56 protein-coding genes and 2 pseudogenes are annotated in these 55,953 nt (G+C 62.7%); 35 read left to right on the top strand and 23 right to left on the bottom strand.

The window, feature by feature from the left end:
- The first annotated feature begins 51 nt into the window (after positions 1-51).
- Both FJ938_RS06365 and FJ938_RS06360 read left to right on the top strand, forming a co-directional pair.
- Entirely contained in the window at positions 52-1,293 is a 1,242-nt protein-coding gene (locus FJ938_RS06365) for an MFS transporter (protein ID WP_181169018.1), read from the top strand.
- Between the two features lie 327 nt (positions 1,294-1,620).
- Positions 1,621-2,442: pseudogene (locus tag FJ938_RS06360) on the top strand (IS5 family transposase).
- Positions 2,443-2,603: 161 nt separating this feature from the next.
- Here the strand turns inward: FJ938_RS06360 and FJ938_RS06355 are convergent.
- Positions 2,604-3,461 carry an alpha/beta hydrolase gene (locus FJ938_RS06355; RefSeq protein ID WP_140692175.1) on the bottom strand — a complete coding sequence of 286 codons (858 nt, stop codon included), beginning with the start codon at positions 3,459-3,461 and terminating at the stop codon, positions 2,604-2,606.
- A gap of 146 nt (positions 3,462-3,607) precedes the next feature.
- Here FJ938_RS06355 and FJ938_RS06350 point away from each other — a divergent pair, with 146 nt between their 5' ends.
- The 5 genes from FJ938_RS06350 (at position 3,608) to FJ938_RS06330 (ending at position 7,749) form a co-directional block, all read left to right on the top strand.
- Positions 3,608-4,036, top strand: a complete 429-nt coding sequence (locus tag FJ938_RS06350; RefSeq protein ID WP_140692173.1) for a MarR family transcriptional regulator — start codon at positions 3,608-3,610, stop codon at positions 4,034-4,036.
- A 236-nt stretch (positions 4,037-4,272) separates the two neighbouring features.
- Positions 4,273-4,914, top strand: a complete 642-nt coding sequence (locus FJ938_RS06345; RefSeq protein WP_140692170.1) for a 50S ribosomal protein L25/general stress protein Ctc — start codon at positions 4,273-4,275, stop codon at positions 4,912-4,914.
- A 23-nt stretch (positions 4,915-4,937) separates the two neighbouring features.
- A complete protein-coding gene (gene pth, locus FJ938_RS06340) occupies positions 4,938-5,663 on the top strand; it encodes an aminoacyl-tRNA hydrolase (RefSeq protein ID WP_140692167.1) in 726 nt (241 codons plus the stop codon).
- A 96-nt stretch (positions 5,664-5,759) separates the two neighbouring features.
- Positions 5,760-6,863 carry a redox-regulated ATPase YchF gene (gene ychF, locus FJ938_RS06335; RefSeq protein ID WP_140692164.1) on the top strand — a complete coding sequence of 368 codons (1,104 nt, stop codon included), beginning with the start codon at positions 5,760-5,762 and terminating at the stop codon, positions 6,861-6,863.
- Positions 6,864-6,996: 133 nt separating this feature from the next.
- A complete protein-coding gene (locus tag FJ938_RS06330) occupies positions 6,997-7,749 on the top strand; it encodes a DUF5131 family protein (protein ID WP_140692161.1) in 753 nt (250 codons plus the stop codon).
- Here the strand turns inward: FJ938_RS06330 and FJ938_RS06325 are convergent.
- The gene (locus FJ938_RS06325) at positions 7,704-8,627 is read right to left on the bottom strand and encodes a three-Cys-motif partner protein TcmP (RefSeq protein WP_140692158.1); all 924 of its coding nucleotides are present in this window, start codon (positions 8,625-8,627) and stop codon (positions 7,704-7,706) included. The two genes, FJ938_RS06330 and FJ938_RS06325, sit on opposite strands and share 46 nt — an antisense overlap.
- Before the next feature lie 146 nt (positions 8,628-8,773).
- Here FJ938_RS06325 and FJ938_RS06320 point away from each other — a divergent pair.
- The 4 genes and pseudogenes from FJ938_RS06320 to FJ938_RS06305 form a co-directional block, all read left to right on the top strand.
- Positions 8,774-8,995, top strand: a pseudogene (locus tag FJ938_RS06320) (DUF933 domain-containing protein); the annotation flags it as partial.
- Positions 8,996-9,303: 308 nt separating this feature from the next.
- Positions 9,304-10,278, top strand: coding sequence for a magnesium/cobalt transporter CorA (corA, locus tag FJ938_RS06315; protein ID WP_140692155.1), 975 nt, complete (start codon positions 9,304-9,306; stop codon positions 10,276-10,278).
- A 226-nt stretch (positions 10,279-10,504) separates the two neighbouring features.
- Positions 10,505-11,002, top strand: a complete 498-nt coding sequence (locus FJ938_RS06310) for a MaoC family dehydratase (protein ID WP_181168706.1) — start codon at positions 10,505-10,507, stop codon at positions 11,000-11,002.
- Entirely contained in the window at positions 10,999-11,466 is a 468-nt protein-coding gene (locus FJ938_RS06305) for a MaoC family dehydratase (RefSeq protein WP_140692153.1), read from the top strand. The genes FJ938_RS06310 and FJ938_RS06305 overlap by 4 nt, the downstream gene beginning before the upstream one ends.
- Before the next feature lie 111 nt (positions 11,467-11,577).
- Here FJ938_RS06305 and FJ938_RS06300 read toward each other — a convergent pair whose 3' ends face one another.
- The 5 genes from FJ938_RS06300 to petA all read right to left on the bottom strand — a co-directional run bounded on the left by FJ938_RS06300 (position 11,578) and on the right by petA (position 15,559).
- Complete coding sequence (locus FJ938_RS06300) at positions 11,578-12,123, bottom strand: adenine phosphoribosyltransferase (RefSeq protein ID WP_140610724.1); 546 nt, start codon at positions 12,121-12,123, stop codon at positions 11,578-11,580.
- 75 nt (positions 12,124-12,198) lie between these two features.
- Complete coding sequence (locus FJ938_RS06295; RefSeq protein WP_140692150.1) at positions 12,199-12,654, bottom strand: hypothetical protein; 456 nt, start codon at positions 12,652-12,654, stop codon at positions 12,199-12,201.
- Between the two features lie 141 nt (positions 12,655-12,795).
- A complete protein-coding gene (locus FJ938_RS06290) occupies positions 12,796-13,653 on the bottom strand; it encodes a cytochrome c1 (protein WP_140692146.1) in 858 nt (285 codons plus the stop codon).
- 27 nt (positions 13,654-13,680) lie between these two features.
- Complete coding sequence (locus FJ938_RS06285; protein WP_140692143.1) at positions 13,681-14,982, bottom strand: cytochrome b N-terminal domain-containing protein; 1,302 nt, start codon at positions 14,980-14,982, stop codon at positions 13,681-13,683.
- A 16-nt stretch (positions 14,983-14,998) separates the two neighbouring features.
- Complete coding sequence (gene petA, locus FJ938_RS06280; protein ID WP_140692140.1) at positions 14,999-15,559, bottom strand: ubiquinol-cytochrome c reductase iron-sulfur subunit; 561 nt, start codon at positions 15,557-15,559, stop codon at positions 14,999-15,001.
- A 290-nt stretch (positions 15,560-15,849) separates the two neighbouring features.
- Here petA and FJ938_RS06275 point away from each other — a divergent pair, with 290 nt between their 5' ends.
- Both FJ938_RS06275 and FJ938_RS06270 read left to right on the top strand, forming a co-directional pair.
- A complete protein-coding gene (locus FJ938_RS06275; RefSeq protein ID WP_140692137.1) occupies positions 15,850-16,194 on the top strand; it encodes a cupin domain-containing protein in 345 nt (114 codons plus the stop codon).
- 70 nt (positions 16,195-16,264) lie between these two features.
- On the top strand, positions 16,265-17,149 hold the full coding sequence (locus FJ938_RS06270; RefSeq protein WP_140692134.1) for an alpha/beta hydrolase: 885 nt from the start codon (positions 16,265-16,267) through the stop codon (positions 17,147-17,149).
- Here FJ938_RS06270 and FJ938_RS06265 read toward each other — a convergent pair.
- From FJ938_RS06265 to FJ938_RS29815, 5 genes are read right to left on the bottom strand one after another with little or no spacing between them, the layout of a single operon-like run.
- Complete coding sequence (locus FJ938_RS06265; protein ID WP_140610731.1) at positions 17,130-17,441, bottom strand: DUF6665 family protein; 312 nt, start codon at positions 17,439-17,441, stop codon at positions 17,130-17,132. The two genes, FJ938_RS06270 and FJ938_RS06265, sit on opposite strands and share 20 nt — an antisense overlap.
- A gap of 1 nt (position 17,442) precedes the next feature.
- Positions 17,443-17,910, bottom strand: coding sequence for a GNAT family N-acetyltransferase (locus FJ938_RS06260; RefSeq protein WP_140692132.1), 468 nt, complete (start codon positions 17,908-17,910; stop codon positions 17,443-17,445).
- 4 nt (positions 17,911-17,914) lie between these two features.
- Positions 17,915-19,798: an ABC transporter ATP-binding protein gene (locus FJ938_RS06255; RefSeq protein ID WP_140692129.1), complete on the bottom strand. Its 1,884-nt coding sequence runs from the start codon at positions 19,796-19,798 to the stop codon at positions 17,915-17,917.
- 10 nt (positions 19,799-19,808) lie between these two features.
- Entirely contained in the window at positions 19,809-21,710 is a 1,902-nt protein-coding gene (locus FJ938_RS06250; protein WP_140692127.1) for an ABC transporter ATP-binding protein, read from the bottom strand.
- Positions 21,711-21,738: 28 nt separating this feature from the next.
- Positions 21,739-22,134: a hypothetical protein gene (locus FJ938_RS29815; RefSeq protein WP_140692125.1), complete on the bottom strand. Its 396-nt coding sequence runs from the start codon at positions 22,132-22,134 to the stop codon at positions 21,739-21,741.
- 518 nt (positions 22,135-22,652) lie between these two features.
- On the opposite strand from FJ938_RS29815, the gene FJ938_RS06240 reads away from it, so the two are divergent.
- Positions 22,653-23,111 carry a tRNA (cytidine(34)-2'-O)-methyltransferase gene (locus FJ938_RS06240; RefSeq protein ID WP_140692122.1) on the top strand — a complete coding sequence of 153 codons (459 nt, stop codon included), beginning with the start codon at positions 22,653-22,655 and terminating at the stop codon, positions 23,109-23,111.
- Between the two features lie 159 nt (positions 23,112-23,270).
- The gene (gene soxR, locus FJ938_RS06235; protein WP_140610737.1) at positions 23,271-23,717 is read left to right on the top strand and encodes a redox-sensitive transcriptional activator SoxR; all 447 of its coding nucleotides are present in this window, start codon (positions 23,271-23,273) and stop codon (positions 23,715-23,717) included.
- On the opposite strand, the gene FJ938_RS06230 is transcribed toward soxR, so the two are convergent.
- On the bottom strand, positions 23,714-23,971 hold the full coding sequence (locus FJ938_RS06230) for a hypothetical protein (RefSeq protein ID WP_023770299.1): 258 nt from the start codon (positions 23,969-23,971) through the stop codon (positions 23,714-23,716). The two genes, soxR and FJ938_RS06230, sit on opposite strands and share 4 nt — an antisense overlap.
- Positions 23,972-24,186: 215 nt before the next feature.
- On the opposite strand from FJ938_RS06230, the gene hemF reads away from it, so the two are divergent.
- The 5 genes from hemF (at position 24,187) to FJ938_RS06205 (ending at position 28,019) form a co-directional block, all read left to right on the top strand.
- Positions 24,187-25,101 (top strand): oxygen-dependent coproporphyrinogen oxidase, encoded by a 915-nt coding sequence (hemF, locus tag FJ938_RS06225; RefSeq protein WP_140692120.1) that lies wholly within the window; start codon positions 24,187-24,189, stop codon positions 25,099-25,101.
- A 293-nt stretch (positions 25,102-25,394) separates the two neighbouring features.
- Entirely contained in the window at positions 25,395-25,655 is a 261-nt protein-coding gene (locus FJ938_RS06220; protein WP_140610739.1) for a DUF1344 domain-containing protein, read from the top strand.
- Positions 25,656-25,898: 243 nt separating this feature from the next.
- Complete coding sequence (locus tag FJ938_RS06215) at positions 25,899-26,084, top strand: DUF1059 domain-containing protein (protein ID WP_140610740.1); 186 nt, start codon at positions 25,899-25,901, stop codon at positions 26,082-26,084.
- A gap of 291 nt (positions 26,085-26,375) precedes the next feature.
- Positions 26,376-26,954 carry a hypothetical protein gene (locus tag FJ938_RS06210; RefSeq protein ID WP_140610741.1) on the top strand — a complete coding sequence of 193 codons (579 nt, stop codon included), beginning with the start codon at positions 26,376-26,378 and terminating at the stop codon, positions 26,952-26,954.
- Between the two features lie 6 nt (positions 26,955-26,960).
- Positions 26,961-28,019 carry a S8 family serine peptidase gene (locus FJ938_RS06205; RefSeq protein ID WP_246673208.1) on the top strand — a complete coding sequence of 353 codons (1,059 nt, stop codon included), beginning with the start codon at positions 26,961-26,963 and terminating at the stop codon, positions 28,017-28,019.
- Between the two features lie 103 nt (positions 28,020-28,122).
- On the opposite strand, the gene FJ938_RS06200 is transcribed toward FJ938_RS06205, so the two are convergent.
- From FJ938_RS06200 to FJ938_RS06190, 3 genes are read right to left on the bottom strand one after another with little or no spacing between them, the layout of a single operon-like run.
- A complete protein-coding gene (locus tag FJ938_RS06200) occupies positions 28,123-29,385 on the bottom strand; it encodes a CCA tRNA nucleotidyltransferase (protein ID WP_140692118.1) in 1,263 nt (420 codons plus the stop codon).
- Complete coding sequence (locus FJ938_RS06195; protein WP_140692116.1) at positions 29,382-30,014, bottom strand: CoA pyrophosphatase; 633 nt, start codon at positions 30,012-30,014, stop codon at positions 29,382-29,384. Before FJ938_RS06195 ends, FJ938_RS06200 begins: the two co-directional genes overlap by 4 nt.
- The gene (locus FJ938_RS06190) at positions 30,014-30,643 is read right to left on the bottom strand and encodes a DUF1285 domain-containing protein (protein ID WP_140692476.1); all 630 of its coding nucleotides are present in this window, start codon (positions 30,641-30,643) and stop codon (positions 30,014-30,016) included. Before FJ938_RS06190 ends, FJ938_RS06195 begins: the two co-directional genes overlap by 1 nt.
- 142 nt (positions 30,644-30,785) lie before the next feature.
- On the opposite strand from FJ938_RS06190, the gene FJ938_RS06185 reads away from it, so the two are divergent.
- The 4 genes from FJ938_RS06185 (at position 30,786) to FJ938_RS06170 (ending at position 37,686) form a co-directional block, all read left to right on the top strand.
- Positions 30,786-31,790 (top strand): MoxR family ATPase, encoded by a 1,005-nt coding sequence (locus tag FJ938_RS06185; protein ID WP_140692114.1) that lies wholly within the window; start codon positions 30,786-30,788, stop codon positions 31,788-31,790.
- Positions 31,790-32,725: a DUF58 domain-containing protein gene (locus FJ938_RS06180; protein WP_140692112.1), complete on the top strand. Its 936-nt coding sequence runs from the start codon at positions 31,790-31,792 to the stop codon at positions 32,723-32,725. Before FJ938_RS06185 ends, FJ938_RS06180 begins: the two co-directional genes overlap by 1 nt.
- Positions 32,722-35,544, top strand: a complete 2,823-nt coding sequence (locus FJ938_RS06175; RefSeq protein ID WP_140692110.1) for a DUF4159 domain-containing protein — start codon at positions 32,722-32,724, stop codon at positions 35,542-35,544. Before FJ938_RS06180 ends, FJ938_RS06175 begins: the two co-directional genes overlap by 4 nt.
- A gap of 63 nt (positions 35,545-35,607) precedes the next feature.
- On the top strand, positions 35,608-37,686 hold the full coding sequence (locus tag FJ938_RS06170) for a hypothetical protein (protein WP_140692107.1): 2,079 nt from the start codon (positions 35,608-35,610) through the stop codon (positions 37,684-37,686).
- Positions 37,687-37,855: 169 nt separating this feature from the next.
- On the opposite strand, the gene clpS is transcribed toward FJ938_RS06170, so the two are convergent.
- The 4 genes from clpS to FJ938_RS06150 form a co-directional block, all read right to left on the bottom strand.
- Complete coding sequence (gene clpS, locus FJ938_RS06165) at positions 37,856-38,161, bottom strand: ATP-dependent Clp protease adapter ClpS (RefSeq protein ID WP_010911143.1); 306 nt, start codon at positions 38,159-38,161, stop codon at positions 37,856-37,858.
- Positions 38,162-38,301: 140 nt separating this feature from the next.
- Positions 38,302-38,616, bottom strand: coding sequence for a hypothetical protein (locus FJ938_RS06160; protein ID WP_140610747.1), 315 nt, complete (start codon positions 38,614-38,616; stop codon positions 38,302-38,304).
- Positions 38,617-38,779: 163 nt separating this feature from the next.
- Complete coding sequence (locus FJ938_RS06155) at positions 38,780-39,052, bottom strand: hypothetical protein (protein WP_140610748.1); 273 nt, start codon at positions 39,050-39,052, stop codon at positions 38,780-38,782.
- Positions 39,053-39,090: 38 nt separating this feature from the next.
- Positions 39,091-39,390: a hypothetical protein gene (locus tag FJ938_RS06150; RefSeq protein WP_140610749.1), complete on the bottom strand. Its 300-nt coding sequence runs from the start codon at positions 39,388-39,390 to the stop codon at positions 39,091-39,093.
- Positions 39,391-39,669: 279 nt separating this feature from the next.
- Here FJ938_RS06150 and FJ938_RS06145 point away from each other — a divergent pair, with 279 nt between their 5' ends.
- Together FJ938_RS06145 and FJ938_RS06140 are read left to right on the top strand one after the other, a co-directional pair.
- Complete coding sequence (locus FJ938_RS06145) at positions 39,670-40,386, top strand: response regulator transcription factor (protein ID WP_140692105.1); 717 nt, start codon at positions 39,670-39,672, stop codon at positions 40,384-40,386.
- Complete coding sequence (locus FJ938_RS06140) at positions 40,383-41,792, top strand: ATP-binding protein (RefSeq protein ID WP_140692103.1); 1,410 nt, start codon at positions 40,383-40,385, stop codon at positions 41,790-41,792. The genes FJ938_RS06145 and FJ938_RS06140 overlap by 4 nt, the downstream gene beginning before the upstream one ends.
- A 65-nt stretch (positions 41,793-41,857) precedes the next feature.
- Here FJ938_RS06140 and choV read toward each other — a convergent pair whose 3' ends face one another.
- The 3 genes from choV to FJ938_RS06125 all read right to left on the bottom strand — a co-directional run bounded on the left by choV (position 41,858) and on the right by FJ938_RS06125 (position 44,961).
- A complete protein-coding gene (gene choV / locus FJ938_RS06135) occupies positions 41,858-43,039 on the bottom strand; it encodes a choline ABC transporter ATP-binding protein (RefSeq protein WP_140692101.1) in 1,182 nt (393 codons plus the stop codon).
- Positions 43,036-43,890, bottom strand: coding sequence for a choline ABC transporter permease subunit (gene choW, locus FJ938_RS06130; RefSeq protein WP_140692099.1), 855 nt, complete (start codon positions 43,888-43,890; stop codon positions 43,036-43,038). Before choW ends, choV begins: the two co-directional genes overlap by 4 nt.
- Positions 43,891-44,025: 135 nt before the next feature.
- Positions 44,026-44,961, bottom strand: coding sequence for a choline ABC transporter substrate-binding protein (locus FJ938_RS06125; RefSeq protein WP_140610754.1), 936 nt, complete (start codon positions 44,959-44,961; stop codon positions 44,026-44,028).
- A 262-nt stretch (positions 44,962-45,223) separates the two neighbouring features.
- Between FJ938_RS06125 and FJ938_RS06120 the strand changes: the two genes are divergently transcribed.
- The 9 genes from FJ938_RS06120 to FJ938_RS06080 all read left to right on the top strand — a co-directional run bounded on the left by FJ938_RS06120 (position 45,224) and on the right by FJ938_RS06080 (position 55,881).
- Positions 45,224-45,835 carry a thymidine kinase gene (locus FJ938_RS06120; RefSeq protein WP_140692097.1) on the top strand — a complete coding sequence of 204 codons (612 nt, stop codon included), beginning with the start codon at positions 45,224-45,226 and terminating at the stop codon, positions 45,833-45,835.
- Positions 45,836-45,934: 99 nt separating this feature from the next.
- Positions 45,935-46,318, top strand: coding sequence for a cytochrome c family protein (locus FJ938_RS06115; RefSeq protein WP_140692094.1), 384 nt, complete (start codon positions 45,935-45,937; stop codon positions 46,316-46,318).
- A 276-nt stretch (positions 46,319-46,594) separates the two neighbouring features.
- The gene (locus FJ938_RS06110) at positions 46,595-47,683 is read left to right on the top strand and encodes a hypothetical protein (protein ID WP_140692092.1); all 1,089 of its coding nucleotides are present in this window, start codon (positions 46,595-46,597) and stop codon (positions 47,681-47,683) included.
- Positions 47,684-47,722: 39 nt separating this feature from the next.
- Positions 47,723-48,868, top strand: coding sequence for a hypothetical protein (locus tag FJ938_RS06105; RefSeq protein ID WP_140692090.1), 1,146 nt, complete (start codon positions 47,723-47,725; stop codon positions 48,866-48,868).
- Positions 48,869-48,892: 24 nt separating this feature from the next.
- Positions 48,893-50,803: an ATP-binding protein gene (locus FJ938_RS06100; RefSeq protein WP_140610758.1), complete on the top strand. Its 1,911-nt coding sequence runs from the start codon at positions 48,893-48,895 to the stop codon at positions 50,801-50,803.
- A 124-nt stretch (positions 50,804-50,927) separates the two neighbouring features.
- The gene (locus FJ938_RS06095; protein ID WP_140610759.1) at positions 50,928-51,344 is read left to right on the top strand and encodes a DUF559 domain-containing protein; all 417 of its coding nucleotides are present in this window, start codon (positions 50,928-50,930) and stop codon (positions 51,342-51,344) included.
- Positions 51,345-51,453: 109 nt separating this feature from the next.
- Positions 51,454-52,755 (top strand): DUF6638 family protein, encoded by a 1,302-nt coding sequence (locus FJ938_RS06090; protein WP_140692088.1) that lies wholly within the window; start codon positions 51,454-51,456, stop codon positions 52,753-52,755.
- Between the two features lie 14 nt (positions 52,756-52,769).
- Positions 52,770-53,888 carry a DUF2333 family protein gene (locus tag FJ938_RS06085; protein ID WP_140610761.1) on the top strand — a complete coding sequence of 373 codons (1,119 nt, stop codon included), beginning with the start codon at positions 52,770-52,772 and terminating at the stop codon, positions 53,886-53,888.
- A 313-nt stretch (positions 53,889-54,201) separates the two neighbouring features.
- Positions 54,202-55,881, top strand: a complete 1,680-nt coding sequence (locus tag FJ938_RS06080; protein ID WP_140692086.1) for a formate--tetrahydrofolate ligase — start codon at positions 54,202-54,204, stop codon at positions 55,879-55,881.
- The last annotated feature ends 72 nt before the right edge of the window (positions 55,882-55,953 follow it).

Below are 55,953 nucleotides of genomic sequence, written 5' to 3'. Positions count from 1 at the left end.
CCGCCGCGTCAGTCCTGCGGCTCTGCCGCCAAAAAGACTACGGAGCCTATCTTGACCGATACGACAGCGAGCAGCGTCGCGACACCGGCGAGCGCCAGTCACGTTTCAGCCCAGGCGACGGCCTTCACCGTCATTCTGGCGGTGAGCCTCTGCCATTGCATCAACGACATCATGCAGTCGCTGCTATCGGCCATCTATCCGCTTCTGAAAGACAATTACGGCCTCGACTTCTGGCAGATCGGCCTGTTGACCTTCACCTTCCAGGTGACGGCATCGCTGCTGCAGCCGATCATCGGCGCAATCACCGACAAGCGGCCGATGCCTTACTCCCTGCCCTACGGCATGGCCGCGTCGCTGATCGGCCTGGTCGTGCTGGCCTATGCCGGGCACTATTACCTGCTCCTGATCGGCGCCTCGCTGATCGGCATCGGCTCGGCGATCTTCCATCCCGAATCCTCACGCATCGCCCGCTTCGCGTCCGGCGGCCGGTTTGGCCTGGCCCAGTCGCTGTTCCAGGTCGGCGGCAATTTCGGCCAGTCCATGGGGCCCCTGCTTGCCGCCTTCATCGTCGTGCCTTTCGGCCAGACCAGCATCGCCTGGTTTACCGTCGGCTCGCTGATCGGCATGGCCATCCTGTGGCAGGTCGGCGGCTGGTACAGCCGTCTGCGCGCCGCGCAAGGGACCCGCAAGGCGCAAAACTTCGTCTCGCCCTTCCCGCGCCGCAAGGTGATGTGGGCATTGGCGGTGCTGACGCTGCTGGTGCTGACCAAGAACGCCTATATCGCCAGCCTCGCCAGCTACTACACTTTTTATTCCATCCATAAGTTCGGCGTGTCGGTGCAGATGAGCCAAGTGATGCTGTTCCTCTTCCTCGGCGCCTCGGCGCTGGGCATCCTGCTCGGCGGCCCGTTCGGCGACCGCTACGGGCAGAAGGCGATGATCTGGTTCTCGATCGTCGGCGTGCTGCCCTTCACGCTGGCGCTGCCCTACGCCAACATGGAATGGACGATGGTGCTGACGGTTCTGATCGGGCTGATCCTGTCGTCGGCCTTCTCCAACATCGTCGTCTTCGCGCAGGAACTGGTGCCGGGCCGCGTCGGCATGATCGCGGGTATCTTCTTCGGCTTCGCCTTCGGCGTGGGCGGCATCGCGGCCGCCGTGCTCGGCGTCGTCGCCGACATGAAGGGCATCGATTTCGTCTTCCAGATCTGCTCGTACCTGCCGTTCCTGGGCCTGCTGACAGTGTTCCTGCCCAATATGAAGGAAGCCCGGAAGATGGAAGCCGCCGCTTAGAGACCGTTTGAGAACGCTATTGGACGCGCGGGTTCACGTTGAGATGGCTACCGCCACAAAGCCTGAACGCCCGTCTGCAAAGCGCTGAGGCGCGACTGTAACGACTGCGTCTGGTGCGAATGCCCACTCCTCATCGTCCGGCATCGGGCCTGTCACTCGAAAGGTATCCTGGCTCAGTTTCTCAGCGACGACTGGTCTCCAGACGGTCGTGCCTTCGTTCAGCAGCGGCATATAGATCGTCGTCATCTCTACCATAGCGTTGAGCCCACCTGATGCTGCTGGTCGAAATCGCTTTTACGACCAGACCGCTTGTGATTCAAACTCCTGATGTGGACCCGAACGACGCGTGGCCGGATGGCCAAGATTGAACGAAAGACGAAGCGCTATCCGACGGACCTGACCGATGAGGAATGGCGTCGGATCGAGCCTTTGCTACCGCCGTGCGGCAAGACCGGGCGCAAGCGGTCGGTTGATCTCCGGGAGATCCTGAATGCAATCCGCTACATGGCCCGCTCGGGCGGCGGTTGGCGCATGCTGCCGAAGGACTTCCCGCCCTGGCAGACCGTCTATTGGTGGTTCCGTTGCTTCGTGCGGCGACTGCTGTTCCGGACCATCCACGACGTGGCGCTGATGATCGATCGTGAACGAACTGGCCGAGAGGCAAGCCCATCTGCCGGGATCATCGACAGCCAGTCTATCAAAGCTCCGGCGGCCAAGGTGCGCGGCTACGATGCCGGCAAAAAAATAGTCGGCCGTAAACGCCACATCGCCGTTGATACCGACGGTCGGTTGCTGATGGTCAATCTGATCACGGCCGATATCTCGGATTCCGCCGGTGCCCAGATGATCCTCGACGCGATCCGCAAACGCTGGCCATGGTTGAAACACTTCTTCGCCGACGGCGGCTACGACCGGACCAAGCTCATAGACAAGGCCGCCTTTCTCGACTTCATCATCGAGATCGTCCGCCGCACCGATAAAGAGCCGGGCTTCAAAGTGCTACCGCGCCGCTGGGTGGTCGAACGAACCTTCGGCTGGATGACAAGATAGCGCCGCCTCGTGCGCGACTACGAGACTCGCCTCGACGTGTCGGAGGCAATGATCCATGTCGCAATGGGCAGCCTCTTGCTCAGACGCATCGCTCACTGAGCGTTTTCAAACGGACTCTTAGAGCAATTTCAGGAAAAGTGCGTAGCGGGGGGTTTTCCGTTCGGAATTGCGTGAAAGCAATGAATTAGACCATTCGCGTTCTATCCGCGAAAGAGCACCCTACGGTTGGCGGATGCTCTTTCTGTTTGGTCCGGAAGACCTTACGACTTGAAGAAGGCCAACAGGTCGGTGTTGATGACATCGGCATGGGTCGTGGCCATGCCGTGCGGGTAACCCTTGTAGACCTTGAGCTCGCCCTTCTTGAGCAGCTTGATGGTCAGCAGCGCCGAGTCGGCGATGGGAACGATCTGGTCGTCGTCGCCATGCATGACCAGCACCGGCACGTCGATCTTCTTGAGGTCTTCGGTGAAGTCGGTCTCCGAGAAGGCCTTGATGCAATCATAATGCGCCTTGGTGCCGCCCATCATGCCTTGGCGCCACCAATTGTCGATGACCCCTTGCGAAACCTCGGCGCCCGGACGGTTGAAGCCATAGAACGGACCGGCCGGGACGTCGCGGAAGAACTGGGCGCGGTTGGCTGCCTGGGCGGAGCGGAAACCGTCGAACACCTCGATCGGCAGGCCGCCGGGATTGGCTGGCGTCTTGACCATGATCGGCGGCACCGCGCCGATCAGCACCGCCTTGGCGACACGGCCGCCCGAGCCGTACTTCGCGACGTAGCGCGCCACCTCGCCGCCGCCGGTCGAGTGGCCGACATGGATGGCGTCCTTGAGGTCGAGATGCGCGACAAGTTCAGCAACATCGGCCGCATAGGTGTCCATCTCATTGCCGATATCCGTCTGGGTTGAGCGGCCATGGCCGCGCCGGTCATGGGCGATAACGCGGTAACCCTTCGAGAGGAAGAACAGCATCTGCGCGTCCCAGTCGTCGCTGCTCAATGGCCAGCCATGGTGGAAAATGATGGGCTGACCAGTTCCCCAGTCCTTGTAATAGATCTGCGTGTCGTCCTTGGTGGTGATCGTGCCGCTGCCCGAGCCGGACTTGGTCTGCATTGTCATCTCAATCTCCCTTCGCTTGTTATCGCGATAATCATTATAGCGATAACCGTTGCTAACGCGGTTCACACCCTCTGTCCACAAAAATATGTATCGCGATATCATTTTCGTGGTACTTAACCCGTAAGTTGCAAAACAAGGAATGCGTCGTGCCTCTCCCGTTGGACAATCAGCTCTGCTTCACGCTTTATGCCACGAGCATGGCCATCAACCGCACATATAAACCCATGCTGAACGAGATGGGCATCACCTATCCGCAATATCTGGTGCTCAACGCCCTGGGTGAAGCCGACGGCATGTCGGTCGGCACGATTGCGGACCGGCTCGCCCTGGAATCGAGCACCATCACGCCGCTGGTGAAGCGGATGGAGCAGGCCGGACTGGTGACCCGCCAGCGCAGCCGGACCGACGAGCGCCAGGTTCAGGTCGACCTGACCGCCGCCGGGCGCGCCCTGCTTGTCCGGTGCAACTGCCTCAACGAGACCCTGATCGAGCGCTCAGGCATGACGCTCTCCGAGCTCAACGCCCTCAACCGGCAAGTCCAGGCGTTGCGCGATGCCTTGACCGGCGACCAGTAGCCAGCCTCTCCGGCCATGGCTTGCACCCCCCGCCGCCTTCCGCTATAGAGCCGCCACCCGCGTAGACACCCTTGGAGGCAACGCGGCGGAAGGCTGTCTTCCCCTTGTGATCCCGAACAAAGATCCGCTCGCTGCGGTTTCCGGCATTCGGGCATCGAGGTCCGGCGGCTTTCGACGTTTACGGCTTGGGCACACTGCTCTCCGCGAACGCTCCATAACACGCGAAAGGAAAAGCCATGAGCCACGATGCTTACGAGCTCAAGGCCGAAGCGCGCGAACAGGTCGGTAAGGGGTCCGCCCGTGCAGTTCGCCGCAACGGTAAAGTGCCTGCAGTAATTTACGGTGACAAGCAGCCTCCCCTGGCGATCGCTCTCACCTACAAGGACATCTACTACAAGATCCATGGCGGCGGGTTTCTGACCACGGTCGCCACGATCGATGTCGACGGCAAGAAGATCCAGGTCCTGCCGAAGGACTTCCAGCTCGACCCGGTCAAGGACTTCCCGGTGCACGTGGATTTCCTGCGCATCGGCAAGGACACCGAAGTCAATGTCGACGTGCCCGTGCACTTCGTCAATGAAGACAAGTCGCCCGGCATCAAGCGCGGCGGCGTGCTCAACATCGTGCGTCACGAGGTCGAGTTCCACTGCCCGGCCAATGCGATCCCGGAATTCATCACCGTCGATCTCACCGGTGCCGATATCGGCGACTCGATCCACATCTCGGCGGTCAAGCTGCCGGCCGGCGTGAAGCCGGTCATCTCCGATCGCGACTTCACCATCGCGACCATTGCCGGTTCGGCGGCGATGAAGCCGGAGACGGAAGAGACGGCCGAGGCTGAGACCCCTGAAGCGGCTCCTGCCGCCGAAGAGAAGTAAGTCTTTCCCGCCCGGAGCTGACGATGCTGCTGTTTGCAGGACTCGGCAATCCGGGCGCGAAGTACGCCAGCAACCGCCACAATGTCGGCTTCATGGCGGCGGACGCTATCGCCCGCCGCCATTCCTTTTCGCCCTGGTCGAAGAAGTTCCAGGGCCTGATCGCCGAGGGCACGCTCGGCGGCGAAAAGGTCATCCTGATCAAGCCGCAGACCTTCATGAACCTGTCCGGCCAGTCGGTCGGCGAGGCGCTGCGCTTCTACAAGCTCGAACCGTCCGCGCTCACCGTCTTCTACGACGAGATCGACCTTGCCGAGGGCAAGCTGCGCATCAAGACCGGCGGCGGCGCCGGCGGCCACAACGGCATCCGCTCGATCGACGGCCATGTCGGCAACGCCTATCGCCGCGTGCGCATCGGCGTCGGTCATCCCGGCATCAAGGAAATGGTCCAGCACCATGTACTCGGCGATTTCGCCAAGGCCGACCGCGAATGGCTGGAACCGCTGCTGGACGCGATCGCCGACAACGCCGCCATGATCGTCAAGGGCGATGAATCCGGTTTCATGAACAAGGCAGCGCTCGCCGTCCAGGGCAAGGCCGCGGCCGAGCCGGACAAGCCGGCGCAGAAGCAGCAGGGGCCAAAACAGCAGAGCCACATCCGCCAGGCGCGGCAGCAGCAGGCGCCTGCCAAGCTGCCTGAAACGGGCCCGATGGCCGCCATGCTGAAAAAGCTATTCGGCGGCAAGGACTGAGCCTCAGGCGTCCCGGGCGTTACAGGGCTTGACGTTCCTCACCCCTACCCCCATAGCCCTGATCAAATTTCGATTTCCCGATAGGACTGGACGAAAATGGGTTTCAAATGCGGCATCGTTGGCTTGCCCAACGTCGGCAAGTCCACGCTCTTCAACGCGTTGACCAGAACAGCTGCGGCGCAGGCCGCCAACTATCCGTTCTGCACCATCGAACCGAACACCGGCGAGGTGGCGGTGCCCGATCCGCGCCTGCAGAAGATCGCCGAGATCGCCAAGTCGAAGGAGATCATCCCGACCCGCATCTCCTTCGTCGACATTGCCGGCCTGGTGCGCGGCGCCTCCAAGGGCGAAGGGCTGGGCAATCAGTTCCTCGCCAACATCCGCGAGGTCGACGCCATCGTGCACGTGCTGCGCTGCTTCGAGGATGACGACATCACCCATGTCGAGGGCCGCATCGATCCGGTCGCCGACGCCGAGACGGTCGAGACCGAGCTGATGCTCGCCGACCTCGACAGCATGGAGCGCCGCATCGTGCAGATCCGCAAACGCGCCTCGACCAAGGACAAGGAAGCGACATCGGTGCTGCCGATGATGGAGGCCGCGCTCGAGCTGCTGCAGGCCGGCAAGCCGACCCGCATCCTGCTCAAGGGCATTTCCGCCGAGGACCTGCGCATCCTGCAGGGGCTGAACCTGCTGACCTCGCACCCCGTGCTCTATGTCTGCAACGTCGCCGAGGCCGATGCCGCCATCGGCAACGAGCACACAAGGGTCGTCGAGAAAATGGCGACCGCGCAAGGCGCCCGTACCGTCGTCATCTCGGCGGCGATCGAGGCCGAAGTCGCCCAGCTCAGCGATGAGGAAGAGATGGAATTCCTGTCCTCGCTCGGTCTCGACGAGCCGGGCCTCAACAAGGTCATCCGCGCCGGCTACGAGCTGCTGCAGCTGATCACCTATTTCACCGCCGGTCCGAAGGAAACCCGCGCCTGGACCATCCACAAGGGCGACAAGGCACCGCAAGCCGCCGGCGTCATCCACACCGATTTCGAACGCGGCTTCATCCGCGCCCAGACCATCGCCTACAATGACTATGTCACGCTGGGCGGCGAAGTGGCCGCCAAGGAAGCCGGCAAGGCGCGCGACGAAGGCAAGGAATATGTCGTCCAGGACGGCGACGTCATGCTGTTCAAGTTCAACACTTGATTGCCTACCGCCAGCGTGTCCGAGTGAACTCGTCACCCTGTTAGGCCCTTGATATGAACAAATTCCTAGGGCAAATTATCGAGTATCTACGACCTTCGGGCAGTCTCAAAGCCGACTTAGAGAAGAGTTTGTGATGGCTGGGACATCTATTGAGTGGACTGACGCAACGTGGAACCCAGTTGCCGGATGCACTATCCTCACGGCAGGGTGCACGAACTGCTATGCGATGCGCATGGCCTCCCGCCTCGAAGCGATGGGAGCTGAGAAGTACACGGGGTTAACTCGAAAAAGCGGTGGAAGGGCAAAGTGGACCGGCGAGATCAAACTTGACCATTCATCTCTGGACATTCCGGCCTCGTGGAAAAAATCCCGACGCGTTTTCGTTAATTCGATGTCGGACCTTTTCCATCCAGGCGTGCCCGCGGACTTTATCCGTGAAGTTTGGTCCGTCATGGAAACCACGCCGCGTCACACCTATCAAATCTTAACCAAGCGGCCAGATAGGATGGCTGAAATCCTGTCGACAGACAGTTTCAAAGTGCTGCCAAACGTCTGGCTCGGAACAAGCGTAGAGGACAGCCGTGTACTTTACAGATTGGACGAACTTCGATCTGTCCCGGCAATTGTCAGATTTGTGTCCTATGAGCCGTTGATCGGCTCTGTAGCAGGCGGAAGCCTCGCGGGTATTCATTGGGCGATCGTCGGCGGAGAGAGTGGCCCCAACGCCCGCCCAATGGACCCAATTTGGATTGATGAGATTTTCGATCAGTGTACTGATGCTGATGCAGCTTTCTTTTTCAAACAATGGGGTGGGAAGAATAAGAAAGCGACGGGGCGTACCTATCGTGAGCGCTTGTGGGATGACCTACCAGAATTGAGAATGTGAGATGCCATCTTGGTCGCCAGCTTCACAGCTGCTGAGCTAGTATTCGAGACCGCAAAGAAAAGCGACGCAAGCGGTGCGCCATTTTTATGGTGAAGCCGAACTGGATCAAGGACAGCTCCTTTGAAAGTGGTTTCGAGGCGCTCTTTCACATAGCCCTCAATTGCGCTTACATCGGCCCGACGCACCGCTTGCCCTTGAGTTTCAAAAATATCTGTCAACATAACTTCATGATTGTACCAACGGGAGCGCCAGTCAGCGGCACCCAGGACCCTATCTAGACTTGATTGCTTAGCAAGATCGAGTTTTGCCGGATCGTGCGGAGCATTCCTGTAGAGGCCCGACAGCGGGAAGAAATACCAACAATCCAGTGCTTCGGTCTTGGCAATTGCTTCTACCGTCTCCCAAGACACCTCCATACCATACGGATCTAGAAAGATAACCCCACGTATTCCACGGCCCACAATATCTGAACCTCGCCAAGCCGTATTTGTGCACAAACGCTGTACGAGTTTATTAGCATCACCATTTCGCACGATGATTTTGCGATCTGGATACTCATTCACCAGATTTTTAAGTTCTGAGAACCGGGACGAGTCTTGCTCAATTAGAACAATTGAATGCATTGGCGGATCGATCTCGATCGCGATCCGTGCCGATCCTGGCGTCGTTATTTCCTCTGGCTCTGCAAAATCCGGTCCGAATAGTGGCAAACCGGGACGTACCTGCGTGCGCGTACCAGAACCAGCAAATGCGTCAATGTAGATGCAAGCGAACTCCTGATTCTGAAGCGCAATCGAAAACGCCTGTAAATACTCTTGCAGACATCTGAGCTTTCTTGACGTATCAGGACCGCCAAAGATATGTTTCGCCAATTCCATCCCCCAGTCCGAACGCGTTATCCAATCCGGAAATTAGACAAGTGTCTAGATAATTTGGCATACACGAGATAAACAGCAGCAATCTTGAGAACTGTCTTTGATCTCTACGGAAGAGTAACCGGAATCAGAGTAACGAAGTTAAGCCGCGCGCCTGGACCATCCACAAGGGCGACAAGGCCCCGCAAGCCGCCGGCGTCATCCACACCGATTTCGAACGCGGCTTCATCCGCGCCCAGACCATCGCCTACAATGACTATGTCACGCTGGGCGGCGAAGTGGCCGCCAAGGAAGCCGGCAAGGCGCGCGACGAAGGCAAGGAATATGTCGTCCAGGATGGCGACGTCATGCTGTTCAAGTTCAACACCTGATCTGACGGAAGGCGCGCCGCCGGTGGCGCGTGACGTTCGATCTTCGGCTGCGGACCGCCGTTCAGCGGCGGTTTGAACGATACGGACCGCCGCAAGCCGAGCCGGCGAAGCTTTCCTGGTACCGGCTGCTGGACGCGTTTTTCTGAGCGGGCGATGCCGGCCCGGCTCCAGTCCGGGCTCGTCTTGATTTTGTCGTGTCAGGGGTCTAAGCGGCGGTCGCACACTCGGCGCATGCGGCAAAGAACCGTGCAATCCGACACGAAGTATCAATCCAAACGCCCTTTAATCCTAGCAGGGGAGATCTGGCGATGATCAAGGCTTTTGTCGTGGACAATGATCGCCTGCGCATCGTCGACGACCTGCTGGCAGATGGCGACAGGGTCGTCTGGGCCGATCTGATCAATCCGACCAAGGAAGAAGAAACCACCATCGAGAGCTGGCTCGGCATCGCCATCCCGACCCGCGAGGAGATGGAGGAGATCGAGATCTCCAGCCGCCTCTACATCGAGGACGGCGCCTACTTCATGACCGCTACCCTGCCCGCTCAGACCGAGGTCGACGATCCCCTGATGTCGCCGGTCACCTTCGCGCTCTCCGGCAACAGGCTGATCACGGTGCGCTATCACGAGCCAAAGGCGTTCAAGACCTTTCCGCTGCGCGCCGAGAAGGTGGCGATGGGCTGCACCAGCGGCGACACCATCCTGATCAGCCTGCTGGAAGCGATCGTCGATCGCCTGGCCGATATACTCGAACGCGCCGGCCGCGATGTCGAGGCCATCTCGCGCGACATCTTCGAGGCACGCTCGACCAAGGTGTCGAAGCGCAACCGCGACTTCCAGGAACTGCTGAAGGCCATCGGCCGCAAGGAGGACATCGCCTCTTCCGTGCGCGACAGCCTGATCTCGCTGCAGCGGCTGGCCGGCTTCCTCGCCCATGTCGCCACACAGACCAAGATGAGCAAGGATGTCCGCGCCCGCATCAAGACGATGTCGCGCGACGTGCTGTCGCTCGCCGACCATGCCACCTTCCTGTCGCAGAAAATTTCCTTCCTGCTCGACGCCACGCTCGGCATGATCTCGATCGAGCAGAACGCCATCATCAAGATCTTCTCGGTCGCCGCCGTCATCTTCCTGCCGCCGACGCTGGTCGCCTCGATCTACGGCATGAATTTCGACGTCATTCCCGAGCTGAAGTGGCAGCTGGGCTATCCCTTCGCCATCGGCCTGATGATCCTGTCGGCGATCCTGCCCTTCTGGTACTTCCGCCGCCGCGGCTGGCTCTGAGCGCCCTCGGCAGCCAAGCAGGTCGCGGATCAGGCCGTTACGATCTTGCCATCCCATTCCCCGCCTGCGGGGATGAGGCGCTCGTGGGGTTTCCACTCTCACCGCCTCGCCCGGTAGGCCCTGCCGGGCCTGGCGCATTAGAAAATACTTGACCTGACCGCCTTCGGCCTGCATCCGGGAATTCCGATCCGTCGCAATCGCTCGTCTTTCAACCGGATTTTGCCTGATGACCGCAAAGATCTCTGTTTCCGAAAAGATCTCTGCTCCCGGAAAGACCTGGACCTATGATGATTTCGTCGAGGGTACGTCGCTCGACCTTGGCACCAAGCTGGTCAGCGCTGAAGAGATCATCGAATTCGCCACGGAGTTCGACGCCCAGCCGATGCATCTCGACGAGCAGGCCGGCAAGGCGTCCATCCTTGGCGGGCTGGCGGCGTCCGGCTGGCACACCTGCGCCATGTTCATGCGCATGTGGTGCGACGCATTCCTGCTGGACTCGACTTCACAGGGTTCGCCGGGCATCGACTATGTCAAATGGAAGAAGCCGGTGTTGGCCGGCGACACGCTGACCGGCCACAGCACCATCATGGCCAAGCGCCTCTCCAGGTCGAGGCCGCAGCTCGGGCTGGTCACCATGCGCGCCGAGCTCTTCAACCAGCGTGGCGAAAGCGTCTTCGAGCTCGAGAACACCGGCATGTTCCTCACCCGCGAGGCCGTCGCGTGACCCTCGACGAATTCTTCCGCATCGGCACCACCGTCACCCTCGGTTCGCACAGATTCGAGCCTGAGGAGATCAAGGCGTTCGCCCGCAAATACGACCCGCAGGTCTTCCATGTCGATGAGGAGGTGGCAAAGGACAGCGTGCTTGGCGGCCTCTGCGCCTCCGGCTGGCACACTGCTGCCACCTGGATGAAATACAATCTGGAAAAGCGTATGGACGCCGAGGGCTGGGATGGTCCAGGCCCGGTGCCGGAATTCGGTCCCTCGCCTGGTTTCAAGAACCTCAAATGGCTGAAGCCGGTCTATGCCGGCGAGACGGTGACTTTCACCCGCACCGCTGTTTCCCACCGCCCGATCACTTCACGCCCCGGTTGGCAGTTGCTGGCGCTGCGTTCGGATGCCTTCGATTCGACCGGCGACAAGGTGCTGGAATTCGAGAGCGCCGTGCTCGTGAAGGTGGGTGAGTAGCCGGTTCGCGTAAGCGAATTCATCGTGCCAGCGGCACGATGAAAGGCCGGCGAACGCCGGGACGCTGCGAAGCAGCGGGGACCCGGCAAGCAGGGTGCCGTCCTCGCCCGCTCAATGTCCCTCGAACCCGATCAGCGTCCGCACCGGCACGCCGAGTGCCTCGAGCTTGGCACGCCCTCCCAGATCCGGCAGGTCTATGACGAAGCAGGCGGCCAGGATGTCGGCCCCGATCTGGCGCAAGAGCTTGACCGCTGCTTCCGCCGTGCCGCCGGTGGCGATCAGGTCGTCGACCAGAATCACCTTCTCGCCAGGTGAAACGCCATCCCTATGCATCTCCATCTCGTCCAGCCCGTATTCCAAGCTGTAGGCCACACGCACCGTCTCGAAGGGCAGCTTGCCCTTCTTGCGGATCGGCACGAAGCCGGCCGAAAGCTGATGGGCGATCGCGCCGCCCAGGATGAAGCCGCGCGCCTCGATGCCGGCGATCTTGTCGATCTTCTGGCCGGCATAGGGATGCACCAGCTCGTCGATGGCGCGGCGAAAGGCGCGCGCATTGCCGAGCAGCGTGGTGATGTCGCGAAACAGGATGCCGGGCCTGGGATAGTCCGGAATGGTGCGGATCGAGGCCAGCAGCGTGTCTTCGAGCGAAGGTTTCATAAGACGGCTCCGGATGATGCAGCTGACAGGTGAGAAACGGCGCAGGGCCGATCGTAACCCGGCCACCGGCAACGGCTAGCGCGATGTCGCGGCCGAGACAAGCGCATCCGGCAAAGGATTGGCCTCGCTCGCTCTGTCCCACGCCTGCGCGGCGATCTTCCACTGCCCTTCGCTCTTTACCAGCAGCAGCATTTCCACGGAGCGGCTGGTCTCGGCTCCGTTCTCGGTCATCTCGGCGGCGGCGGCCGCGATCGCGATATTGCCGAAGACCTGAACGGTGACGCCAAGCACAACCTCATCGAACGTCAGCAGCGACGTCTCCGACAGAGCGCGCATCCGCGCGACGAAATCGGCGACACCGACCGGTCTTGCCGGCCGTGCGGCTGGGTAAAGGCTGGCGCCGGGGAGGAAATCACCGGCAAAATCGTCCCAGCCCGGCGCGACACCGTGGTCCCAGCTCAGACTGGCGAACTGGCGCGCGATGACAACCCGGATCGCATTCTCGTCCGCGCTGCGTTGGCTGTCCTGCATGGTCGGCCCTTCCCGGTCCGCTCCGCCGACATGAACTATAGGACCATTCCGCTGCCGCGAAAACAGTCACCGGCCGCGCTCCGCAAACCAGAAAGGGCGCCTCGCGGCGCCCTTCTGGGTTCCCTTGACTCTGCGCGCGGTTCAGTGCGCCACGCCTTCCCACACCTTGCGCTTGGTCATGTAGACCAGGGCGCCGAACAGAAGCAGGAACACCAGCACACGGAAGCCCATCTTCTTGCGGTCTTCCATGTGCGGCTCGGCCGCCCAGGACAGGAAGGCGGAGACGTCGCGGGCATATTGGTCGATGGTCTGCGGCGAGCCGTCATCATAGGTCACCTGGCCATCGGAGAGCGGCTTGGGCATCTTCAGCGACACGCCCGACATGAAGTACGGGTTGTAGTGCGTACCCTCAGGGATGACCATTCCGGCCGGCGGCGTCTGGTCGTAGCCGGTCAGAAGCGAATGGATGTAGTCGGGACCGCCGGCGTCATACTGGGTGAAGATGTCGAAGACGAACTGCGGGAAACCGCGCTCGACGCCGCGCGCCTTGGCCAGCAGCGACATGTCGGGCGGAGCAGCGCCGCCATTGGAGGCAGCGGCGGCCTCCTCATTGGCGAACGGCGCCGGGAAATGGTCTGATGGTTTGCCGGGACGGTCGAACATGTCGCCGGCATCGTTGGGGCCGTCATGGATGGTGTATCCGGCCGCCAGCGTCTTGATCTGCGCGTCGTTGTAGCCAAGGTCCGAAAGCGTGCGGAACGCCACCAAATTCATCGAATGGCAGGCCGAGCAGACTTCCTTGTAGACCTTCAGGCCGCGCTGCAGCTGCGCCTTGTCATAGGTGCCGAACGGGCCGGTGAAGCTCCAGCTCATTTCCTTCGGCTCGTTGATCGGGAAATGCGTCGGAGCCGCGGCATTGTGCGCCTCTTCGGCCGCGAATGCCGCCGTACCGGCGGCCACAAGGCCGATCAGCGCAAGTGAGGTGAGAATCTTTTTCATGCCAAATCCCCTTAGATTCTCTACCGCTCAGCCCTTGGTCTGTGGTGCGGCCGTGGCGCCCGCTGGATGCCCGCGGCCACCCTTGTTCTTCTCCAGCACCGCCTCGGTGATCGAGTTCGGCACCCTGCGCGGCGTCTCGATCAGGCCGAGCACCGGCATGACGATCAGGAAGAAGGCGAAGTAGAACAGCGTCGCCATCTGCGCCATGAACACATAGCTGCCTTCCGCCGGTTGCGAGCCCAGCCAGCCAAGCAGGATGGCATCGGCCACGAACAGCCAGAAGAACAGCTTATACCAGGGCCGGTACACCGCCGAACGCACCTTGGAGGTGTCGAGCCAGGGCACCAGGAACAGCATGGCGATGGCGCCGAACATGCACAGCACGCCGCCGAGCTTGGAGTTGATCGGCCCGATGTTGAAGGTGATGGCGCGCAGGATTGCGTAGAACGGCAGGAAGTACCATTCCGGCACGATGTGAGCCGGCGTCTTCAGCGGGTTTGCGACGATGTAGTTGTCGGCATGGCCGAGATAGTTCGGCAGGTAGAAGACGAAATAGGCGAAGAAGAACAGGAACACGATCATGCCGAACGCGTCCTTGATGGTCGCGTACGGAGTGAAGGCGACAGTGTCGGTCTTCGACTGGACCTCGATGCCGGTCGGGTTCGATTGGCCCACGACATGCAGCGCCCAGACGTGCAGCACGACGACCCCGGCGATCATGAACGGCAGCAGGTAGTGCAGCGCGAAAAAGCGGTTCAGCGTCGGATTGTCGACGGCGAAGCCGCCGAGCAGCAGCTGCTGGATCCAGTCGCCGACCAGTGGAATGGCGCTGAAGAAGCCGGTGATGACGGTGGCGCCCCAGAAGCTCATCTGCCCCCACGGCAGCACATAGCCCATGAAGCCGGTCGCCATCATCAAGAGGTAGATGATGCAGCCGAGGATCCAGAGCAGCTCGCGCGGCGCCTTGTACGAGCCGTAGAACAGGCCGCGGAAGATGTGGACATAGACGGCGATGAAGAAGAACGAGGCGCCGTTGGCATGCATGTAGCGCAAGAGCCAGCCGGAGTTGACGTCGCGCATGATCTTCTCGACCGAATCGAAGGCGAGAGTGCTGTCTGACGTATAATGCATCGCCAGCACGATGCCGGTGATGATCTGCGAGACCAGCATGATCGACAGGATGCCGCCGAACGTCCACATGTAGTTGAGGTTGCGCGGCACCGGGTAGGCGACGAAGCTGTCATAGACCAGCCGCGGCAGCGGCATGCGGGCATCGAACCAGCGTCCGAGACCGGTTTTTGGCGTATAGGTCGAGTGTCCCTCGCTCATCGAAATATCCCCTGCCTCAACCGATAAGGATCTTGGTATCGGAAACGAACTTGAATACCGGAATCGCCATGTTCTCGGGCGCCGGGCCTTTGCGGATGCGGCCGGCGGTATCGTATTGGGAACCGTGGCACGGGCAGAACCAGCCGCCGAAATCGCCTTCCTGGCCGAGCGGGATGCAGCCCAGATGCGTGCAGACCTGAACCATCACCATCCAGGCTTCCTTGCCGGGTGTGGTGCGGTTGGCATCGGTCGCCGGCGCGTCGGACGGGAGGTTGGCGTTGCGGGCGATCGGATCCTTGAGATCGGAAAGGCTGACGGCTTCGCCGTCCTTCATTTCCTTTTCGGTGCGGTTGCGCACCACGACCGGCTTGCCGCGCCACTTGACGATCAGCGAACTGCCTGGCGTCAGCGAGGAGACATCGACTTCGACCGAGGCGAGCGCCAGCGTCGAGGCATCGGGGCGCATCTGGTCGATGAACGGCCAGGCGACAGCACCGGCGCCAACCACGGCGGCCATGCCGGTGGCGACGTAAAGAAAATCTCGACGATTGGGATCGTGGATGTCGGTTGCGCTCACGGGTGCCTGATCCTTTCGCCTCTTCCGCGCCGGTGGCCGAGCCTTGTCCCCGCTCAATCACGCCAACCCGACAGCGCATGGCGAACAGGCTAGCGAATTCCTCCGGCATTTGGACTTCGGTTTATGCGTGAAGCCCGTTTTTGTCCAGACGGGTCAAGGCACATGGGCAGATTGTCGCGGGGACAAAATCCCCTGTTGCGCGGCAAGACGGCGAATGGCCGCAAAAGGCGGCTAAACAGCCGGGAAACAACCGCAAATCCAGTGTCCTTGTGCACCTCGACACAGGAGGCATGGCGCACGTCGTAGACCGCGAGGAACGGGCTGTTCGTTCCGACCGCTGGAAGGGCGAACTGCAATGCGGCGCCTGTGGCTCCAACACCTGCCTGATCTTCAACTACCTGCCCGATGTCGGCGGCGGCCCGCGCCTGCACGTCCATCCGTATTCCGAGATCTTCATCATCCGCCAGGGCACCGGCCTGTTCACCGTCGGCGATCAGGAGATCGAGGCCTCGGCCAGCCAGATCCTGATCGTTCCGTCGCACACGCCGCACAAATTCACCAATCTCGGTCCGGGGCCGCTGGAAACGACCGACATCAACGAGAACGGCACTTTCATCACCGAGTGGCTGGAGTGATGATGCCCTTGCTTGTCGGTTTCCGGTTGCCGCCTAGATTCACTGGATGGGCGGTCGACATGGCCAGGACATGCAAACCTCGGATATCGAAATCGAAGGGCTGAGCATTGCCTTGCGCGAAGCGGGCCCGGCCGGAGCGCCGGCTTTCCTCCTGCTGCACGGATGGCCACAAAGCTCCTACGCGTTCGAACGGGTGATCGGCCGGCTGGCAACCGAATACCGGGTCGTCGCGCCCGACCTGCCCTGCATCGGCGGCTCGCAGGGTTTGCCCGGGGCTGGCGACAAGAGGACCCTGGCAAGGCTGATGAGAGGCGTGGCCGAGGCTTGCGGCCTGCGGCAACTCGTGGCCGCCGGCCATGATGTCGGCGGCCAGATCGTGTTTGCCTTGCTGCGCGACCATCCCGAGATCCTCTGCGGCGCGGCGATCATGGACGTCGTCATTCCAGGCATTGCGCCGTGGGAGAAGGTCATTGGCAATCCGCGGATCTGGCATTTTGCATTCCATGCCGTCCCGGCCTTGCCGGAAACGCTGGTGAGCGGCCATCAGAGCGCCTATTTCGACTTCTTCTTCAATGCGCTTTCGAAGGACCGGGCCTCGATCCCGGATGATGCCCGGGAAATCTATGCAAAAGCCTATTCCCGGCCCGAAAGCCTCCAGGCCGGATTCGACTGGTATCGCGCCTTCCCGGAAGACGCCAAAGCCAATGCCGCACGGCCCGCGCAGCCGATCGCAATTCCGGTGCTGTATCTCAGGGGATCGGCGGAGCCCGGCGATATCGGCGACTATGTCGATGGCCTGCTCGCGGCCGGGCTTTCGGAAGTAGAGGGCGACATCATCCCCAACAGCGGACATTTCGTCGCCGATGAAAATCCCGAAGGGCTCGCCAGCCGCCTGGCGCGTTTCCACAGGGAAATCAGCGCGGCCAGCGCCGACCCTACATGGCGCCGAGCCTGACCAGCACGGTTTTCGGAATATTGTATTCGCGGATCACGGCATCGTGCTTTCGAAGGCCGCACAGTTCGCGCTGGATGAAATAGGCGTGAACGGCCACCGCGGCCTCCTTGAGCAATCGGGGGCGCAACTGCTCGTCGGCATTGTCGCGCAACCTACCCAGCGTTTCTTCAACCCGCTGCCCGGCACGCCCGAGTGCCGCCGCCTTCTCGGCCAGGATTTCATGGCCAAGCGCATCGAAGGCCGCTTCGGCGGCCGAGGCGCCGGCAAGATGAGATGGCGGACGCAAGGACATTTCAGCTTCCCTTTCCGAACACCATGCGGTGGGTGACGAATTCTTCGGCCTCCACGCGCTGAAAGCCAAGCCGCTCATAGAAAGCGACGGCTTCGCGCGGCGCCCTGGTGTTCAACACGGTGAAATACTGGCGGGCCCGATCGATGACGGTCTCGACCAGCATGCGGCCAAGGCCGGCGTGGCGGTGACGCGCGCTGACGAACAGATGCCGGACCCGGCCGTGGTCCCTGCCCTCGAAATAAGGATCGATGTTCAGCCCGCAGACACCGGCGAGCTCCGCGCCATGCCATGCTCCAAACAGCGCCTCGCCCCGTTTGAGGAACTTGTCGCGGCCGCTTGCCCAGCCATCCGCCAGGCGCACCAGCATCCAATAGCCTTCCAGCCGGCTCTCTTCCTTCAGCCTGTCGAAGGCCGGCGTTGTTGGCCGCAGTCGCCTGACCCCATAGTCGATCTTCGCCTGTCCACCCATGCGCCTACTCCGCCGGCCGCGTCTCTTCCAGCACGCTTTCCTCATGATAGAGGAAGCCGCCCGACTGGCGCCTCCATAGCCGCGCGTAGAGCCCGTCCAGCGCCACTAGCTCTTCATGCGTGCCTTGCTCGATGATACGGCCGCCATCGAGCACCACGAGGCGGTCGAGTGCGGCGATCGTCGACAGCCGGTGGGCGATGGCGATGACCGTCTTGTTTTCCATCAGCCGGGTGAGATTCTCCTGGATCGCCGCCTCGATGTCGGAATCGAGCGCCGAGGTCGCCTCGTCGAGGATCAGGATCGGTGCATCCTTGAGAAAGAGGCGGGCGATCGCCACGCGCTGGCGCTGGCCGCCCGACAGCTTCACGCCGCGCTCGCCGACGAAGGCCTCGTAGCCGGCACGGTCCCTGTTGTCGCGCAGGCCCAGGATGAAGTCATGCGCCTCCGCCTTTTTTGCCGCCGCGATCACCTCGGCGTCGGTCGCCTCGGGCATGCCCAGCTTGATGTTGTCGCGCAGCGAACGATGGAACAGCGCGGTGTCCTGGCTGACGACGCCGATATTGGCGCGCAGCGAATTCTGGGTCACCGTGGAGATTTCCTGGCCATCGATTGTGATGGAGCCGTCCTCGATATCATAGAGACGCAGGATCAGATTGGCGAGCGTCGTCTTGCCCGCACCCGATGGCCCGACCAGCCCGACCTTCTCGCCCGGACGCACGACAAGGTCGATGCCGCCCAGCACGCCAAACCCCTTGCCATAGTGGAACTCGACGCCCTTCACATCGATGCGCCCGCCGGTCACGATCAGTTCCTTGGCATTGGGCGCATCGAGCAGCCCGAGCGGCTGCGAGATCAGCGCCTTGGAATTCTCCAGCACGCCCAGATTGCGCAGGATGCTGTTCATCTGCATCATCAGGCGACCGAGAAGCATGTTGAGCCGCAGCACCAGCGACAGCGTGAAAGCAACGGCGCCGACGGTGATCGAGCCTTCGACCCACAGATAGACGGCAAAGCAGCCGATCGCCGTGATCATGATGCCCGACAGCGTCGTCAGCGCCATGCGCACCCCGGTAAGCCGGCGGGTGAAGGGACGCAGCGCGTCGAGATAGATGTCGAAGCCGTTCCTGATGTAGTGGTCATCGCCGTCGGCCGCGAACAGTTTCAGCGTCTGCACGTTCGAATAGGAATCGACGATGCGGCCGTTGATCATCGATCCTGCCTCGGCGGTCGCTTCGGCATGCTTGCGGATCGCCGGCAAATAGAGCCTGGCCAGAAAGCCGAACGCCGTGATCCAGACCACCACCAGCGCCGCCAGCCTGAGATCGAGGCCGGCGACCAGCGCCAGCGTGGTCACCGTGTAGACGACCATGAACCAGACAACCTCGATGAAGCTTTCCATCAGGTCGCCCGTCGCCTGTCCCGCCTGCCAGACCTTGGTGGCGATGCGGCCGGCGAAATCATTCTGGAAGAAGGCGTAGGACTGGCGCGAGACGTGCCGGTGCGCCTGCCAGCGCACCAGATTGTAGAAGCCGGGCGTGATCGTCTGCTCGTCGACCAGCGCCGACAGGCCGACGACCACGGTGCGGATGACCAGCACCACCGCGACCATGAACACCAGCTCAGGGCCGGCGGCGGTCCACAAAGCGTGCCAGCTGCGCTCGCCGGGAAGCTGGTCGAGAATATCGACCAGCTTCCCGACGAAGTAGAACAGGCCGGCCTCGACCAGCGGCGCGATGCCACCAATGACCAGCATGGCGAAGAAGGCGAACTTCGCCTGGCCGACATAATGCCAGAGAAAACCGCCGACGCTGGACGGTGGCCGAAGATTCGCCGGCTCCCTGAATGGATAGACCCAGTTCTCGAACCACCGATAGATGGCTGTCATCATGCGGCGGCCATCATTCTGCGGCTTGCCCCTTTGCGCCAATATCGTTGGCAACACTATCGTTGGCGGCGTCGGTCGGGATGTCCTCGAGCAGGAACCCGCCCGACTGGCGCTGCCAGAGCTGCGCGTAGAGCCCACCCCTGGCGACGAGTTCCTCGTGCGAACCTTCCTCGATGACACGGCCCTGGTCCATCACAACGAGCCTGTCCATGGCGGCGATGGTCGACAACCGGTGCGCGATGGCGATGACGGTCTTGCCTTGCATGAGCTTGTAGAGATTCTCCTGGATGGCTGCCTCGGCTTCGGAATCCAGTGCCGACGTCGCCTCGTCAAGGATAAGTATCGGGGCGTCTTTCAACATAACGCGAGCGATGGCGATGCGTTGCCGCTGGCCGCCCGACAATTTGACGCCACGGTCGCCGACATGGGCGTCGAAGCCCTTGCGGCCATTGTGGTCCGAGAGCGCGCCGATGAAGTCCAGCGCCTCGGCCCGCCGTGATGCCTCCACAAGCATCTCGTCGGTGGCGTCGGGCCGGCCATAGAGAATGTTGTCGCGCACCGAGCGATGCAGCAGCGAGGTGTCCTGCGTGACCATGCCGATCTGGGCACGCAGCGAATCCTGCTTCACCCCGGCGATCTCCTGGCCGTCGATCAGGATGCGGCCGGCTTCCAGGTCGTAGAAACGCAGCAGAAGGTTGACCAGCGTCGACTTGCCGGCGCCCGAGCGGCCGACAATGCCGACCTTCTCGCCCGGCTTCACGGCCAGCGACAGGTTTTCGATCACGCCTTTCTGCTTGCCATAGTGGAAGCGGATGTCCTCGAAACGGATCCCGCCTTTGGAAACCGTGATCTCCTTCGCATCCGGCCTGTCCTCGACCAGGCGCGGCAGCGAGATCGAGGCGATGCCGTCCTGCACCGTGCCGATGTTCTCGAACAGGCCTGACATTTCCCACATGATCCACTGCGACATGCCCCACATTCTGAGCACCAGGCCGATGACCACGGCGACCGCGCCGATCGTTACCGCCTGGCCAAGCCACAGCCACAGCGAGATGGCGGTAACCGAGAACAGGAGCAGCGCGTTCAGGATGTAAAGCGAGCCGAAAAGCACCGTCACCAGCCGCATCGACCGATAGACCGTGTCGAGGAAGCCCATCATGCCTTCCCTGGCAAAGGCGGCCTCGCGGCGCGAATGGCTGAACAGCTTGACCGTCTGGATGTTGGTGTAGCTGTCGACGACGCGGCCGGTCATGGTCGAGCGCGCATTGGCCTGTTCCTCGCCAACCTTGCCCAGGCGCGGGATAAAGAAGCGCAGCAAAAGGACATAGCCGACCAGCCAGACAGCCAGCGGCGCGGCCAGCCGCCAGTCGGCCGAACCGACGATGAACAGCATGCCGAGGAAATATACGATGACGTAGTTCAGGACATCGATCACCTTGATGACGCATTCGCGCACGGCGAGCGCCGTCTGCATCAGCTTGGTGGCGATGCGGCCGGCGAATTCGTCCTGGTAGAAGCTCATCGATTGTTTGAGCAGGTAGCGATGCACCTGCCAGCGGATGCGCATGGGATAGTTGCCCATCAGCGTCTGCTGGTTGAGCAGCGAATGCAGCCATACCGTGCCCGGCAGCGCGAACAGCACGATGAAGGCCATGCCGGCGAGCTTCCAGGCCTCCGTCTGCAGGAAGGTTTCGCGGTTCTGCCCCGACAGCCAGTCGACGATGCGGCCGAGGAAGCCAAACATCCACACTTCGGCGATGGCGATCGCCGTCACCAGCACCGCATCGGTCAGGATATAAGGCCATGCGCCGCGCGTATAATGCAGGCAGAAGGCGACCAGCGTCTTGGGCGGCTCGACCGGTTCCGACGCGGGGAACGGATCGAGCCTTCTTTCAAACCAGCTAAACAACAACATAGGTCATGCCTGTGAATCTGTTTTCCGCTTAGGCGGCCTGACGACGTACGAAGTCCCCGGACCGCATGGCGACAGGGGCCGACGGTCCGGAATCATCCGGACCGTCGGCCCTGCTTCGCGCAATATAGGGACTCGCGGGCTTTTCGCCGACAGCATCGTTCGATGATGCCGCCGGCGTGGTGCCGACAATCCGGATCTTCGCGCCGGGCCGGATCAGCCGGATGATCCGGCGCACCAGCGACGGCCGGCTCGGATCGGGAACCGCGCGCGAGAAATCGACATCCGGCAGCATGCCGCGATGCGGACGGCGGCGGACTTCGGCATGAACGGCCGACGAATAGGTGTCGCCGATCAGCAGCGCCCAGGTCGGCAGCCGGTGGATATGCAGGCTCCTCGAGCCAGGTATTCTGTAGGGATCGAACATTGGTCCGTCCTCCGTATGAAAATAGAGATGAAAAGGCGAAGCAACATCATCCGCCAGCATTCGGCCGGAGGCGCGGATTGCATCGGTCCGGACACGATGCCGAGCATCGATCTGGACACGACTGGACGAGTCGGTCCGGACACGACTGGACGAGTCGGTCCGGACATGACTGGACGAGTAGGTCCGGACGTCTTCAGGTGGGGCGTTCAGCCCTTTTGACTTTTTGAAAAACATCGCAGGATTCCTTCAGGAGCCGAAAAAACGTTTCGGCGGGAATCGGTGCGATCAAGTCTTAGAGAGTCAGGAGAATTGTCGTACCGAAACCGCCAGCAGGCAGGTAAGCCCACGGGAGGGGCGCTGGATGTGCATGGTCATCATGAAATACCCCTCCATCGGTTCGGGTTGACAATGGTGCTGACATACCCGACTTCGCAGAAAATGGCCACCCGCAGGTCCAGGAATTTCCAAAACCGCCAGCCCGCTGTGGCCGATCTGCCACTTATTAGAAGGATGCGGAAATGAACTGTCGTCTCCGCATCGCGCTCTACCAGCCTGACATTGCCGGCAATACCGGCACAATCCTGCGCTTCGCCGCTTGCCTTGGCCTTGGCGTCGACATCATCGAACCGGCCGGCTTTCCGCTCTCCGACAAGGCGCTCAAGCGCGCCGGCATGGACTACCTCGAAATGGCTGCCCTGACCCGGCATGTCGACTGGCAGGCCTTCGAGGAATGGCGTAAGGCCGGCGCGCGCAGGCTGGTACTTCTGTCGACCAAGGCGACCACCGCCTATACCAGCTTCAGCTTCGCCGACGGCGACATATTGCTGTTCGGCCGCGAATCCGCGGGCGTGCCGGATCAAGTCCACCAGGCGGCGGACGCACGGCTGACCATCCCCATGCAAGGCACCGCGCGCAGCATCAACGTCGCGCTTTCCGTCGCCATGGTGGCTGGCGAAGCCGTCCGGCAGCTCGGATAGGATCCGCTGCCCATCGACGGCACCGCCCTTGCCGCCGCCGACGACAGCGGTTTCTCCAGTCATTCTCACCCAGGCGCACATCGCCTTCTCCTTATTTGCCCAATCGATATCTCTTCGCTACAAGCTCAACTTAACTTGAGGTCAAGCGGAAAGTGGGACATGGCAGCTGTAACGGAATTGACGGTCGGCCAGGTGGCCAGGCGCAGCGGTGTCGCGGTGTCTGCGCTGCATTTCTACGAAGCGCGCGGACTGATCCGCAGCCACCGCACGTCAGGCAACCAGCGGCGCTACGGCCGCGACGTGCTGCGTCGGGTGGCGATCATCAAGGTGGCGCAGGAGGTCGGCATTTCGCTTGCTGAAATCAGTGCCGCACTTGAATCTTTACCTGAAGGCCGCACGCCGACACGTGAAGATTGGAATCTGCTTTCAACGGCTTGGCGCGATAGCCTCGACCTGAAAATCAGCCAGCTGAAGAAGCTGCGCGACGGGCTGACCGACTGTATCGGCTGCGGCTGCATGTCGATCGACAAATGCCCGCTCAGGAACAAGGGGGATCGGCTGGCTAGCGAAGGAACGGGCGCGAGGCGCCTGTTGGTCGAGCGTTAATCCGCTGCCGGCAGCCGCCTGATGGTGAACTCGATCAGATCCCCCGGACGCTCGAACCAGCTTTCGATCTCGGTCCAGTAGGCCTGTTTGGGGAAGCGCTCGAACCATTCCTTCGCCTTCAGGCGGGCGTCGGAGCGCGGCAGGACGAAGGTCTCGCGCAGGAAACCGTCACGCGGCATGCGCGCGCGTTCGGCCCGGCTCTGGTCGAGCCTTTTCTTCAGGCCATCCAGCGGCGGTCTTGCCGGGGTGCGCATGAAAAAACTCCTTGCACCGCAGCACATGGCCCCGAAACCGGACCCGCGTTTCGGAAAGGACCATGCGCCAAAACCAAGTCTTGCGGCGTTCCTTGCGCGTCCAAAGGACGCGTGGTGCCGCAATGACACTTGACCGTGTTCCCTAAGAGATTAGGGATCGCGCCCGGAAAAGACGAGTCTTTTGTGGACTCACCGCCCGCAACCGGAGACGGCACTTGGAACGACCCGAAATACCGGCTGGCCTGCCGGCCGACATCGAAGAGAAGAAGGTGAAGGCACGCCTGTGGTTCGAGGCGCTGCGCGAACGTATCTGCGCGGCCTTCGAGCAGATCGAACAGGATCTGCAAGGCCCTCTGGCCTCATGGTCGCCAGGCCGCTTTGAAAAGACGCCTTGGGAACGCGATGCCGGCAGGGGTGGCGGCGGCACCATGTCGATGATGCACGGCCGCGTCTTCGAGAAGGTGGGCGTCCATACTTCGACGGTCCATGGCGAGTTCTCGCCCGAATTCAGGAAGCAGATGCCCGGCGCCGAGGAAGACCCGCGCTTCTGGGCCTCCGGTATCTCACTCATCGCGCACCCCTGGAATCCCAACGTGCCGGCCGTGCACATGAACACGCGCATGGTGGTCACCTCAAGCCAATGGTTCGGCGGCGGCGCCGACCTGACGCCAGTGCTCGACCGCCGCCGCGCCCAGGACGATCCCGACACGGCAGCCTTTCACCGCGCCATGGAGTTCGCTTGCGAGAAGAACGCCGGCATTGCCGACTACCCGAAGTTCAAGACCTGGTGCGACGAGTACTTCTTCCTGCCGCACCGCAATGAGCCGCGCGGCACTGGCGGCATCTTCTTCGACTGGCTGCATTCCACCGAGGACAAGGGCGGCTGGAATGCCGACTTCAACTTCGTCCAGGATGTCGGACGCTCCTTCCTGGTCGTCTACAGCCACCTCGTGCGCGCCAACTTCAACGAGAACTGGACCGACGGCGACCGCGACGAACAACTCATTCGCCGTGGCCGCTATGTCGAATTCAACCTGCTTTACGACCGCGGCACCATTTTTGGCCTGAAGACCGGCGGCAATGTCGCATCGATCCTGTCCAGCCTGCCGCCGGAGGTCCGCTGGCCGTAACAAGATGGTGAGCCCGGTGTGAGCCGCATTGCTGTCCCATTTCCCCGAAATGGGGGGCGAATGTGGCGTCGGGACTTTCTTTTCGTCTAATAGCCATCGGAAAAGATTGGGCTATTTGTCGGGGCGGGTCGGGAAGCGCCGGCGGTTTGCCTAAGCATTCCAGGAAAACTGCAAAGCGGTTTTTCGTTCGGAATTGCATCAGGACAAAGCGAATCGCGACTCGACGGATCCGGATGGCCCAGGACGATGCGGGCGCCAAAAGGATGCCCGCCCTTTCCCAGGAGTATTTCGCAATGCGCAAGATCATTGTTTCGACTGCCGCGGCTGCCCTTCTTGCTTCCGGTTCGGTGGCGTTCGCCGCCGTCAAGCACACCACTGGAACGGTCAAGACATTCGACGCGGCGGCCATGAGCCTTGTGCTCGACGACGGATCTTCTTTTACGCTCTCCAAGGCCTTCAAGGATCCTGGCCTGAAGGCCGGCGAAAAGGTCAGAGTTTCATGGGACATGAGCGGCAAGAACAAGGTTGCCGAGGCGATCAAGATCGTGAAGTGACGCCTGTCCGCAAGGGCGCGGCGAGACGATGTCCGGCCTGCCGCCTGCGGTAGGCGTACGAGGGGTAAGCGTAACGGGGCGGAGCAGTGCTGCTCCGCCTTTTGCCCATTGACGGCAACCAACATCGCCCCATCTGTGTTATGCTCACCCGCTCGATGATCCGGAGGTGCAACTCGGACGGGCCACGAGCCAAAAAGCGTACCGGAGCCTGACCAGGTTTCACGGAGGAAAGGGAGAAATCCGATGAAGGAATTTCACTGCGGGTCGCTCGTTCCCGGCTGTGAATGGCACACCCGTGCCAACGAGGAAGCCGAAGTGATGCGCCGTGCCGTCGAACATATGCGCGAGACACATGGTGAGACCATCATCCGCGAGACGATGATCGAGGCGATCCGTTCGCGTATCCAGAAGGCTCGCGACGCGGCGTAGGTCTTGGCGCCTGGGTTTGTGGCAAGAGATAAGCGTCGGCGCTCAAGATTGGCTGTAAAGCAGATAGAACAGCGTTGGGCCACGGCGTCCGCGATGGCGTGCGACGCGATCGCGAACGTCATGCCGCCAGACCTCGCAGGGCCAAAAAATTATATTCGCCTTAACTAAAGTAAACCCGGCGGTAACCGATCCATGCCATTGTCGCACCGATAATCCGGCTACAGCGGGCTGCAAGAGGAGCCCGTCGCCATCAGGCACTGGTCCGGAATCGGTAGGCGAGGTGTTTCGCGCATGCGCGAAAAGTCCGGCAATCGAGAGAGTTTCCGCTCGGCGGCGCTCCTCCTGTGCGCGCTCCTTGAGGGGTCCCCGGCTATTGCCCAGGAAATGACGACATCGTTGGTCGACATCCATCAGGGCTCGCCACTCAGCGATCGCGCGAAGGGCCTGGGCAACGGCGGTTACGAACTGCAGAACGGAAACCGGGTATCGTTCAACCAATGGTACCGCGCAAGCTGGGTCGACATGCACGTGGACCTGCTGACCCAGGTCACCGAGGATACCGGCATCCTTTGGGGCTTTGGAACCGGAGAAGAGGGCGAGAAGTATCGGATCCAGCCCAGCCTGAAGCTTGGCTTCCTCACCCAGATGCATCCGAATCCGAACAGTACGCTTTCCCTGTCGCTCACCACGACCTTCGGCGGCAAGCTCACCGAAAAGGCCTGCGAAGCCGATTATGGCGACTTCGGTACCTACAGCGTCAATTGCCGCCTCGCTGCCAGCCAGATGGCACCTGAGGAAACGCTGAAATATCTGGTTAACGCTAAACCGGAGAGCCAGCATCTCTGGCTGAACTACCGTGTTAGTTTCTGATCGCCGATGCCTTGGATCGAGAAAACCATCTCGCCGAAGTTCGCGATCGCCCGTCCCAGTTTCTTGTTTGACCGGAGTTGGAACATGTCAGGTAATCACTTGAAATTCGGTATCGCCCTCGCTTTCGCCATGCTGTCGGCGCCGATCGCGTCGGCACAGGAGGCTCCCGATGCGGACGAAATGGCCGCGCTGTGCCATGGCGGCCTATCCATATGCGTGAGCGCAACAATCCCGACCGCGCGTACGCAAGCTGCCACACCAGGATGGATGAGCCCCGACGTCGGCGCCGCTTGGGCGGCAGGCTACAAGGGGCAGGGCGTCACCATGACCATCGTCGACGACTTCAGCAGTTCGTCGCGCTTCTCCGGTAACTTCGGCGTCGGGGTTCAAAACCAGCGGCACGGTGAATGGACCCGCGAGGAAGCCGGCATGATCGCGCCCTGGGCGAGCATCAGATCAAAGGATTTCTCCACAGGTTCGGCGGTCTCGCTAGCGCCCGGCCGTAACGTGCTCAACCTCAGCTACGGGATGTACACGACCGCAGGCTACAGCGTGAACCAGATCGGGTGGGCACCGGAAGAGGCGTCGATCATCTCCTATGCCAGCAGTGGATCGGCCATCATCTCAAAGGCGGCCGGCAACGACTCCGTCGCGGTCGGGGGTGTCACGAACGGCCAGCAGGACTATCTCAATCTCGCCCTGATCGGCAAGCAAACAGCAATCTTCGTCGGTGCGCTGTCGACGAATGGCACGACAACCAACAAGGCGCAGCTTGCCTGGTACTCGGACTACGCCGGCTCCAATCCGCTGGTGCAAAGCCACTTCCTTGTTGTTGGTGTCGATGGAAGCAAGACAGGCCTTTATGGCACCTCCTTCGCCGCGCCGATCATTTCAGGATATGCGGCGATAATAGGCAGCAAGTTCACCAAGGCCACGCCGACCCAGATCACCAACGATCTGCTCAATACGGCTCGGACCGACACCCTGGTCAACTATAGGGCCTCCGTCTATGGCAAAGGCGAAGCGAGCCTGTCACGCGCCCTGGCTCCCGTGGCAATCAGGTAGATGGGCAATGCATATCTCCCAAAGTGGCCTTGGGAGAACGACAGGCATCGAGACAAAGACCTGATCCAAAGCGCGGCGCGTGATCCGTTTCGACGCGACGCGTTCAGGTTTCAAGTGCCTTTGCGGCGCGCTCAAGCAACGCGCCGCGATCAAGCGCAAACCCCGCCTCGATCCATTCCGCCTCAAGGTTCTTGAGGATTTCACCGAGCTTTGGCCCCGGCGTTGCGCCGAGCGCGGTCAGATCGGCGCCCTTCAGCGGAAACACTGGTTTTTCCCATTTGAGCGCGAAGGCAAGCAGGCGCGAAAAACCGCCGGCTTCGAGCAGCGCGTCATTGTCCTCGGCGGCGCGCATCCGCACCGATGCAAGCGCCAGCCGCAGGCGATCGACAAACCCCTGCCGGTCGCCACGGTACAGCCTTTTCGCCAGTTCGCCCTCGGTCGTCCTCGACGCGACGGCGGTGGCCACCGCCCAGTGGCGCAACCGGTCTGCTTCGCCGGTCGACAACCTGAGGCGCTCGGTGAGCGTTTTCATGCGCGCGGCGTCCGGCGGCACGATCGCCTCCAGCCGCAGCATCGGATCTGTCGCCCAGCCCAGATCCTTCTCGGCCTTGGTCAGCCCGTGGATCGCATCGATGCCCCATTTCTCGCTTTCCGGCAGTGCGGCGGTCAAGACGCTCGCCTGGCGCATCCAGAGCAGCGCCCGCGAGGGATCAGGCGCCGACAACAGCTTCTTCAGTTCGGACCAGATGCGTTCGGCCGAAAGTTGCGCCAACCCGTCCTTCAGCCGGGCGCAGGCCTTCAGCCCCTCGGCGTCCGGCCGGCCTTCGCCATACCAGGCGAAGAAGCGGAAGAAGCGCAGGATGCGCAGATAATCCTCGCGGATGCGCGCCTCCGGGTCGCCGATGAAGCGCAGCCGGCGGGCCTCGATGTCGGCGATGCCGCCGACAAGGTCGACAACCGTCCCGTCAGCCTCGGCGTAGAGCGCGTTGATGGTGAAATCGCGCCGCTCGGCATCGAGCTTCCAGTCGCGGCCGAACGACACCCTGGCGCGACGGCCATCGGTTTCGACATCGGCGCGCAAAGTGGTGATTTCATAGGGCTTGCCGCCGGCGACCACCGTGATCGTGCCATGCTCGATGCCGGTCGGCACCGTTTTGAAGCCTTCCGCCTCGGCGCGGCGGACCGTTTCCTGCGGCAGGCAGGTGGTGGCGATGTCGATATCGGCGACCGCCTGGCCCATCAGCGCATTGCGCACGGCGCCACCGGCGACACGCGCCTCCTCACCGCCCTCGGTGAGCGCGCCAAGCAGGCGCTGCAGATGCTTGTCGCCGAGCCAGTCGGCCCTGCCCGCGATCGATACACTCACGCATAGAGCCTTTCATAGAGCGTGCGGATGATGCCGGCGGTGACGCCCCAGATGCGCCTGTCGCCATAGGGCATGTCGTAGAAGAACCATTCGAGATCGTTCCACATGCGGCTGTCGCGTTTGTGGTTCACCGGGTCCATCAGGAAGCGCAGCGGCACTTCGAAAGCGGCATCGACCTCGTCGGCGTTCAAGGTCAGCTCGAAGCCGGGTCGCACGATGCCCAGCACCGGCGCGATGCGGTAGCCGCTGCCGGCGACATAATCGGGCATGCGGCCGAGGATCTCGATGCGATCGCCGCCGAGACCGATCTCCTCCAAGGTCTCGCGCAGCGCCGTTGCTTCCGGGCTGGCGTCGGTCGGGTCGATGGTGCCGCCGGGAAAGGCCACCTGCCCTGAATGGCTGCGCAGCTTCTCGGCCCGTTTGGTCAACAGAACCGTCGCCTCGCCGTCATGATCGACCACCGGGATCAGGACCGCGGCATTGCGCAGCGCCTTGCTCTGGGTGAGGCGCGGGTGGCCGGGATTGAAGCGGTGATCGCCATAGTCGTCGTCGGCATGCGCTTGCGGCTGCGCGGCAAAGCGCGTGCGAAAATCCACCGATGAAAACGGCGCCGGCGCCATGTGGTCCATCACGCGCTCAGCTGTTTCAATTGGTCGGCCGGCATGATCGCGAACACCGCTCCCTTGGAGCGCACGGCGAACATCGTCCTGCCGTCGATCTCGACCTCCTCGCCATGGCCGACCAGCTCGTACATGACCGACCGCGCCACCAGCGCCTCCAGCCTGCCGCGCACCAGCACATAGGGCTTCAGGCCTCCGGTCTCGTCCTCGTCGACGAAACGCAGCGGCCGCCCCGGTCCGGCCTCGACCACGTCGCCGAGATTGGTGCGGAAGGTGATGATCTGTTCGCCGCCGCGGCCCGAAACATCCATCTCGACGGCGATGAAGGGCGCATCGGCGACGCGGATGCCGACCTTTTCCACCGGCGTTACCAGATAGGTCCTGCCGTCGGCATCCTTGCGCAGCACGGAGGAAAAAAGCTGGACCAGCGGCATGCGGCCGATCGGCGTTCCCAGGTAGAACCAGGTGCCGTCAGCCTTGATCTCTATATCGAGATCACCGCAAAAGTCGGGATTCCAGCGCTCGACCGGCGCCGCGCCCTTGCCGGCACGGGCCGCACGCGCGATCAGCGCCTCGAGGCCCCGCGCCTCGGTGGCATCGGTAAGGCTTTGTTCGCGATGTGGCGAGTGTTCCGTCATGGTCACGAAATAGTCACTGTTGTTCCGCTTGTCAGCCTAAGTCTGTGATTTAAATTCGAACATAGGCGCTACGCGAGGCCGAATCGCGGCACCTATGGTATGGTGCGAGCCGGTATTTCCAAACCAAAGGGATCGATGCGGCATGAGCGTGATGGTCAAGGAAAGCCCGATCAGCGAAAAGGACATGGTCGCCGAGGCCGAGAAGGCGCTCGCCGACATTTCCAGGATCCGCGACGGGGTCGGCCGGGTGATCTTCGGTCAGGAGAACGTCGTCGAGCGTACGCTGGTGGCGCTGCTTGCCGGCGGCCATGCGCTTCTGGTCGGCGTGCCGGGCCTTGCCAAGACCAAGCTGGTCGAGACGCTGGGCGTCGTGCTCGGCCTCGATTCGCGCCGCATCCAGTTCACGCCCGACCTGATGCCGTCCGACATCCTCGGCTCCGAGGTCATGGAGCAGGACGAGACCGGCAAGCGATCCTTCCGCTTCATCTCCGGGCCGATCTTTGCCCAGCTTCTGATGGCCGATGAGATCAACCGCGCCTCGCCGCGCACCCAGTCGGCGCTGCTGCAGGCGATGCAGGAGTATCACGTCACCATTGCCGGCGCCCGCCATGATCTGCCCTCGCCCTTCCATGTGCTGGCGACGCAGAACCCGCTGGAGCAGGAAGGCACCTATCCGCTGCCCGAAGCCCAGCTCGACCGCTTCCTGATGCAGGTCGACATTCTCTATCCCGAGATCGAAGCCGAGCGCCGCATCCTGCTGGAGACCACCGGCGTCGAGGACGCCAAGGCGACCAATGTATTGCAGGCCGCCCGGCTGAAGGAGATCCAGACGCTGATCCGGCGCATGCCGGTGCCCGAAAGCGTCGTCGAGGCGATCCTAACCCTGGTGCGCTCGGCGCGTCCGGGCCAAGGCAATGCCGAAACCGACAAGCACGTCGCCTGGGGTCCCGGTCCGCGCGCCAGCCAGGCGCTGATGCTGTGCACGCGTGCCCGCGCCCTTTACGATGGGCGCCTGGCACCTTCGGTCGACGACGTGCGCGCGCTGGCCGAGCCGGTGCTACAGCATCGCATGGCGCTCACTTTCGCCGCCCGCGCCGAAGGCACCAGCGTTCGCGACGTGGTGGCGAAGCTCGTGAAAGGGATTTGATGGCGCGAATCGGCGAGGTCCAGGCTCCGGCAGCGACGCGCGACGCGCTCGCCCGCGGCCGGTTGCGGGCTTCGCTTGTGCCGGACCTGCTGGTCGAGGCGCGCCGCATCGTCAACACCGTGATCGCCGGCTGGCATGGCCGCCGCAAACGCGGCATCGGCGAGAATTTCTGGCAGTTCCGGCCCTATGTGGAGGGTGACGCCTCGCGCATCGACTGGCGCCGCTCGGCCCGCGACGACCATACCTATGTGCGCGACCGCGAATGGGAAGCCGCCCATACGGTCTGGCTGTGGGCCGATCCCTCGCCCTCCATGCTCTACAAGTCGACGGGCGCCGGCGTCTCCAAGCAATCGCGCGCGCTGGTACTGGCGATGGCCATGGCCGAACTGTTGTCGCGCAGCGGCGAACGCATCGCCTGGCCTGGCCTGACCGATCCGTTCACCGCGCGCAACGGCGCCGAGCGTATCGCCGCCCAGTTGATGCATGCCGACGACTTGCCGGCAAAGCCTGACCTGTCCGATATCAGGCGCTTCTGCGACATCGTCATCGTCAGCGATTTCCTCGATCCCGTCGAGGAAACCATGGCCTGGCTCGACGTCCTCGCCCGCCACGGCGTGCGCGCCCATCTGATCGAGGTCGCCGATCCGGCCGAGGAAACCTTCCCCTATGCCGGCCGCACGGAGTTCACCGATCCGGAGACCGGCGACAAGCTGACCGCGGGACGTGCCGAGATGCTGGGCGATGAATACCGCCTGCTCTACACCGCCCGCCGCCAGGAACTGGCCGGCTGGTGCAAGCGGCTCGGCTGGAGCTTCACCGTCAACCACACAGACCGGCTGGCTTCCGACGCCCTGGTGCGCCTGCACATGGCAATGACCGCCGATGGCTCTTATGCCCGGCCGACCTCCGGTCAGCCTGGAAAGGCCGTGGCATGAGCTGGCTGCCGCTCTCCTTTGGCGCTCCCATGGTGCTGTGGGGCCTGCTGGCGCTGCCGGTGATCTGGTGGCTGCTCAGGCTGACGCCGCCCAAGCCGCAGACCGAGATCTTTCCGCCGCTGAAGATCCTGGCGCGCGTGCTGAAGCGCGAGGAGACGCCGCAGCAGAGCCCCTGGTGGCTGACGCTGCTCAGGCTGCTAATGGCGGCGCTCATCGTCGCGGCATTGGCCGAACCGGTCTTCAATCCGCGCGAGAAATTGCCGGCCGAGGGTGCGGCACTTGCACTGGTCGTCGACAATGACTGGGCCAGTGCCGCCGACTGGAGCAAGCGCGTCGCCACCGCCGAACGGCTGATCGCCGATGCCGGCTCCAACGGCGTGCCGGTCATCCTTGCCTTCACCGCCGAAAAGCCCAATGCCGAGATCGGCCCCTTCGATGCCGCCGCCGCGCTGAACCGGCTGCGTGCCGCCAAGCCGCGGCCGATCCCGACCGCCCGGCCCGCTGTCTATGCCCGCGTCGCCGGCGCGCTGGAGACCTTGCCCGGCGCCAGCGTCGCCGTGCTGGCCGACGGCCTGGCCGCCAAGGGCGACGAGGCCGCCTTCAACACGCTCTTGTCGAAAAATGCCGCCCGCATCGTCTGGGCAATCGCCGACCGGCTTTCCCTGACCGGCCTGACCGCGGCCGACAACCAGGTTGATGGCTTTGCCCTGACCGCCATCCGCGCGCCGGGCGATCCGGCTCCCGCGCAGGTCACCGCGGGTGCTTTCGACGACAAGGGGCGTCGCATCGCCGATGCGACGCTGACCTTCGCGCCCGGCGAAGCCACGGCCACGGGCACCATGACGGTGCCGTTCGAGTTGCGCAACGACTTCGCCTCGATCGCGCTCGACGGCGAGCACCACGCCGGTGCGGTGCGCGTGCTGGATGAAAGCTCCAAGCGCCGCCGCGTCGGGCTGCTGTCGCAGGCCGAAGCCGACCAGGCGCAGCCGCTCCTGTCGCCGCTCTACTACATCAGGCGTGCGCTGCAGCCCTTCGCCGATCTGGTCGAACCCTCCAGCGCCGATCTAGCCGACGCCATCCCGCAGATCCTCGACCAGAAGCCGGCGATGATCATCATGGCCGATATCGGCACCATTCCGGCGCAGGTCCGCCAAAGGCTGGTCGATTGGGTCGACAATGGCGGCACGCTGGTGCGTTTCGCCGGCTCGCGGCTGGCGGCCGCCGGCAATGACGACGACCTTCTGCCGGTCCGCCTGCGCACAGGCGAGCGCTCGCTCGGCGGCGCATTGTCATGGACCTCGCCACAGCCGGTGACCGAATTTCCGAAGGCCGGCCCCTTCGCCGACCTGGCGCCGCCCACCGAAGTCACGGTGAGCAGGCAGGTGCTGGCCGAGCCGACACCCGACATCGTCGAGCGCACCTGGGCGGCCCTTGCCGACGGCACGCCGCTGGTCACCGGCCTGAAGAAGGGCAAGGGCACGCTGGTGCTGTTCCACGTCACGCCCGAGGCGACATGGTCGAACCTGCCGATATCGGGCAGCTTCGTCGAGATGCTGCGCCGCATCGTGCAGCTGTCACGCAACCAGGGTGCGGCGATCGCCAATGCCGAAGCCGCCGCCACGTCGCTGGCGCCCTACCGCATGATCGCGGCCGACGGCTCGCTGGTGCCGCCGACACCGGATGCACGTCCACTGGTGCCAGGCGCCGGCGCGCTGCCGGTGACTATCGAGAATCCGCCCGGCCTCTATGGCTCGGAGACCGGTGTCTTCGCTCACAACCTGCTTGATGCCGCGAGCACCTTCGCGCCGCTGGCGCGCCCGCAAATCACCGTGCCGGTTACCACGATCCAGTATGCCTTCGATGAATCGCGCAACCTGAAGGGTGGGCTGGTCGCGGCAGCCCTGGTGCTGATGCTGCTCGACACGCTGGCGGTGTTGTGGATGGGCGGCCTGTTTTCGCGCCGGCCGCGCCGTGCCGGCGCGGTGGCAACCACCGCCGCGATGCTGATTGCGCTTGGCGCGCTGTTTGGCCATGCCGATCTGGCCCGCGCCGATGACGCCAAGCCGGGCGACGAGGCCGCGATCGCGGCGATCTCGAAGACCCGCATCGCCTATGTGCTGACCGGCGTGCCGGGCGACGATTCGATCAGCCGCGCCGGGCTCGAGGGCCTGACCCGTTTCCTGATCGAGAAGACCGCCCTGGAACCGGGCGCGCCAGCCGGCGTCGACATATCGAGGGACGAACTATCCTTCTATCCCCTGATCTACTGGCCAATCAATCCGGCGGCGCCCATGCCGAGCCAGGCCGCGATCGCTCGCATCGACGCCTATATGCAGCAGGGCGGCACGGTGCTGTTCGACACGCGCGACCAGTTCGCCAACGGCATCGGCGCCAATTCCACCAGCCCTGCGACGGAACGGCTGCGCGACATCCTCGGCAACCTCAACGTGCCGCCGCTGGAGCCGGTGCCGTCGGACCATGTGCTGACAAAATCCTTCTTCATCCTGCCCGAATTTCCCGGCCGTTTCGCCGGCAGCCCGCTCTGGGTCGAGGCATCGCTCGACGCCAGCAATGCCGACAACCGGCCGGTGCGCACTGGCGACGGCGTTTCGCCGATCATGATCACCGCCAATGATTTCGCCGGCGCCTGGGCGGTCGACGAGAATGGCGACCCTCTGCTGCCGACCGTGCCGGCCGACCCGATGCAGCGCATGTATGCGTTGCGCGCCGGGGTCAACATCATGATGTACATGCTGACCGGAAACTACAAATCCGACCAGGTGCATGTGCCGATACTGCTCGAACGGCTGGGGCAGTAGGATGAGGTTCTTTGTTACGCTCCCCACGCGGATCGGCCCCTCCCCACAAGGGGAGGATAAGGCATGAACTGGTCGATCTCCTTCGAACCGCTGATCTCCTGGCCGCTTTGGGCCCTGGTGCTTGTGCCGCTGGCGCTGCTTGCGCTTGTCGGCCTGTGGTTTCGCCAGCGCGGCGCGGTCCTTCGCTTCGTCGCCCTGCTGGCGCTCGCCGCCGCCCTCTTCAATCCGGTATTCCTCAATGAGGAGCGTGATCCGCTGAAGAGCGTGGTTGCCCTCATCGTCGACCGCAGCCAGAGCCAGGATATTGGCGACCGCACCAAGCAGACCGATGAGGCGCTCGCCGGGCTGCAACAGCGTCTTGGCCGCTTCAAGCAGTTCGACGTCCGCGTCGTCGAGGCCGGCAAGTCCGACGCCGCCGAGGAGCGCACTGAAACCCGGCTGTTCAGCGCGCTGGAAGGCGCCTTCCGCGACGTGCCGCCCTCGCGCGTCGGCGGCGCCATCATGATCACCGATGGCGAGGTGCATGATGCGCCTCCGGGCGCTGCCGACTTCAACGCCCCGCTGCATGCGCTGATCACCGGCAACGAGCACGAAAAGGACCGCCGCATCCGCTTCGAGAACGCGCCGCGCTTCGGCCTCGTCGGCAAGCCGCTCGACATGACCTACCGCGTCATCTCGACGGAGAACGAGAGCGGCCCTGTCGATGTGCACGTTTCCGTCAATGGCGAACAGGTTGCGGTCGAGCACGCCACCGTCGGCCAGGCGATGCCGCTGCAGGTGACCATTCCGGGCGCCGGCCGCAACATCATCGAACTCGCCATCGACCGCGAACCGGGCGAATTGACCGATACCAACAACCGCGCCATCGCGCTGGTCGACGGTATCCGCGAGAATTTGCGCGTGCTGCTCGTCTCCGGCGAGCCGCATGCCGGCGAGCGCACCTGGCGCAACCTGTTGAAATCCGACGCCTCGGTCGATCTCGTCCATTTCACCATTCTGCGGCCCCCCGAGAAGCAGGATGGCACGCCGATCAACGAATTGTCGCTGATCGCCTTCCCGACCCGCGAGCTGTTCGTCGAGAAGATCAAGGATTTCGACCTCATCATCTTCGACCGCTACCAGCACCGCGACGTGCTGCCGATCCTCTATTACGACTACATCTCGGAATATGTCGAAAAGGGCGGCGCGCTGCTGATCGCCGCCGGCCCCGAATATGCCGGAGAAAGTTCGATCGCGCGTACGCCGCTGATGTCGGCCCTGCCCGCCATGCCGACCGGCGAAGTGGTCGAGAAGGCCTTCTATCCACGCTTGACCGATCTCGGCCAGCGTCACCCGGTGACGCGCGGCCTCGACGGTTCGGCCACAGAACCGCCGCACTGGAGCCGCTGGTTCCGCACCATCGGGGTGCAGAACCCGCAAGGCGAAGTGGTGATGAAGGGGGCCGACAACCGGCCGCTGCTCCTGCTCGACCGCAAGGGCGAAGGCCGTGTCGGCATGCTCCTGTCCGATCAGGGCTGGCTGTGGGCGCGCGGCTTCGAGGGCGGCGGTCCGCATGTCCAGCTCTACCGGCGCATCGCCCACTGGCTGATGAAGGAGCCTGAACTCGAGGAAGAGCGGTTGACCGCCGAGGGACGCGGCATGGTGCTGGAGATCCGCCGCCAGACGATGGCCGACCAACCCGGCCCGGCACAGATCATCACCCCCTCCGGCAAGACTTTGACGGTCAAGCTCGATAAGTCCGAGCCCGGCGTCTTCCTCGGCAGCGTCCAGACCAGTGAGATCGGCCTCTTCCAGGTCGCCAATGGCGATCTCACCGCGCTGGCCCATGTCGGACCGGTCAACGCGCCGGAATTCGCCGATGTCGTCTCCACCGAGGACCGGCTGAAGGCGCCTGCGGAAGCCACCGGCGGCAGCGTGCGCCGGCTGACCCCGTCCGCCGCCACTGGCAGCGAGGTGAGCCTGCCTTCCATCGTGCCGGTGCGCTCGGCCGGCGCTGCCTCCGGCAACGACTGGATCGGCCTGCGCACCACCGACGACAGCGTCCTGAAGGCCGTCTCGCGCGTGCCGCTGTTCGGCGGCTTCCTCGGCCTCGGCCTGTTGCTTCTGGCAATGGGCTCGATGTGGTATCGCGAGGGAAAATAGCGGCGGCGCCCTTTTCCATCTCCCCGTTTGCGGGAGATGATGCCCGAAAAGGCGGACGAAGGGCAGCCTACGCTGGGACGACCGGCCCTGCCCTCCGCTATGGCTCCGGGCGTTCGTCGCTTTAATCGACAAATCGTTGTCGATTAATCGCCCGGCGGGCGACCACTCCTCACTCCTCCGGCTCCGTCGTGAACAGCAGCGGGTAGCCCTTGGCCTTGCCGGCGTCGGTGGCCCGCGTCGCCTTGGTTTCGGCGACATCCTTGGTAAAGACCGCGACGACGCAGACGCCGCGCCGGTGCGCGGTGATCATGATCCGGTGCGCCTGGTCTTCGCTGAGCTTGAACTCGCCCTTCAGCACCGTCACCACGAATTCGCGCGGGGTGAAATCGTCATTGATCAGGATGACCTTGTAGAGCTTCGGCCGCTCGGTCTGCGGCTTGACCTTGGTTCGCGGTTTTGTGGTGATTTCTGGCATCGGAACCGGCAGTTTCCCGATCGGGCTTCGCCTCGCATTTTGCCACGCGCGGCAGCGATCGTCCATTTTGGATTGGCATGCAGACCGTCGGCGGGCCGGCCCGGTCATTCACGTTCATGTGGGAAATTGTCGGTCGCGGTTCAACGGCCCTGACGGCCGAAGATGCGGCGATTTGCGTCGGCATCCGCCCGGTGTTCCATCCATGCCGCGATCGGCCACGCGACGACGCAGATCAGCGTCACGCTGGTGAGCAGGATCAGCAGCCAGGTCTGTGCCGGCGTGATGTAGTCCCACTTGCTGGAAATGGCTGGCGCAAACAGCGAAGGCTCTGTGCGCCCGCTCGCCGGATCCGGCACCGGGCTGGCGGTGAGCAGGATCAGCACCCTGGCAATGCCGGTGGCAACCAGGCCGCCGAACACTATCGAACGCAAAATGGACGAAAGCCGCTTCTTCATGCGGGCAGTCCTACAGGGCCGGCGTTGCAAACGGGTTAAGGCAGGTCGAAGCGCGTGACCGGAAGCCACCGGTGCTCAGTTTCCGATCAAGCGCATGGCAGAAGGCCGCCCCAGCCGGTTTGCGGCTGGGGCGGCCTTGATGGAGAGGTGTCCTGGGACCTGATTAGGCCTTCTTCGGAGCAGCCTTCTTCGGAGCAGCCTTCTTGGCGGATTTCTTGACCGGGCACTTATGCTTCTTGGTCACCTTGCAGGCCTTCGCGGCCTTCTTCATCGGAGCAGCCTTCGCGGCCGGAGCGGTGGCGGCAGGCGCAGTGGTGGTCGTGGTGGCAGCCGGAGCAGTGGTCGTGGTCGTGGTGGCGGCGGCGTTGCCGAGAGCCGGCATCGAGAAGGCGAGAGCAACGGCGAGGCCGAGGGCGGACAGGAGGGACTTTTTCATGGCTACGTTTCCTTTTTCTTGCGGGTCGAGTTTGAGCGTCACTGAACTGGGTCGTTCGGTGTCACTCCAAGCAGCTTCAAAGCGTTGGCGAGCATCCGGATGCCCTGCGCCTGTTTCTTGGCGGCGCAGTACCGGTTGCCCTTTCTCTGAAGTGCCTTTGCCGCGGTGACCTGCGTTGCCGTGGCATGGGTTTCGAGTGCTTCATCAAATTGGTGGCTGAGATTGGCGCACCGTTCAGTCCGGGTGAGCGGCGCCTTTGCATCGGATTGTCCAACAGCGGTGGTGACCAGGCCAAGACCCAGCAACGCACCCAACAGACTGATCGACAACCTTGGCATCGGTTTATCCGCGAACCCGGAGACTATCGTCGCAGCCAATGACCTGACCGCCACGGCACCGTTATGCCGCCCTACCTTTTCAGGAGTTTTTCCGGATTGTAGAATTTTGTTTCTGGATTGTTTCTGGCTCGCCGGCGGAAAGCCGCCAAATGCTCTCTATGCGGGAAAGTGGTATTCCTTCCACCTGAAATGCAAGGCACTGGCCAACATATGGCCCGAATTCTATCGTGTGGCTCAGCCACCAAGAATCGCTTTGCCGGCAACCGAGACGGGGCACCTGTGAAATCCGACGCACACATACTGATCGTCGACGACGACAAGGGCATCCGCGACCTGCTGCAGGAGTTTTTCCAGAAGCGGGGCTTGCACACTTCGGTTGCCGCCGATGGCAACGAAATGGAAACCATCCTGCGCCGTGCGCAGGTGGACCTCATCGTGCTCGACGTCATGTTGCCCGGCAAGAGCGGGCTGGAACTGTGCCGCGAACTGCGCGCCCAGTATTCGACGCCGATCATCATGCTGACGGCCGTCACCGAGACGACCGACCGGGTTGTCGGGCTAGAGATGGGCGCCGACGACTATGTGCCCAAACCCTTCGACCCGCGCGAGCTGCTGGCGCGCATCCGCGCCGTGCTGCGGCGCAATGGCGCCGCCGAGCCGAAGCGCGCCACCCTCAAGCAGATCTACCGCTTCGCCGGCTGGACGATGGACTGTTCGCGGCGCCGGCTGACCGCGCCCGACGATGTCAGGGTCGAGCTGACCATGGCCGAGTTCAACCTGCTGCAGACTTTCGTCAGGAGCGCGCAGCGCGTGCTGACCCGCGACCAGCTCATCGAGCTCTCCGGCGGCGATAGCGACTATTCCTTCGACCGCAGCGTCGACATCTTGGTCAGCCGGTTGCGGCGCAAGATGGAAGATGATCCCAAGACGCCCAAACTGATCCTCACCGTGCGCAGCGGCGGCTACCAGTTCCTGCCCGAGACGACCTCCGAATGAGACGTTTCCTGCCGCAGACCTTGCCTGTCTGGGTGCTGCTGATCGTCATTGCCGGCCTTTTGATCAGCCAGGTGGCGACGCTCTATATCGTGGCGCACGACCGCGCCGCCGCCAACGACGTGGTCGATCTCTACCGCCTCAACGACCGCGCCTATTCGCTGGTGCAGCTGATGAGCGGCGCCACGCCCGAGGAGCGCAAGGCGACCGCCGCGGGCCTGTTCAACTCGACCTATGCGCTCACCGTGTCGGACACCCCCGCCGTCACCTCCTCGATCGCCGGCGACGACGAACTGGCCGAGCTGGAAGACATCCTCGTCGGCCGGTTGTCGAAGTTCGGCGTCACCGACGCGCGCGTGCGGCGCGACCCGGCGACGCGCGAGGCAGACGACGCCGGCGGCATGGTGTCGGGCCCCGATATCGGTCAGGTGGAACGCGACCTGCTGGTCCTGGCCGCCGACTTTGCCCAGAGCGACAAGCTGACTGCCTCGCTGCGCTTCGCGGACGGCCAGTGGCTGAACTTCACCGAGCCGATCACGCCCGTCGGCCCGATCCTGAGCGTCGACAGCCTGCCGCTCTACTCGCTGATCGCCGGCCTGGTGGTGATCATGTCGATCTGGTCGCTGCGCCGGCTGACGGCGCCCTACCGGATGATGGAAACCGCCGTGAACCGGATCGGCAAGGACCTGAAGAGCCCGCCGATCGCCGAGTCGGGCAGCCGGGAGGTCCAAGCAGCCGCCAGGGCAATCAACGCCATGCAGGCCAGGCTGCGCGAATATGTCGAGGATCGCGAACATCTTGCCGCCGCACTCGCGCATGACCTGCGCACGCCGATGACGCGCATGCGGCTGCGCCTGGAACTGTTGCGCAAATCGGCGGTTCGCGAGGCGCTGGCGCATGATCTCGCCGATGTCGAGAGCATCGCCAGTTCCGTGATCGACTTCGCCACCTTCGAGGTGACCGAGGAGAAGAACGAACGCATCGACTTCTGGTCGCTGGTTGAATCGATCGCCGACGCCTATCCGGATGTCTCCTTCGACAATGACGATACCCGCTCGCGCGGTCTGATTTGCATGGCGCGGCCGGTGGCGCTCAGGCGCTGCGTCACCAATCTGGTGCAGAACGCCGTCACCTACGGCAAGAAGGCACATCTGAGCCTCCATCGCTCGGACGGCACGATCACGCTCGCCATTCGCGACGAAGGGCCTGGCATACCGCAGGCCCAGATCGATGCCGTGTTCGGCTCCTTCGTCCGGCTGGAACAGTCCCGCAACCGCCAGACCGGCGGTCTTGGTCTCGGCCTCACCATCGCGCGCAACATCGCGCGCGCCGCCGGCGGCGAGATCCGCCTGTCCAATCATCCGGATGGTGGACTGCTGACGGAGTTGCGCCTGCCGCTGGCGACCTGAATTAAGCTATCTTCCGGCGACCAATTCCAGACGGAAAGCCGTTTCACACTTTTCCTGGAATTGCTCTATCGCCGCAGCACCGCGCTCAGCACGTCGCGGATGCCGATCGCGCCGACAAAACGCGACTGGTCGTCGAACAGCGCCACCGGTGCCGTCTGCGAACGGTGCATGGCCAGCATCACTGTCTTCAGCGACGTGCCGGGATTGGCCCAGAACACCTGGGCGCTCTCCTCCGGCTGTCTCTCGACATCGGCGCAGGACACCCACACCGCCGGCTTGCCGTCGCGTTCGGCCGCCGCCACCAGCCCATGCTCGTCGATCTTGAAGCGCGTCGTCTTGCGCCGGTCGAGCCACACCCAGCCGTCCGTGCCGTGTTCGAGGTCGCGGCGGTCGCGCATCACGTTCCAGGCGGTCAGCACCGATAGCGGGTTCACATTGGCGATGAAATCGCGGACATAGTCGTTGGCGGGCCTGAGCACGATGTCCTCCGGCGCGCCGGTCTGGACGATGCGGCCGCCCTCCATGATGGTGATATGGCTGCCGATCTTCAGCGCCTCCTCGAGGTCGTGGCTGACGAAGATGATGGTTTTCTTCAATTCCGCCTGCAGCTGCAGCAATTCGTCCTGCAGCTTGGTGCGGATCAGCGGGTCGAGCGCCGAGAACGGCTCGTCCATCAACAGGATCGGCGCCTCGGTGGCGAAGGCGCGCGCCAGCCCCACGCGCTGCTGCATGCCGCCCGACAGCTCATGGGCGTATTTCTTCGACCACTGGTCGAGATTGACCAGCTTGAGCTGCCTGTGCACACGTTCCTTGCGTTCGGCGTCCGGCACGCCGGCGAGTTCGAGACCGAGGCCGACATTTTCCTCCACCGTGCGCCAAGGCAGCAGCCCGAACTGCTGAAACACCATGGCCACCTGTTTCTGCCGCAGCCGCCGCAAGGTCGGCTCGTCGCAGGTGACGACATCGACCGTGCGGTCGCCGTCCTTGACCAGGACCTGTCCACGCGAGACGACATTCAGGCGGTTGACGGCCCGCAGCAATGTCGACTTGCCCGAACCGGACAGACCCATGAGCACGGAAATCTCGCCCTCGTGCACGGTCAGGCTGGCGCCGGCACAGCCGAGCACATTGCCGGTCTTCTCGAGGATCTCGGCGCGCGTCGCGCCCTTGTCGATCATCGCCAGCGAGCCCGCCTGGTCGGCGCCGAAGACGATGTCGACGTTCCTGAAATCAACGGCGACGGTCATTTCTTGCCTCCAACGCCAATGCGGGTCATCCGGTCGAGCACGATGGCGAGAACGACGATGGCCAGGCCTGCCTCAAGCCCGAGATCAATGCGGCGTGAGCCGAGCGCGCGGTTGATCTCGGTGCCGAGGCCGCCGGCGCCGATCAGGGCGGCGAACACCACCATCGACAGCGACAGCATGATCGACTGGGTCAGCCCCGCCATGATGGTGGGCAGGGCCGAGGGCAATTCCACCTTCCACAGGAGCTGGTGCTTGGTGGCGCCGAACGCCTCGCCTGCCTCGATGATCGACTTTGGCACGGAAACGACGCCGAGATGAGTAAGCCGGACAGCGGTCGGGATGACGAAGATGATGGTGACGATGAGGCCGGGCGCGTTGCCGAGACCGAACAGGGTGAGCACCGGGATCAGGTAGACGAAGGTCGGCAGCGTCTGCATCAGGTCGAGCACCGGCAGCATGACGCGATAGACCTTCGGCTTGTGCGCCGCCCAGATGCCGAGCGGCACGCCGATCGCCATCGCCATCGCGGCGGCGGCGACGACCAGCACCAGCGTCTGCACCGTCTGCTTCCAGAGGTTCTGGTTGATGATGAAGATCAGGCCGAGGAAGACGGCAACGGCGAGCGGCCGCGAACGCTGCAGCAGCCAGGCAATGACGGCGATGACGAGCGCCAGCAGCACCGGCGGGACCATCAGCAAAAGGTTGACCAGCCCGTCGAGGATGAAATTGAGCCCGTTGGAGAAAGCTCTGAAGACGGTGTCGAAATTGTCGGTGAGGAAACCGAAAAACGACTTTCCCCAGGCGCCGATCGGGATCTTGTGATCGACCATGAATTTGGAAATCGGATCCATCTCACCCCTCTTCCGCCGGAGCTCTGTCTTTGGCTCCGTACTGTCGCGACGTCATCTTGTCACAGCATATGAAAAAGGGCAGCCTTTTCCAGATGGCTGCCCTTTTCTTTCGGTCATGCCGAAATCAAAGCCGGCTCAACCTCCAAGCGCGGTCTTGACCGCCGCCGCCGCATCGCCGCCGTCGAAGGTGGTGACGCCGGCAATCCATGGCTTGACCGCGTCCGGATTTTTCTTCAGCCAGTCGGTCGCGACCGTCTGGGCGTCGCCGCCCTTCAGGATGGCGTCCATCATCTGGCCTTCCATGTCGAGGTTGAACTTCAGGTTGGCGATGAACTTGCCGGCATTCGGGCACTCGGTTGTGTAGCCCTTGCGCACATTGGTATAGACGGTGGCCGCGCCGAAGCCGCTGTCGCCCATGCCGTCCAGATAGGTGATCTTCATGGCGCCCATCACCGGATGCGGCGTCCAGCCGAGGAAAGCGATCCACTCATTGTTCTTCATCGACTGCTCGGCCTGCGTCAGCATGCCGGCCTCCGAGGACTCGACCAGCTCGAACCCCGCGAGGTTGTCTTTCGGATTCTTGATCATATCGAGGATGATGCGGTTGCCGTCATTGCCGGCTTCGATGCCGTAGATCTTGCCGTCGAACTTGTCCTTGAACTTGCCGAGGTCGGTCAGCGACTTGACGCCGGCATCCGCGACATAGGTCGGCACGACGATGCCATAACCGGCGCCGGTCAGGTTCGTGCTGATGGTCTCGACCGAACCGTCGGCGGTGTAATCCTTGATGTCGTTGGTCATCGACGGCATCCAGTTGCCGAGGAAGACGTCGAGGTCCTTGTTCTTGAGCGACGCCATCGTCACCGGCACCGACAGCTGGATGACCTTCGGCTCATAGCCGAGCGCGGTAAGCAGCACCGAGGCGAGGCCGGTGGTGGCCTGGATGTCGGTCCAGCCGACATCGGAGAGACGAACAGTCTTGCAACTCGCCGGATCGCCGGCAAAGGCGGCACTCGTGGACAGGAAAGCCGCCAGGCCGAGGCCGGCGACGAAAGAATTCATACGCGACATGTACTTTCTCCCATTGCGATTCTTTGGCGAGGCAAAGTTACGGTTTTTCTGCCCGCCTTGTTTCGTCAGCCAAACACCATTCTCGTGCGGTTTCAAGCATCAAGGCAATCACGATCAACGGCGCGGGCTGGCCAATCAGCGACACGGCCGACGCTATGCCGACCCGGCCTGACCTTGTCGGCGCCGGCCCGTGACGGCTTTTTCAGGGGAATGCGGCGGCAGGCCCTCCCCGCACCGCGGCAAGTCGGCTTAAAAGAGCGGCATGGCCAAGCTCTATTTCCACTACGCGACGATGAATGCCGGCAAGACGACCATGCTCTTGCAGGCATCGTACAATTATCGCGAGCGCGGCATGACGACCATGCTGTTCGTCGCCGGCCACTATAGCAAGGGCGACAGTGGCCTGATCTCGTCGCGCATCGGGTTGGAGACCGAGGCCGAGATGTTCCGTGACGGCGACGATCTGTTCGCCCGCGTCGCCGAACATCACGGGCGCAGCGCCGTCCATTGCGTCTTCGTCGACGAGGCGCAGTTTCTCGAGGAGGAGCAGGTCTGGCAGCTCGCCCGCATCGCCGACCGGCTCGACATCCCAGTCATGTGCTACGGCCTGCGCACCGATTTCCAAGGCAAGCTGTTTCCCGGCTCGCGCGCCTTGCTGGCGATCGCCGACGAGCTGCGCGAGGTCCGCACCATCTGCCGCTGCGGCCGCAAGGCGACGATGGTCGTGCGCCTCGGCCCGGACGGCAAGGTTGCCCGCCAGGGCGAACAGGTGGCGATCGGCAAGGACGTCTATGTCTCGCTCTGCCGCCGCCACTGGGAAGAGGAAATGGGCCGCGCCGCGCCCGACGATTTTATCGGCTTCACCAGGGCCTGACCTGGCGCGCGGACCACGCATCGCCCCCGATCTGCCGATGCAGCGTTTGTTAAGGCCTCCGTCCTACAAGGCCGTCAGCCAGAGCTCCCCGGGTCAGCCATGCTTCGAGCCGTTTTGTCAGCCAGCACCCTTCTGCTTGTCACCTCGCTTGCCGCTCATGCTGGCGGTGACCCGGTGCTGGGCAAGCACGTCTTCAACCGGTGCGTTGCCTGCCATGAAGCGGCTACCGACCGCGACAAGGTCGGCCCGCATCTGATGGGTGTCGTCGGCCGCACGGCCGGAACCGCCGAAAGCTTCCTCGGCCACTATTCGGAGGCCATGAAAAGCGCTGGCGCCGCCGGTCTTGTCTGGGATGAGGCGAATCTTGCCGAATACCTCAAGGCGCCCAGGCTGAAGGTGCCCGGCAACAGGATGGCTGGCCTCAGCAGCGATGACGACATCGCCAACGTCATTGCCTATCTGAAGGCCGACCCAAAACCCTGAGCCGGCTGCAACTGGTCAGTTATTTGTCGAATTCGGAGGGCATCCGCCTCGGCGGAGACTGATTGCTTTGCCGGCATGAAAGTTCAAAATCAGCTGAACTACGACTGGCTGGCCAGTTGATCACGCTATGACCACGGCTCCATTGGTTTTCAAGGGCGCGGCCGGATATTTTGTTTTCGCTCCGCCCTTGTCGTCGCGCCTTTCAATCCCCGGATGCCCCACTTATATTCGCCGCTGTTCGCGACCAGCGACCTGATGCCGAAGTGGGAGGCCCTTATGGCGACATTGCAGGATTTCGACGCCGAAATTGCCAAGACCAAGCAGGTCGTCCAGGACATGCGGGCCAGGATCGAGCAGTCCGGCACCATGCTCGACACGCTCGCCACATCGGACAAGAAGATCGGCGACGCCAATTTCGACATCGAGAACGCCCGCATCGAGGACGTGCTGAAACAGCAGAAGGTGATGGAAGGCAACATCGCCGACCTGATCATCGGGCTCGAGGACGCGACCAATGTCTTCGGCGCCGAATTCGAGAGCATGAAGAACTATACCGGCTGGGAGAACTTCGTCGGCGTCTTTTCGGCGCAGCGCAAGCAGCGCATGCGCACCGACCGCGTCCGCAACATGTCGCTGGCCGGCAATCTGCAGGAATTGCTGGCCAAGTCCGACACCATCGTCGGCATCCTCAAGGCGCAGAAAGAGATTCTCGACCAACGCTACAAGACCTCCGAGGCCAGCCTGTCGCAAGTGATCGAGCGCCGCAAGACCACCATGACGAATCTCGAAGCCGTGCAGAAACGCATCGAGGAGCTCAACCCGATGCTGCTCGACATCGAGAACAAGATCGCAGCCTCGACCAGCCAGAAGGATCGCACCCAGCTCGAAGGCGAGCGGTCGAAACTGGCCACCGAATACAATGAGAAGCAGGCCAAGGAGCAGGAACTGCTGGCTGAGAGCCAGACGCTGGAGCGCTACACCTCGATGTTCCAGACCTTCGTCGATTCGCTCAACAACCAGATCGCCGCGCAGTCGACGCTGATCAACAAGCTGACCATCGATACCGAGCAGCGCATCGTGCTCTACAAGGCGCTGGAGGATTCGCTGAAGACCGCAGCCCAGCAGGACGTTGCCCACAAGATCAACACGCTGGGCAGCCAGGTCGACAACACGGCCGAGGAAACCATGGCCGGCATTGGCGCCGCCTCGCAGAAGCACATCGGCGATCTGCTTGAGATGCACGAGAAGAACATGGTCGCCACCGCCGACATCCAGCGCCGCAAGAAGCTCGCGGACGACGCCTTTGCCCGCCGCTTCGACGAGGTGCTGAAGAAGCACAATTCGGCCAATTACGTGCAGTCATAATTGCCGCGCGCACCGGTGCGACAATCCAGGGCCGATAGCATGACCTCCGAAAACGACGCGGCGGCGCGGTATTTCTCGGCGATCACGGCAGCGCTCAGCGGCCTTGAAGTGTTCATGCGCGACGACCGTTCGCCGCTCTACCGGCACGGCATCGTCGCCAGGGTCGTCGCCGAATATATCGCCCGGCTCGACAAGTCCTTCTCCTGCTGGCGCAACCGGCTGGGCTTCATGGACACGTTTCGCATTTCGCGCGCCGAAAGCGGCTTCCCGGTGTTCCAGAACCTGCTCGAACTGGAAAACGACCGCCGCCAGGCCGACGCGCGGCTCGCCAACATCCCACTGGCCAGCGAACTGCGCGAGGAGATGGCGGACTTCATCCTGCGCCACAAGGAATTCCCCGAGGCGCTGCAGCGGTCGATGGCTGAGCGGCTCTACCTCGAGGACGTCAAGAGCGAGCAAACCTTCGGCCCGTTCATGCTGGCGCAAACCGCGAATGTTTCGGTCAACCCGAAGACAGCGCGGCCCTATTATCTCGTCCATTGGGCGACCTTCGACGGCAGCGCCAACCTGCCGCTGGTCTACATGGCGACGGTGGAGGACTCATCCGAGAACATGATCCACCAGCTCGTCGACAGGAACGGCAAGCTCAACGACAAGGTCGACATCCCGCTGCCCGTCGACGGCCTGCTCAATCCCGAGCTTGCCCACCGTTTCGACGATTTCACCGAGAAGAACTCCGCCTACACGCTGTCGCCGGCCACCATCGCGGTCAACCTCGACAAGGATTTCCCCGAGCTGCATCCCAAGCAGCTGCGCCGCGTGGTGCTCGGTCCCTTTTATTCGGCCGGCATCACCGAGAACAATTCTGTCGTCGCCGAAGTGCTGGCCAAGGTTCGCAAGCCCGACAATGCCTGGCTGCTGACCTGGACCATCCAGGAAGTCTATTCGAAGAGCGAAAAGCCCGGCCGCAGGGGCCTTTGGTCGAGCGAGCCGTCGTCCCAGGAATTCTTCATCAACACCGACGATTTGGAAGCCGCGCGCCAGGGCGTGTCGAGCTACGAGAACCATGCCTTGATCCCGCACGAGGCCTACCAGGCGCTCTACGCCGCCGGCGAGGCGCAGAAGATCTTTGGCGGCTACAAGGTCCACATCCTGTCCAACGGACAGGTGATCTCGGACGTCTGACCGCCACACCACGGAGCATCCTTCATGGACACCGGCCTGACCACCATCCCGGAAGCGGCGATCGAGAAGCACCGCGCCACCGCGCAAAGCTTCATCACCCGCATCGTCGTGCTGGAGGATCCCTCGCGCGAATCCGGCACGGCATTGGCCGGCACCAACCGCCGCTTCGTCTCGACGGTGTCGGTCGGCTCGGTGCGCCGCACACGCGAGGTCGAGCTGTCGAAGACCGTCGGCGCCGTCCATCCCGACGACCAGTTGCTCACCATCCTGCAACACACGCTGTTGTTTCGCGCCCGGCGTGGCACGGCGATCGCGCTGGCGATATCGGATGTTTTTGCCGAGGGCTCGGATCTCGAAAGCCTGCAGGCGAAAAATGCCCGCGCGCCCCTCGAAGGCAACGATGCCGCCATCTTCAAGAAGCTGCTGTCGGCCTCGGCCTACATTTCGGCCTTCAGCCTCGCCTCCTACCTGTTCCAGCTGATCGACAGCGACGGCGAGGCGCCGAATGACATCCCCGAGCCGGATTTTCTCTTCGACACACCCCAGGATGCGGTGAAGTCGATCATAGCCGGCCTGGACAAGGCGATAGCAGGCTCGTCCGACGATGCCGACCTGATGACTCGCGCCCGTGCCTTCGCCCGTGTCGCCATAGACGGGCTGCTTGCGCGCAAGGGCCGCTTCGACGGCATTGGTCCATTCGAGAACGCCCATATCCGCATCGACGTCGACGATTTCACCCTCGACGGTTTCGATGTTGCGCCTGGCAAGCGCTCCAAGCCGCTGGTGATGACCTTCAAGAAGCCCGAAGAGGTTGTCGGCAACCACATCGCCAAATACCAGTCGGTCAAGCTGGCCAAGATGCTGATGGCCTATGATTTCGAGCGCGAACTCAATCCTTTCGTCGAGCTTGGCGGCTTCCTCTTCACCTTCATCGGCGACGGTGCGCCCGGCACCGGCAAGACGACGCTGATCCAGATGATCGCCGGCCTTGTCAACGGCTACTGCCAGGTCGCAGGCTACCCCTTCGCCTATGAGAATTTCGGTGTCGACCAGATCTCGTCCTATCAAGGCAAGTCGGGCCAGAACTGCCGCCAGTTCATCAACAATGTGCTCAATCCGCGCGTCATCGGCTTCGGCACTATCGACGACATCGACCAGGTGGCGGCGCGCCGCTCCGACGACCGCGCCTCGGCCGGCCAGCAGGAAATCACCGGCGTCCTGATGGACGCCTTCGGAGGAGCGTCCACGGTCGTGCGTGGCAACTGCTCGTTCGGCATGTTTTCCAACTATCCTGAAAATGTCGACGACGCGCTGCGCCAGCGCGCCGGCGCCCGCTGGCTGGTCGACGGACCGCAGACGCGCGACGACTACATCGACATTTTTGTCCTTCTCGCCGGCAAGAACCACAAGATTCCGCTGGGCGACCACAAACTCTACGCAGCACAGGAAATCCAGCGCGCCGTCGCGGAAGCCTATGAGCAGCACGAGAAGCCGCGGGAGGACGGGCTGATGCGGGTCTATGAACGCTACATGAAGGAGAACGGCGCGCCCAGGACCATGGCCGATATCGGCACCTATCTGCGCCTGATCAAGGATGCCGAGCCACGCTTCACCGGCCGCGCCATCAAGAACATCACCGACGCCATCAAGATGCGCGCCATGGACATCGAACTTCCCGACGACTGGTTCGAGAAGCCCGAAGCCTTCATGCACAAGAGCTACGACGACAAGAAGGCGATGATCGAGGACCTGCGCGGGCCGTTTTCGATGGACATGGTGATGCAGGAGATCAACCGCTACGCGGACAGCGAGTTCCGCTATTCCGACAAGTCCGACGATGCCGCGGTGGAAAAACTGCTGCGCGACACCCGCCTGCGCGAACGCGCGGCCCGCGAGATGGAGGAGATGAAGAAGAAGGGGCTTTGGAATGCGTGAGCTTCCTTCTCCCGTGAACCATCGATGGACAGGCTGCAATCACAACGTCGAAGGACGAGAGGCCGACGTTGACGCCCCCTCTCCCCGTCCTTCACGGGGAGAGGGTAAGGGTGAGGGGCGGCGCATGCGTGGACCGAAAATCGCGACAACAAAACGGGCAAGACGTCTGCGCCAGTCGGACAACGATGCCGAAGGCGCACTTTGGACGGAATTGCGCGACCGCAGGCTAAACGGCCATAAATTCGTGCGGCAGTTTCCGATAGGAACCTTCTTTGCTGACTTCGCATGTAGAGAATGCCAGCTGATTGTGGAGGTCGATGGAAGCCAGCATGCGGGCAACAAATACGATCAGGCGAGGGATCGCTTCATCGTCTCAAATGGCTGGTCTATCCTACGTTTTTGGAACATCGATGTTTTGAAAGATCGGGAAGCCGTGCTCGAAACGCTATTGGCTGCTATTGAGCAGCGCTTGGAGCGCAATATCGACACGCACGACCTTCGATTTATTGCCGCCGAGGGCTATGGGGAGACATGTCTTTGACCGTCTGCGCTGCCCCTCACCCTTACCCTCTCCCCGTGAAGGACGGGGAGAGGGAGGCGTCAGCGTTGGCGCTTCGCCTTATCAGGCAAAGCCCCTCGGACCCTTCAACATGATCAGCAAAAAACCTGACCTCCTCCGCGACAATGAGCTGATCTACGGCCGGCTGCTTACAGTCGACGAGCCGCATCTCATCCAGCGCTACAACAAGGCGCTTGCCGCCTTCGGCCTCGAGCCCACCAGGCTGGAGAGCTTCCAGATCGACCGCACCGGCTTCTCGCCGGAAGTGGCCGAGGAGTGCGGCGACTATGACTATCTCGACCCCAACGAGGTCAATCCCCGCTTCATCATCCTGACGCCCTCGCAGATCGACCTGCCGGTGGTGCACACCGCCTTCTCCAACACCTCGCAGCTGATGTTCGAGTTCATGACCAGGAACCAGCGCGCCATCGACGCGCTGACCATCAAGGACGTCATCTACGGCGAGATCGAGGACTCCGTTCCCAAGGTCAACGATATCGAGGATCTGCTGTCGATCAACCAGGTCGAGTTCAAGGTGCTGTCGGCCGAGAATGTGCTGGGCAAGGCCGCCGAACTCGGCAAGCTCGTCGACCGGCTGAAACAGGAACCCGACGCCTGGCGCGACAATGCGATGCTGACCCGCATGGTGGACCTGGCCAAGGTCTGCGGCGACATCCGCGAGAACGCGCTGGTGCCCGACCAGGTGATCTTCCGCCATAGCGCCTACTGGACCAGCCATTTCGGCGGACTCTATGTCTTCGTCGATCCCGACATGACGACCGTGATCAGCGACCCGGCCGCCCCCGGCTTTCGCCGCTCGCGGCCATGGCAGGTGAGCTATCTCTCGATCAACGATGCCGACAAGGTGTTCAAGTTCCTGGCCGCCACCGGCCGCGTCGAGCTGCCCCGCGCTTCCTGGATCGAGGCGTCCGGCTATCTCGAACACCGCGCCGAGATGGTGGTGCGCACGCTGATCCGTGACGCCGAGCCGAACCGCAACCTTACCGATGTCGACAAGATCTGGCTGCAGACCTGGATCCAGAGCCATGCCGACCTGATCACCAGGGACGGCAATTTCCCCTTCCTCAACGCCGCCAAGCGCGAGATCGCCCAGCTCGGCCATCTCAAGATCGAGGACGTCCTGCCGCGGCAGCGTTTCCTGGTAATCCGCGCCAAGCCTGACCATCCCGACGCCTGGCTGACCAACAGGCTGATTTCGGATTTCGTGCCGGCGGACTTCGTCTCGCGCTACATCTTCAACAAGGACCGATTCTACAAGGACTATGACGGCTTCAGCGACGCCTGGCGATCGCATGTTGTCGACGTTCTGAAAACCACATATTTGAAGGACAAAGTGGCGTTTCGCACGCGCCTCTACGGCCTGACTGACTGAGGGGTGACACAGCCATGCTCGATCCGATCGTGAACTTTTTCACCCGGATTTTCCAATGGATCGGCCGCGGCATCGGCCTCGTCATCGGAGTCATCCTGTGGCCGTTCATGTGGGCCGGGCGCTGGTACACGCAGCGCGGCTGGATCCTCAAGGCCTTGGTCGCCCTCGCGCTGCTGGTGCTTGTCGGCCTCTACGCCAACTTCTTCTACGCCACCCAATGGTGGCGCAATTTCAACCCGAACTATCCCGACACCTACAGCTTCGAGAAACGCAATGTTTCCGCCGGCGAACAGGTTGCCGCCGGCGCCGGCACCGACACGGCAAAGACCTGCGGCAACTCCGGCATCGCTCAGATTGCCGCCGACCTGATCGACTTCAACGTCAATCAGAACGCCTGGGTCTCGTCGATGGTCCTCTACAAACTCGGCCTGTTCGGCATCGACTGGGACGACACGCCATGGATGGACAACAAGGCTTCGTTCCAGCGCGGCATCAATCAGGCGGTGCGGCGCACAGCCACCGAGCTTGCCGACAACCTCGGCCGTGTGCGTACCACCTCGCAGATCGACACCAATCTCCAGGATGCCCGCGGCCAGCTGCAGTATGACGAGTCCATCTGGTATATCAGCCGCAACGGCATGACCGCTACCACGCCTAGCATGTATCGGCGCGCGATGGGCAATCTGCGCTCTTTCAACGCCCGCCTCGCCACCTGCCAGGCGACTTTCGATGCCCGCGCGGATAATCTGAAGCAATATATCGATCGCATCGCCAGCGACATCGGCTCGACCTCGGCCATCCTCAAGGAGCGCGCCGAAAACCACAACAATGGCTGGTTCGACTTCCGTGCCGACGACCGCTACTGGTTCGCCTATGGCCAGCTCTATGCCTATTATGGCCTGATGAAGGGCGCCCAGGCCGATTTCGAGGGCGTCATCAAGGAAAAGCACCTGCAGAGCCTGTGGGACACGATGGACGCGCAGTTCGTCTCGGCGCTGCGCATCCAGCCTTTCATCATCGCCAACGGCCGGGAGGATGGCTGGCTGCTGCCGACACATCTGACGACCATGGGCTTCTACGTGCTTCGGGTGCGTTCCAACATGGTTGAAATCAGCAACGTGCTGACGCAGTAACGCTGTTCGGCTACAACCTCCGGTAATGGCGAATTTGCGCCGTCGCTTCTGTCGCATTCCGTGCATTGTGCGGCTGTTTTGAGACGGCGGAGACGCCCCTGCTCTGGCTTCTATACGGCGCGGCAAGCGGAGCCAGAAAGAACCGAGGAGAGGTCGGCCGGCCGCGGATGAATTTTCTTCATAGGAAACATAGTTGCATGAAAGTTGACGCCACGGCTGCGACAGGGTTAGATGCCCGCGCGTCCGGTTCCAGCCTTCTTGCGAGCGACATCAACCCCGTCCCCTCCACCGTCCAATCCAGAGGAAAGCCGTCATGGCCGAAGTGAAGTCCGACATCGAGATCGCGCGTGGCGCTAAGAAAAAGCAGATCCAGGAGATAGGCCAGAAGATCGGCATCCCGACCGAACATCTGCTGCCCTACGGCCACGACAAGGCCAAGATATCAGCCGAATTCATCAAGTCGGTGAAGGGCAACAAGGACGGCAAGCTGATCCTGGTCACCGCCATCAACCCGACCCCGGCCGGCGAAGGCAAGACGACCACCACCGTCGGCCTTGGTGACGGCCTGAACCGCATCGGCAAGAAGGCCATCATCTGCATCCGCGAGGCCTCGCTCGGCCCGAATTTCGGCGTCAAGGGCGGTGCCGCCGGCGGCGGCTACGCGCAGGTCGTGCCGATGGAGGACATGAACCTCCACTTCACCGGCGACTTCCACGCCATCACCACCGCGCACAATCTTCTGTCGGCGCTGATCGACAACCACATCTACTGGGGCAACGAGCTCGGCATCGACACGCGCCGCGTCGTATGGCGCCGCGTCATGGACATGAACGACCGGGCGCTGCGCGAGATCATCTGCTCGCTCGGCGGCGTCGCCAACGGTTTCCCGCGCGAAGCCGGTTTCGACATCACCGTCGCCTCGGAAGTCATGGCCATCCTGTGCCTTGCCACCGACCTGAAGGATCTGGAAAAGCGCCTCGGCGACATCATCGTCGCCTACCGCCGCGACAAGTCGCCGGTCTATGCCCGCGACCTCAAGGCCGACGGCGCCATGGCCGTCCTGCTCAAGGACGCCATGCAGCCCAACCTGGTGCAGACGCTGGAAAATAACCCCGCCTTCGTCCATGGCGGCCCGTTCGCCAACATCGCGCATGGCTGCAACTCGGTCGTCGCCACCACGACGGCGCTGAAGCTCGCCGACTATGTCGTCACCGAAGCAGGCTTCGGCGCCGACCTTGGTGCTGAAAAATTCTTCGACATCAAGTGCCGCAAGGCGGGCCTCAAGCCGGCAGCTGCCGTCATCGTCGCCACCGTGCGCGCCATGAAGATGAATGGTGGCGTCAAGAAGGAAGACCTTGGTAAGGAAAACATCGAGGCGGTGAAGAAGGGCTGCGCCAACCTTGGCCGCCACATCGAGAATATCAGGCAGTTCGGCGTGCCGGCGGTGGTTGCCATCAACCACTTCTATTCCGACACCGACGCCGAAATTCAGGCGATGAAGGACTATGTCGCCTCGATGGGCGAAGAGGCGATCCTGTGCAAGCACTGGGCCAACGGCTCGGCCGGCATCGAGGACCTCGCCAATAAGGTGGTGGCACTGGCCGAATCCGGCGCCTCGCAGTTCGCGCCGCTCTATCCCGACGCCATGCCGCTGTTCGAGAAGATCAACACCATCGTCCAGCGCATCTATCGCGGCTCCGAAGCGATCGCCGACAAGTCGGTGCGCGACCAGTTGCATGCCTGGGAACAGGCTGGCTACGGCAACCTCCCGGTCTGCATGGCCAAGACCCAGTATTCATTCTCGACCGACCCGAACCTGCGCGGCGCGCCGACCGGCCACACCGTGCCGGTGCGCGAGGTCAGGCTTTCGGCGGGTGCCGGCTTCGTCGTCATCATCTGCGGCGAGGTCATGACCATGCCGGGCCTGCCCAAGGCGCCGTCCTCGGAAAAGATCTTCCTTAACGAGGCTGGCCAGATCGAAGGCCTGTTCTAGAGCATCGGGCGATTAACATGCAACGTAGCCTGCCTGTTTGAGATAGTTCCAGCATTCGGTTGGATCGAACAT

This window comes from Mesorhizobium sp. B2-4-14 (genome assembly GCF_006442155.1).
Classification (GTDB): Bacteria; Pseudomonadota; Alphaproteobacteria; order Rhizobiales; family Rhizobiaceae; genus Mesorhizobium.
The sequence above is the reverse complement of the archived record's forward strand: the minus strand, read 5'-3'. Positions and strand labels throughout refer to the sequence as shown.

Bases quoted from the DNA above. Each gene is read 5' to 3' on its own strand.
- FJ938_RS06355 (WP_140692175.1), bottom strand. From the start codon at position 3,461: ATGACAATGCAGACCAAGTCCGGCTCGGGCAGCGGCACGATCACCACC.
- FJ938_RS06345 (WP_140692170.1), top strand. From the start codon at position 4,273: ATGAGCCACGATGCTTACGAGCTCAAGGCCGAAGCGCGCGAACAGGTC.
- pth (WP_140692167.1), top strand. From the start codon at position 4,938: ATGCTGCTGTTTGCAGGACTCGGCAATCCGGGCGCGAAGTACGCCAGC.
- ychF (WP_140692164.1), top strand. From the start codon at position 5,760: ATGGGTTTCAAATGCGGCATCGTTGGCTTGCCCAACGTCGGCAAGTCC.
- FJ938_RS06330 (WP_140692161.1), top strand. From the start codon at position 6,997: ATGGCTGGGACATCTATTGAGTGGACTGACGCAACGTGGAACCCAGTT.
- FJ938_RS06325 (WP_140692158.1), bottom strand. From the start codon at position 8,627: ATGGAATTGGCGAAACATATCTTTGGCGGTCCTGATACGTCAAGAAAG.
- corA (WP_140692155.1), top strand. From the start codon at position 9,304: ATGATCAAGGCTTTTGTCGTGGACAATGATCGCCTGCGCATCGTCGAC.
- FJ938_RS06310 (WP_181168706.1), top strand. From the start codon at position 10,505: ATGACCGCAAAGATCTCTGTTTCCGAAAAGATCTCTGCTCCCGGAAAG.
- FJ938_RS06300 (WP_140610724.1), bottom strand. From the start codon at position 12,123: ATGAAACCTTCGCTCGAAGACACGCTGCTGGCCTCGATCCGCACCATT.
- FJ938_RS06295 (WP_140692150.1), bottom strand. From the start codon at position 12,654: ATGCAGGACAGCCAACGCAGCGCGGACGAGAATGCGATCCGGGTTGTC.
- FJ938_RS06290 (WP_140692146.1), bottom strand. From the start codon at position 13,653: ATGAAAAAGATTCTCACCTCACTTGCGCTGATCGGCCTTGTGGCCGCC.
- FJ938_RS06285 (WP_140692143.1), bottom strand. From the start codon at position 14,982: ATGAGCGAGGGACACTCGACCTATACGCCAAAAACCGGTCTCGGACGC.
- FJ938_RS06275 (WP_140692137.1), top strand. From the start codon at position 15,850: ATGGCGCACGTCGTAGACCGCGAGGAACGGGCTGTTCGTTCCGACCGC.
- FJ938_RS06270 (WP_140692134.1), top strand. From the start codon at position 16,265: ATGCAAACCTCGGATATCGAAATCGAAGGGCTGAGCATTGCCTTGCGC.
- FJ938_RS06265 (WP_140610731.1), bottom strand. From the start codon at position 17,441: ATGTCCTTGCGTCCGCCATCTCATCTTGCCGGCGCCTCGGCCGCCGAA.
- FJ938_RS06260 (WP_140692132.1), bottom strand. From the start codon at position 17,910: ATGGGTGGACAGGCGAAGATCGACTATGGGGTCAGGCGACTGCGGCCA.
- FJ938_RS06255 (WP_140692129.1), bottom strand. From the start codon at position 19,798: ATGATGACAGCCATCTATCGGTGGTTCGAGAACTGGGTCTATCCATTC.
- FJ938_RS06250 (WP_140692127.1), bottom strand. From the start codon at position 21,710: ATGTTGTTGTTTAGCTGGTTTGAAAGAAGGCTCGATCCGTTCCCCGCG.
- FJ938_RS29815 (WP_140692125.1), bottom strand. From the start codon at position 22,134: ATGTTCGATCCCTACAGAATACCTGGCTCGAGGAGCCTGCATATCCAC.
- FJ938_RS06240 (WP_140692122.1), top strand. From the start codon at position 22,653: ATGAACTGTCGTCTCCGCATCGCGCTCTACCAGCCTGACATTGCCGGC.
- soxR (WP_140610737.1), top strand. From the start codon at position 23,271: ATGGCAGCTGTAACGGAATTGACGGTCGGCCAGGTGGCCAGGCGCAGC.
- FJ938_RS06230 (WP_023770299.1), bottom strand. From the start codon at position 23,971: ATGCGCACCCCGGCAAGACCGCCGCTGGATGGCCTGAAGAAAAGGCTC.
- FJ938_RS06220 (WP_140610739.1), top strand. From the start codon at position 25,395: ATGCGCAAGATCATTGTTTCGACTGCCGCGGCTGCCCTTCTTGCTTCC.
- FJ938_RS06215 (WP_140610740.1), top strand. From the start codon at position 25,899: ATGAAGGAATTTCACTGCGGGTCGCTCGTTCCCGGCTGTGAATGGCAC.
- FJ938_RS06210 (WP_140610741.1), top strand. From the start codon at position 26,376: ATGCGCGAAAAGTCCGGCAATCGAGAGAGTTTCCGCTCGGCGGCGCTC.
- FJ938_RS06205 (WP_246673208.1), top strand. From the start codon at position 26,961: ATGCCTTGGATCGAGAAAACCATCTCGCCGAAGTTCGCGATCGCCCGT.
- FJ938_RS06195 (WP_140692116.1), bottom strand. From the start codon at position 30,014: ATGGACCACATGGCGCCGGCGCCGTTTTCATCGGTGGATTTTCGCACG.
- FJ938_RS06190 (WP_140692476.1), bottom strand. From the start codon at position 30,643: ATGACGGAACACTCGCCACATCGCGAACAAAGCCTTACCGATGCCACC.
- FJ938_RS06185 (WP_140692114.1), top strand. From the start codon at position 30,786: ATGAGCGTGATGGTCAAGGAAAGCCCGATCAGCGAAAAGGACATGGTC.
- FJ938_RS06180 (WP_140692112.1), top strand. From the start codon at position 31,790: ATGGCGCGAATCGGCGAGGTCCAGGCTCCGGCAGCGACGCGCGACGCG.
- FJ938_RS06175 (WP_140692110.1), top strand. From the start codon at position 32,722: ATGAGCTGGCTGCCGCTCTCCTTTGGCGCTCCCATGGTGCTGTGGGGC.
- FJ938_RS06170 (WP_140692107.1), top strand. From the start codon at position 35,608: ATGAACTGGTCGATCTCCTTCGAACCGCTGATCTCCTGGCCGCTTTGG.
- clpS (WP_010911143.1), bottom strand. From the start codon at position 38,161: ATGCCAGAAATCACCACAAAACCGCGAACCAAGGTCAAGCCGCAGACC.
- FJ938_RS06160 (WP_140610747.1), bottom strand. From the start codon at position 38,616: ATGAAGAAGCGGCTTTCGTCCATTTTGCGTTCGATAGTGTTCGGCGGC.
- FJ938_RS06155 (WP_140610748.1), bottom strand. From the start codon at position 39,052: ATGAAAAAGTCCCTCCTGTCCGCCCTCGGCCTCGCCGTTGCTCTCGCC.
- FJ938_RS06150 (WP_140610749.1), bottom strand. From the start codon at position 39,390: ATGCCAAGGTTGTCGATCAGTCTGTTGGGTGCGTTGCTGGGTCTTGGC.
- FJ938_RS06140 (WP_140692103.1), top strand. From the start codon at position 40,383: ATGAGACGTTTCCTGCCGCAGACCTTGCCTGTCTGGGTGCTGCTGATC.
- choV (WP_140692101.1), bottom strand. From the start codon at position 43,039: ATGACCGTCGCCGTTGATTTCAGGAACGTCGACATCGTCTTCGGCGCC.
- choW (WP_140692099.1), bottom strand. From the start codon at position 43,890: ATGGATCCGATTTCCAAATTCATGGTCGATCACAAGATCCCGATCGGC.
- FJ938_RS06125 (WP_140610754.1), bottom strand. From the start codon at position 44,961: ATGTCGCGTATGAATTCTTTCGTCGCCGGCCTCGGCCTGGCGGCTTTC.
- FJ938_RS06120 (WP_140692097.1), top strand. From the start codon at position 45,224: ATGGCCAAGCTCTATTTCCACTACGCGACGATGAATGCCGGCAAGACG.
- FJ938_RS06115 (WP_140692094.1), top strand. From the start codon at position 45,935: ATGCTTCGAGCCGTTTTGTCAGCCAGCACCCTTCTGCTTGTCACCTCG.
- FJ938_RS06110 (WP_140692092.1), top strand. From the start codon at position 46,595: ATGGCGACATTGCAGGATTTCGACGCCGAAATTGCCAAGACCAAGCAG.
- FJ938_RS06105 (WP_140692090.1), top strand. From the start codon at position 47,723: ATGACCTCCGAAAACGACGCGGCGGCGCGGTATTTCTCGGCGATCACG.
- FJ938_RS06100 (WP_140610758.1), top strand. From the start codon at position 48,893: ATGGACACCGGCCTGACCACCATCCCGGAAGCGGCGATCGAGAAGCAC.
- FJ938_RS06095 (WP_140610759.1), top strand. From the start codon at position 50,928: ATGCGTGGACCGAAAATCGCGACAACAAAACGGGCAAGACGTCTGCGC.
- FJ938_RS06090 (WP_140692088.1), top strand. From the start codon at position 51,454: ATGATCAGCAAAAAACCTGACCTCCTCCGCGACAATGAGCTGATCTAC.
- FJ938_RS06085 (WP_140610761.1), top strand. From the start codon at position 52,770: ATGCTCGATCCGATCGTGAACTTTTTCACCCGGATTTTCCAATGGATC.
- FJ938_RS06080 (WP_140692086.1), top strand. From the start codon at position 54,202: ATGGCCGAAGTGAAGTCCGACATCGAGATCGCGCGTGGCGCTAAGAAA.